The sequence below is a fragment of the Saccharopolyspora taberi genome (assembly GCF_039534165.1).
Lineage (GTDB): Bacteria > Actinomycetota > Actinomycetes > Mycobacteriales > Pseudonocardiaceae > Saccharopolyspora_D > Saccharopolyspora_D taberi.
Window position 1 is genome coordinate 276,235 of record NZ_BAAAUX010000016.1, and the last position, 55,998, is coordinate 332,232.

General features: G+C 69.2%; 54 protein-coding genes and 4 tRNA genes (2 of these 58 cut by a window edge). 33 read left to right on the forward strand and 25 right to left on the reverse strand.

Annotated elements, in window-relative coordinates; translation table 11 throughout:
• A protein-coding gene (locus tag ABD691_RS20175; RefSeq protein WP_344681952.1) for an SAM-dependent methyltransferase crosses the window boundary here: on the reverse strand, positions 1–251 show its beginning. Its footprint begins 559 nt before the window's first position; the window shows 251 of its 810 coding nt (coding positions 1–251); the start codon lies at positions 249–251; its stop codon lies off the left edge, out of view.
• A gap of 178 nt (positions 252–429) precedes the next feature.
• Here ABD691_RS20175 and ABD691_RS20180 point away from each other — a divergent pair, with 178 nt between their 5' ends.
• From ABD691_RS20180 to ABD691_RS20200, 5 genes are read left to right on the forward strand one after another with little or no spacing between them, the layout of a single operon-like run.
• A complete protein-coding gene (locus ABD691_RS20180) occupies positions 430–1,611 on the forward strand; it encodes a sensor histidine kinase (RefSeq protein WP_344681953.1) in 1,182 nt (393 codons plus the stop codon).
• A gap of 42 nt (positions 1,612–1,653) precedes the next feature.
• Positions 1,654–2,349: a response regulator gene (locus ABD691_RS20185; protein WP_344681954.1), complete on the forward strand. Its 696-nt coding sequence runs from the start codon at positions 1,654–1,656 to the stop codon at positions 2,347–2,349.
• A gap of 58 nt (positions 2,350–2,407) precedes the next feature.
• Complete coding sequence (locus ABD691_RS20190; RefSeq protein WP_344681955.1) at positions 2,408–3,457, forward strand: Gfo/Idh/MocA family protein; 1,050 nt, start codon at positions 2,408–2,410, stop codon at positions 3,455–3,457.
• Positions 3,458–3,502: 45 nt separating this feature from the next.
• Entirely contained in the window at positions 3,503–3,949 is a 447-nt protein-coding gene (locus ABD691_RS20195; RefSeq protein WP_344681956.1) for a hypothetical protein, read from the forward strand.
• 7 nt (positions 3,950–3,956) lie between these two features.
• Positions 3,957–4,730 (forward strand): alpha/beta fold hydrolase, encoded by a 774-nt coding sequence (locus ABD691_RS20200; RefSeq protein WP_344681957.1) that lies wholly within the window; start codon positions 3,957–3,959, stop codon positions 4,728–4,730.
• Here ABD691_RS20200 and ABD691_RS20205 read toward each other — a convergent pair.
• The 6 genes from ABD691_RS20205 to ABD691_RS20230 all read right to left on the reverse strand — a co-directional run bounded on the left by ABD691_RS20205 (position 4,720) and on the right by ABD691_RS20230 (position 10,594).
• The gene (locus ABD691_RS20205; protein ID WP_344681959.1) at positions 4,720–5,511 is read right to left on the reverse strand and encodes a hypothetical protein; all 792 of its coding nucleotides are present in this window, start codon (positions 5,509–5,511) and stop codon (positions 4,720–4,722) included. The two genes, ABD691_RS20200 and ABD691_RS20205, sit on opposite strands and share 11 nt — an antisense overlap.
• Entirely contained in the window at positions 5,445–6,512 is a 1,068-nt protein-coding gene (locus tag ABD691_RS20210) for an ABC transporter permease (RefSeq protein WP_344681961.1), read from the reverse strand. Before ABD691_RS20210 ends, ABD691_RS20205 begins: the two co-directional genes overlap by 67 nt.
• Positions 6,509–7,429 (reverse strand): ABC transporter ATP-binding protein, encoded by a 921-nt coding sequence (locus tag ABD691_RS20215; RefSeq protein WP_344681963.1) that lies wholly within the window; start codon positions 7,427–7,429, stop codon positions 6,509–6,511. Before ABD691_RS20215 ends, ABD691_RS20210 begins: the two co-directional genes overlap by 4 nt.
• An 84-nt stretch (positions 7,430–7,513) precedes the next feature.
• Positions 7,514–7,918: a VOC family protein gene (locus ABD691_RS20220; protein WP_344681965.1), complete on the reverse strand. Its 405-nt coding sequence runs from the start codon at positions 7,916–7,918 to the stop codon at positions 7,514–7,516.
• Between the two features lie 65 nt (positions 7,919–7,983).
• Positions 7,984–10,194 (reverse strand): glycoside hydrolase family 2 protein, encoded by a 2,211-nt coding sequence (locus ABD691_RS20225; protein ID WP_344681967.1) that lies wholly within the window; start codon positions 10,192–10,194, stop codon positions 7,984–7,986.
• A 19-nt stretch (positions 10,195–10,213) separates the two neighbouring features.
• On the reverse strand, positions 10,214–10,594 hold the full coding sequence (locus tag ABD691_RS20230) for a hypothetical protein (RefSeq protein WP_344681969.1): 381 nt from the start codon (positions 10,592–10,594) through the stop codon (positions 10,214–10,216).
• 365 nt (positions 10,595–10,959) lie between these two features.
• Between ABD691_RS20230 and ABD691_RS20235 the strand changes: the two genes are divergently transcribed.
• A complete protein-coding gene (locus tag ABD691_RS20235) occupies positions 10,960–11,358 on the forward strand; it encodes a hypothetical protein (protein ID WP_344681971.1) in 399 nt (132 codons plus the stop codon).
• Here the strand turns inward: ABD691_RS20235 and ABD691_RS20240 are convergent.
• Positions 11,306–12,085: a cupin domain-containing protein gene (locus tag ABD691_RS20240; RefSeq protein WP_344681972.1), complete on the reverse strand. Its 780-nt coding sequence runs from the start codon at positions 12,083–12,085 to the stop codon at positions 11,306–11,308. The genes ABD691_RS20235 and ABD691_RS20240 overlap by 53 nt on opposite strands.
• A gap of 103 nt (positions 12,086–12,188) precedes the next feature.
• Between ABD691_RS20240 and ABD691_RS20245 the strand changes: the two genes are divergently transcribed.
• Complete coding sequence (locus tag ABD691_RS20245; protein WP_344682344.1) at positions 12,189–13,136, forward strand: D-2-hydroxyacid dehydrogenase family protein; 948 nt, start codon at positions 12,189–12,191, stop codon at positions 13,134–13,136.
• A 300-nt stretch (positions 13,137–13,436) separates the two neighbouring features.
• Positions 13,437–14,756 carry an MFS transporter gene (locus ABD691_RS20250; RefSeq protein WP_344681974.1) on the forward strand — a complete coding sequence of 440 codons (1,320 nt, stop codon included), beginning with the start codon at positions 13,437–13,439 and terminating at the stop codon, positions 14,754–14,756.
• A 39-nt stretch (positions 14,757–14,795) separates the two neighbouring features.
• Here the strand turns inward: ABD691_RS20250 and ABD691_RS20255 are convergent, their stop codons facing one another.
• Together ABD691_RS20255 and ABD691_RS20260 are read right to left on the reverse strand one after the other, a co-directional pair.
• Positions 14,796–15,884, reverse strand: coding sequence for a Zn-dependent alcohol dehydrogenase (locus ABD691_RS20255; RefSeq protein WP_344681976.1), 1,089 nt, complete (start codon positions 15,882–15,884; stop codon positions 14,796–14,798).
• Positions 15,885–15,919: 35 nt separating this feature from the next.
• Positions 15,920–16,966, reverse strand: coding sequence for an LLM class F420-dependent oxidoreductase (locus ABD691_RS20260; RefSeq protein WP_344681978.1), 1,047 nt, complete (start codon positions 16,964–16,966; stop codon positions 15,920–15,922).
• A gap of 254 nt (positions 16,967–17,220) precedes the next feature.
• Between ABD691_RS20260 and ABD691_RS20265 the strand changes: the two genes are divergently transcribed.
• From ABD691_RS20265 to ABD691_RS20275, 3 genes are all read left to right on the forward strand, one after another.
• Positions 17,221–18,195 carry a Ppx/GppA phosphatase family protein gene (locus ABD691_RS20265; RefSeq protein WP_344681980.1) on the forward strand — a complete coding sequence of 325 codons (975 nt, stop codon included), beginning with the start codon at positions 17,221–17,223 and terminating at the stop codon, positions 18,193–18,195.
• Between the two features lie 77 nt (positions 18,196–18,272).
• On the forward strand, positions 18,273–18,671 hold the full coding sequence (locus ABD691_RS20270; protein WP_344681982.1) for a phage holin family protein: 399 nt from the start codon (positions 18,273–18,275) through the stop codon (positions 18,669–18,671).
• Positions 18,672–18,680: 9 nt separating this feature from the next.
• Complete coding sequence (locus ABD691_RS20275; RefSeq protein ID WP_344681984.1) at positions 18,681–19,385, forward strand: ESX secretion-associated protein EspG; 705 nt, start codon at positions 18,681–18,683, stop codon at positions 19,383–19,385.
• Between the two features lie 42 nt (positions 19,386–19,427).
• Here ABD691_RS20275 and lhgO read toward each other — a convergent pair whose 3' ends face one another.
• The gene (lhgO, locus tag ABD691_RS20280; protein ID WP_344681986.1) at positions 19,428–20,609 is read right to left on the reverse strand and encodes an L-2-hydroxyglutarate oxidase; all 1,182 of its coding nucleotides are present in this window, start codon (positions 20,607–20,609) and stop codon (positions 19,428–19,430) included.
• 75 nt (positions 20,610–20,684) lie between these two features.
• Between lhgO and pepE the strand changes: the two genes are divergently transcribed.
• From pepE to ABD691_RS20305, 5 genes are all read left to right on the forward strand, one after another.
• Entirely contained in the window at positions 20,685–21,422 is a 738-nt protein-coding gene (gene pepE / locus ABD691_RS20285; RefSeq protein ID WP_344681988.1) for a dipeptidase PepE, read from the forward strand.
• 431 nt (positions 21,423–21,853) lie between these two features.
• Complete coding sequence (locus ABD691_RS20290; RefSeq protein ID WP_344681990.1) at positions 21,854–24,130, forward strand: sensor histidine kinase; 2,277 nt, start codon at positions 21,854–21,856, stop codon at positions 24,128–24,130.
• 31 nt (positions 24,131–24,161) lie between these two features.
• A complete protein-coding gene (locus ABD691_RS20295) occupies positions 24,162–24,587 on the forward strand; it encodes a roadblock/LC7 domain-containing protein (RefSeq protein WP_344681992.1) in 426 nt (141 codons plus the stop codon).
• Between the two features lie 11 nt (positions 24,588–24,598).
• Entirely contained in the window at positions 24,599–24,976 is a 378-nt protein-coding gene (locus ABD691_RS20300; protein WP_344681994.1) for a DUF742 domain-containing protein, read from the forward strand.
• A 22-nt stretch (positions 24,977–24,998) separates the two neighbouring features.
• Positions 24,999–25,601, forward strand: a complete 603-nt coding sequence (locus ABD691_RS20305) for a GTP-binding protein (protein WP_344681996.1) — start codon at positions 24,999–25,001, stop codon at positions 25,599–25,601.
• Positions 25,602–25,607: 6 nt separating this feature from the next.
• Here the strand turns inward: ABD691_RS20305 and ABD691_RS20310 are convergent, their stop codons facing one another.
• Complete coding sequence (locus ABD691_RS20310) at positions 25,608–26,936, reverse strand: flavin-containing monooxygenase (protein WP_344682346.1); 1,329 nt, start codon at positions 26,934–26,936, stop codon at positions 25,608–25,610.
• A gap of 263 nt (positions 26,937–27,199) precedes the next feature.
• Here ABD691_RS20310 and ABD691_RS20315 point away from each other — a divergent pair, with 263 nt between their 5' ends.
• Positions 27,200–28,243: a tryptophan dimethylallyltransferase family protein gene (locus ABD691_RS20315; RefSeq protein WP_344682348.1), complete on the forward strand. Its 1,044-nt coding sequence runs from the start codon at positions 27,200–27,202 to the stop codon at positions 28,241–28,243.
• Between the two features lie 209 nt (positions 28,244–28,452).
• On the opposite strand, the gene ABD691_RS20320 is transcribed toward ABD691_RS20315, so the two are convergent.
• A tRNA-Val gene (locus ABD691_RS20320) sits at positions 28,453–28,524 on the reverse strand.
• 58 nt (positions 28,525–28,582) lie between these two features.
• Positions 28,583–29,080, reverse strand: coding sequence for a TIGR02611 family protein (locus tag ABD691_RS20325; RefSeq protein WP_344681998.1), 498 nt, complete (start codon positions 29,078–29,080; stop codon positions 28,583–28,585).
• Between the two features lie 792 nt (positions 29,081–29,872).
• Here ABD691_RS20325 and ABD691_RS20330 point away from each other — a divergent pair.
• The 4 genes from ABD691_RS20330 (at position 29,873) to ABD691_RS20345 (ending at position 30,735) form a co-directional block, all read left to right on the forward strand.
• A complete protein-coding gene (locus ABD691_RS20330) occupies positions 29,873–30,298 on the forward strand; it encodes an SsgA family sporulation/cell division regulator (protein WP_011873518.1) in 426 nt (141 codons plus the stop codon).
• A gap of 172 nt (positions 30,299–30,470) precedes the next feature.
• Positions 30,471–30,543, forward strand: a tRNA-Gly gene (locus ABD691_RS20335).
• Between the two features lie 44 nt (positions 30,544–30,587).
• Positions 30,588–30,659: transfer RNA gene (locus tag ABD691_RS20340), tRNA-Cys, on the forward strand.
• Between the two features lies 1 nt (position 30,660).
• Positions 30,661–30,735, forward strand: a tRNA-Val gene (locus ABD691_RS20345).
• 52 nt (positions 30,736–30,787) lie between these two features.
• Here the strand turns inward: ABD691_RS20345 and ABD691_RS20350 are convergent.
• From ABD691_RS20350 to ABD691_RS20370, 5 genes are all read right to left on the reverse strand, one after another.
• Complete coding sequence (locus ABD691_RS20350; RefSeq protein ID WP_344682013.1) at positions 30,788–31,000, reverse strand: hypothetical protein; 213 nt, start codon at positions 30,998–31,000, stop codon at positions 30,788–30,790.
• Positions 30,997–32,037 carry an integrase gene (locus ABD691_RS20355; RefSeq protein ID WP_344682015.1) on the reverse strand — a complete coding sequence of 347 codons (1,041 nt, stop codon included), beginning with the start codon at positions 32,035–32,037 and terminating at the stop codon, positions 30,997–30,999. Before ABD691_RS20355 ends, ABD691_RS20350 begins: the two co-directional genes overlap by 4 nt.
• Positions 32,038–32,125: 88 nt before the next feature.
• Positions 32,126–32,590 carry a helix-turn-helix domain-containing protein gene (locus ABD691_RS20360; protein ID WP_344682017.1) on the reverse strand — a complete coding sequence of 155 codons (465 nt, stop codon included), beginning with the start codon at positions 32,588–32,590 and terminating at the stop codon, positions 32,126–32,128.
• Between the two features lie 32 nt (positions 32,591–32,622).
• On the reverse strand, positions 32,623–33,183 hold the full coding sequence (locus ABD691_RS20365) for a hypothetical protein (protein WP_344682019.1): 561 nt from the start codon (positions 33,181–33,183) through the stop codon (positions 32,623–32,625).
• Positions 33,184–33,538: 355 nt separating this feature from the next.
• Positions 33,539–34,192 carry a DUF2637 domain-containing protein gene (locus ABD691_RS20370; protein WP_344682021.1) on the reverse strand — a complete coding sequence of 218 codons (654 nt, stop codon included), beginning with the start codon at positions 34,190–34,192 and terminating at the stop codon, positions 33,539–33,541.
• 90 nt (positions 34,193–34,282) lie between these two features.
• Between ABD691_RS20370 and ABD691_RS20375 the strand changes: the two genes are divergently transcribed.
• Together ABD691_RS20375 and ABD691_RS20380 are read left to right on the forward strand one after the other, a co-directional pair.
• Positions 34,283–34,447: a response regulator transcription factor gene (locus ABD691_RS20375; RefSeq protein ID WP_425565127.1), complete on the forward strand. Its 165-nt coding sequence runs from the start codon at positions 34,283–34,285 to the stop codon at positions 34,445–34,447.
• Positions 34,448–34,474: 27 nt separating this feature from the next.
• A complete protein-coding gene (locus tag ABD691_RS20380) occupies positions 34,475–34,849 on the forward strand; it encodes a hypothetical protein (RefSeq protein WP_344682022.1) in 375 nt (124 codons plus the stop codon).
• 355 nt (positions 34,850–35,204) lie between these two features.
• Here the strand turns inward: ABD691_RS20380 and ABD691_RS20385 are convergent, their stop codons facing one another.
• A complete protein-coding gene (locus ABD691_RS20385) occupies positions 35,205–35,789 on the reverse strand; it encodes a TetR/AcrR family transcriptional regulator (protein WP_344682024.1) in 585 nt (194 codons plus the stop codon).
• Positions 35,790–36,052: 263 nt separating this feature from the next.
• On the opposite strand from ABD691_RS20385, the gene ABD691_RS20390 reads away from it, so the two are divergent.
• The 4 genes from ABD691_RS20390 to ABD691_RS20405 all read left to right on the forward strand — a co-directional run bounded on the left by ABD691_RS20390 (position 36,053) and on the right by ABD691_RS20405 (position 42,785).
• Entirely contained in the window at positions 36,053–37,438 is a 1,386-nt protein-coding gene (locus ABD691_RS20390; protein WP_344682026.1) for an MFS transporter, read from the forward strand.
• Between the two features lie 43 nt (positions 37,439–37,481).
• Positions 37,482–39,146 carry a glycoside hydrolase family 13 protein gene (locus tag ABD691_RS20395; RefSeq protein WP_344682028.1) on the forward strand — a complete coding sequence of 555 codons (1,665 nt, stop codon included), beginning with the start codon at positions 37,482–37,484 and terminating at the stop codon, positions 39,144–39,146.
• Positions 39,143–40,240 (forward strand): sensor domain-containing diguanylate cyclase, encoded by a 1,098-nt coding sequence (locus ABD691_RS20400; protein WP_344682030.1) that lies wholly within the window; start codon positions 39,143–39,145, stop codon positions 40,238–40,240. Before ABD691_RS20395 ends, ABD691_RS20400 begins: the two co-directional genes overlap by 4 nt.
• A 409-nt stretch (positions 40,241–40,649) precedes the next feature.
• Positions 40,650–42,785 carry a glycoside hydrolase family 97 protein gene (locus ABD691_RS20405; protein WP_344682032.1) on the forward strand — a complete coding sequence of 712 codons (2,136 nt, stop codon included), beginning with the start codon at positions 40,650–40,652 and terminating at the stop codon, positions 42,783–42,785.
• 430 nt (positions 42,786–43,215) lie between these two features.
• On the opposite strand, the gene ABD691_RS20410 is transcribed toward ABD691_RS20405, so the two are convergent.
• From ABD691_RS20410 to ABD691_RS20420, 3 genes are all read right to left on the reverse strand, one after another.
• The gene (locus tag ABD691_RS20410) at positions 43,216–44,013 is read right to left on the reverse strand and encodes a DUF2637 domain-containing protein (RefSeq protein ID WP_344682034.1); all 798 of its coding nucleotides are present in this window, start codon (positions 44,011–44,013) and stop codon (positions 43,216–43,218) included.
• A gap of 578 nt (positions 44,014–44,591) precedes the next feature.
• Entirely contained in the window at positions 44,592–45,638 is a 1,047-nt protein-coding gene (locus ABD691_RS20415; RefSeq protein WP_344682036.1) for a methyltransferase, read from the reverse strand.
• Between the two features lie 44 nt (positions 45,639–45,682).
• Entirely contained in the window at positions 45,683–47,140 is a 1,458-nt protein-coding gene (locus tag ABD691_RS20420) for a 4-hydroxyphenylacetate 3-hydroxylase family protein (RefSeq protein ID WP_344682038.1), read from the reverse strand.
• Positions 47,141–47,536: 396 nt separating this feature from the next.
• On the opposite strand from ABD691_RS20420, the gene ABD691_RS20425 reads away from it, so the two are divergent.
• On the forward strand, positions 47,537–48,589 hold the full coding sequence (locus ABD691_RS20425) for a methyltransferase (RefSeq protein WP_344682040.1): 1,053 nt from the start codon (positions 47,537–47,539) through the stop codon (positions 48,587–48,589).
• A 50-nt stretch (positions 48,590–48,639) separates the two neighbouring features.
• On the opposite strand, the gene ABD691_RS20430 is transcribed toward ABD691_RS20425, so the two are convergent.
• The gene (locus ABD691_RS20430) at positions 48,640–49,872 is read right to left on the reverse strand and encodes an NAD(P)/FAD-dependent oxidoreductase (RefSeq protein ID WP_344682042.1); all 1,233 of its coding nucleotides are present in this window, start codon (positions 49,870–49,872) and stop codon (positions 48,640–48,642) included.
• The gene (locus tag ABD691_RS20435) at positions 49,872–50,195 is read right to left on the reverse strand and encodes a 2Fe-2S iron-sulfur cluster-binding protein (RefSeq protein ID WP_344682043.1); all 324 of its coding nucleotides are present in this window, start codon (positions 50,193–50,195) and stop codon (positions 49,872–49,874) included. Before ABD691_RS20435 ends, ABD691_RS20430 begins: the two co-directional genes overlap by 1 nt.
• Before the next feature lie 564 nt (positions 50,196–50,759).
• On the opposite strand from ABD691_RS20435, the gene ABD691_RS20440 reads away from it, so the two are divergent.
• The 5 genes from ABD691_RS20440 to ABD691_RS20460 form a co-directional block, all read left to right on the forward strand.
• Entirely contained in the window at positions 50,760–51,257 is a 498-nt protein-coding gene (locus ABD691_RS20440) for a PhzA/PhzB family protein (protein ID WP_344682044.1), read from the forward strand.
• 151 nt (positions 51,258–51,408) lie between these two features.
• Positions 51,409–52,245 carry a PhzF family phenazine biosynthesis protein gene (locus ABD691_RS20445; RefSeq protein WP_344682046.1) on the forward strand — a complete coding sequence of 279 codons (837 nt, stop codon included), beginning with the start codon at positions 51,409–51,411 and terminating at the stop codon, positions 52,243–52,245.
• A 350-nt stretch (positions 52,246–52,595) separates the two neighbouring features.
• On the forward strand, positions 52,596–53,561 hold the full coding sequence (locus ABD691_RS20450; protein WP_344682048.1) for a streptomycin biosynthesis protein: 966 nt from the start codon (positions 52,596–52,598) through the stop codon (positions 53,559–53,561).
• 261 nt (positions 53,562–53,822) lie between these two features.
• Positions 53,823–54,707 (forward strand): LysR family transcriptional regulator, encoded by an 885-nt coding sequence (locus ABD691_RS20455; RefSeq protein WP_344682050.1) that lies wholly within the window; start codon positions 53,823–53,825, stop codon positions 54,705–54,707.
• Between the two features lie 367 nt (positions 54,708–55,074).
• Positions 55,075–55,998, forward strand: the 5' portion of a protein-coding gene (locus ABD691_RS20460) for a cytochrome ubiquinol oxidase subunit I (protein ID WP_344682052.1). It continues 519 nt past the right edge of the window; 924 of the gene's 1,443 nt are visible here — the first part of the coding sequence; its start codon is at positions 55,075–55,077; the stop codon falls past the right edge of the window.

The window sequence follows — 55,998 nt, forward strand, 5'->3', positions numbered from 1 at the left end:
GGGATGCCGGAACCGAGGTCCAGGAACTGGCGGATGCCGTGCGCCAGCAGGTACTCCACCGTGCGGCGGACGAACGCCCGGTTCTCCCGGTACGTTTCGGTGATGCCGGGCAGCGCGGCCTCCACCCGTTCCACGAACCCGCGCTCGACGCCGAAGTTGTGGCTGCCGCCGAGGAACGCGTCGTAGATCCGCGCCGCGCAGGGGCGGTCGATGTCCATCTCCCTGGACATCAGGTTCTGCGTGTCCACCATGGCCTACCCCCAAGCAGCTGTCACTGAGATTCCGTAATCGTACCGTAGCCGACCGATGACACAGTGTGTTCGACGGTTGGGACGCGGCCGCTCGCAGGAGATGACGCCGCCGTTGGTGTGAACCCTGCGGCCTGCTGGTCTACGATCCCCCGATCTAGCGACGCGGAAGGCGGGGTTGGTGGTGGGCTCGAAGCGGGCGTTCCTGTTCGACCTGGCGCTGGTGGTGCTGTTCGCCGGGTTGTACGTGCTGGAGATCGCGGTCCAGCCCGGGCCGCTCGGCATGCCCGGCTGGTCGGCGATGGCGATCAGCTGCCCGGCGATGGCCACCCTCCTGCTGCGCAGGCGGTGGCCGTGGATCCCGCTGGTCGTCACGGTCACCGCCGCGATCGTGCTGACCCTGCTGAGCGACCTGGGCGGCCCGACCAGCTTCCCGATCCTGATCTCGGTCTACTCGGTCTGCCGGAAGAGCGGTGTGGTGGGCTCGACCGCCGCCGCGGCGCTGGCGATGGTGTGGCCGTTCTTCTACACCTTCCCCGAGCCGAGCCCGCTGGCCGCCTTCGCCAGCATCGTCTACGCGGGCGTCGACGTGGGCATGGTCGTCGCCTGGGGTTACGCCGCGCGGGTCGCCGCGGCGCGCGCCGCGCAGCTGGAACGCACGGTCGCCCTGCTCGACGCCGCGCGCGACCAGCTCGCTGTCGAGGCGGCGGCGTCCGAGCGGGCGCGCATCGCGCGGGAGTTCCACGACATCGTGTCGCACAACCTGTCGGTGGTCGCGCTGCGCGCCGGGGTCGCGCGGGCGCTGGTCGACCGCGACCCCGGGCACGCCAGGGAGACGCTGCGCGAGCTGGAGCAGACCTCCAGCGCCGCGCTCAGCGAGCTGCGCACGCTGCTGTCGGCGCTGCACCACGACACCAGCTCCGGCGAGATCGCCGAGCTGCCCGGCAGGCAGCCGATGCCCAGGCTCGACCGGATCGAGGACCTGGTGCGCTCGCTGCGGGAGGCCGGGGTGTCGTGGCGGCTGGAGCGGCGCGGCACCGTCCGCGAGCTGAACTCCGGGCTGGAGCTGACCGCGTTCCGGGTCGTGCAGGAGGCGGTGACCAACGTGCTCAAGCACGCGGGGCCCGGTTACGCGCGGGTGCTGCTGGAGTACGGGGCGGCGGCGCTGCGGATCGAGATCACCAACCACGTCACCGCCTCGCCCCGGCGTCACCTCGGCGGCGGAGCCGGTTCCGGGCACGGGTTGATCGGGCTGCGGGAGCGGGTCGCGCTGGTCGGCGGAACGTTCACCGCCCATCCGGTACAGGGCGGGTTCCACCTTGAGGCCGTGCTACCGTGCCCGGAAAATTCGGACCTGGTCTGAACCGGAATTCGACGGTTCCGACCTGATCGGAGGAGGTCCGGTATGGAGCGTTCGGACACGACCATCGTGGTCGCGGACGATCAGGCGATGATCCGGGCCGGTCTGGTGGCGCTGCTGTCGGCCGAGCCGGACCTGCGCGTGCTGGCCGAGGCCGCCGACGGCAACGCGGCGGTCGCCGCGGTGCAGCGCCGCCGTCCCGATGTCGTGCTGATGGACGTGCGCATGCCCGGCATGGACGGCATCGCCGCCGCGCGGGAGATCATCGACAGCACCGCCGGCCAGACCGCCGTGATCATGCTCACCGTGCACGACCTCGACGAGTACGTCTACGCCGCGCTGCGCGCCGGTGCCAGCGGCTTCCTGCTCAAGGACGCTCCGCCGGAGGAGCTGGTCCGCGCCGTGCGTACGGTCGCGGCGGGGGAGGCGCTGCTAGCGCCGAGGGTGACCCGGAGGCTGCTCCAGCGGTTCGCCGCGCTGGGCGTGCGGGACGCGGGCTCCGAGCTCAGCGGCCTGACCGAGCGCGAGCGCGACGTGCTGCTTGAGGTCGCCAGGGGCGGTTCGAACGCCGAGATCGCGCGCAACCTCGGGCTCGCGGAGCTGACCGTGAAGTCGCACCTGTACCACGTGATGCAGAAGCTGCACCTGAGCTCGCGCACCCAGCTGGTGATCACCGCGTACGAGACGGGCCTGGTCAGCCCTGGTCAGCGCGACGCCCCCAGCCCGCGGGTGCAGGGCTGACGCCGGATCCGCGCACCGCCGCCCGAGGAGGGCCCGCGGACAAGCTCTAATTGGCGGTATGAGTGTTCTGAAAGTCGGCTTGATCGGTTATGGCATCGCCGGGGCCGTGTTCCACGCCCCGCTGATCGCGGCGAACCCGAACCTGCGGCTCGACGCCGTGGTGACCACCAATCCGGAGCGCAGGCAGCAGGTGCGCGCCGACCACCCGGACACCGCCGCGGTCGGCGACCTGGCGGGGCTGCTGGAGCGCGGCCCGGACCTGGTCGTGGTCGCCAGTCCGAACCGCACGCACTTCGAGCTGACCACCGCCGCGCTCGACGCGGGCCTGCCGGTGGTCGTGGACAAGCCGTTCGTGCCCAGCGCCGAGCAGGGCCGGGAGCTGATCGCGCGCGCCGAGCGGGCGGGCGTGCTGCTCACGGTGTTCCAGAACCGCCGCTGGGACAACGACCTGCGGACGCTGGCCGGGCTGATCGACGCCGGGGAGCTCGGCGCGGTGCACCGGTTCGAGTCCCGCTTCGAGCGCTGGGTGCCTCAGCCGAAGCCGGGCTGGCGCGAGTCCGGCGGCGTCGAGGAGGCAGGCGGGGTGCTCTACGACCTGGGCAGCCACCTGGTCGACCAGGCGCTGCTGCTGTTCGGGCCGGTCGAGTCGGTCTACGCGCAGGTGGACCGGCGCAGGCCGGGGGTGGAGGTCGACGACGACTCGTTCCTCGCGCTGACCCACGCGAACGGTGTCCGCTCGCACCTGTGGATGAGCAAGTTCGCCGCGCAGCACGGCCCCCGCTTCCGGGTTCTCGGCGACCGGGCGGCGTTCACCAAGTACGGGCTCGACCCGCAGGAGGCCGTGCTGCGCGCGGGCGAACGCCCGGTGGACGACAGCTGGGGCGTGGAGCCGGAGGAGTTGTGGGGCGAGCTCGGAACCGTCGACGGTGGTCGCCGGGTGCCTACGCTGCCGGGCGCGTACCCGGCGTTCTACGACTCCGTCGTCTCCGCGCTGCGCGAGAGCACGGCCGCGCCGGTCGACCCGGCCGATTCGGTCGCGGGCCTGGAGATCATCGAGGCCGCGCGGCGCTCCGCGGCGAAGGGCACCGTCGAACTCCTTGACGCTTGATGTCAAGTACTTGCTATTGTGCGTCAAGTAGCGAGGAGATGGGCGGTGCGCGACGAGCTGGCCGAGGAACTGGCCCGGCTGGTCGGGGCGAGGCTGCTCGACCCGCTGGAGATCCTGCTGGAGGGAGCGGGGGCCGAGCCCCTGCGCGAGCGGGTGCACGCGGAAGCCGAGACGTGGGCGGCGCGGCTGCTCGGGCCCGATGACGACCTGGCTCTCGCCACGATCTCCCGGCTGCTGGCGGCGCTGTACCCGGGGGACGAGCCGTTCGACCCTCCGGAGCGCTGGTGGCGCACGGCGCTGGGCCGGGTGACCGCCCGCCGCATGGGCCACCCGGCCAAGGAGCGCGTGTCGTTCGCGGTGGCGGGGGCGATGCTCGGCATCACCCGGCAGGGCGTGCACGACCTGGTCGGGCGCGCCAAGCTCCGGCGGCATCCCGACGGCGGCATCGACGTCACGTCGGTCCGCGACCGCCTCCGCGATCTGACCGCATAGGAGTGTCATGGAGTCGGAATTCCTTTTGACCGGTGGGGAAATCCCGATCCGGGTCCGCGACCACGGCGGCACCGGGTCACCGGTCCTGCTGCTGCACGGCGCCGGTGGCGAGCTGGACGCCTGGGACGGGTTCGCGCCGCTGCTGACCGGTTCGCACCGGGTGGTCGCGCTGGACCTGCGCGGGCACGGGAAGTCCGGCGACGGGCCGTGGGAGTGGGCGTCGGTGCTCGCCGACATCGAGTCCGCAGTGGACGGTGTCGGCCTGGAGAACCCCGCGGTGGTGGGACATTCGCTCGGCGGGATGCTCGCGGCGATGTGGGCGCGGCGGCGTCCGGACTGCCCGGCCGCGGTCAGCCTCGACGGGCACCGGTCGAGCGTGACCGACCCGCGGAACTACGCCGGGCTGCCCGCCGACCAGGTCGCGCGGGACCGGGCGCGGCTCGCCGAGCTGTTCGCGGCGCAGCTGGAAGCGGTGCGACGGCCCGCGCCGGAAGTCCTCTCCGCGATCCAGCAGTCGCCGGAGTTCGCCGACTGCCTGCCGGTCTTCGCCGAGGTGGAAAGCCCGTTCCTGGTCGCGCTCGCCACCAGGGACCTGCCCGGCATGCCCGCGGAGTTCGCCGGCCTGATGTCGGCTTTCCGCGCGGGACTGCGGCGTGATCTGGCCGAGTTGCGGGATCGGCGTCCGAACATCCGGGTCGCCGAGGTCGACGCGAGCCACGCCATGGTCTTCGAGGATCCGGAAGCCGTGGCCGGGCTGGTGCTCGGTTTCCTCAACCGCTGAGCCGGGAAGCGGAGTTCCAGAGCACGCACTCGTCGCAGTAGCCGCCGGTGCCGCGCCAGTACTGGCAGCAGGTGCGCCGCCGCGCCCACGGCCGGAGCCGCTCGTCGATGTCGAGCAGCTCCGGCCGGGAGGTCGCCGCCCGCAGCTCCCGGGCGGTGGCCGGTGCGTCCCCCGGGATGCCCGCCTGCTGGAGCCGCCAGAGCACCGGGCCGATCAGCCCGACCGGATTTCCCCAGTACTCGTGGCTGTCCGGCCGTGGACCGCCCAGCGCGTGCAGCGCCTCGGTCAGCGGTTCGAACGCCTCGCGCAGCTGCCGCCACCACTGGTCGGCGCCGCCCGGTGCGCGGCCGGTGGGACGCAGCGTCGTCAGCCTGCCCTCGTCGTTGACGACGACCCGCAGACCCGACAACGACGGCACCGGCGCGCCGAGGTGGTGTTCCGGGACGGTGGCGCAGCACGCGAGCCAGCCGAACCGGAACGCCACCAGCACGATCCCGGCGCGCCGGTGCCGGAAACCGCCGCGCCGCTGCCACTCCTCGACGCAGCCGGACAGCCACGGCCGGTCCGGATCGCAGAACTCCTCCCACGCGATGGCCGGCGGGTTCAGCGGGGTGGTGCCGGGGCGGGGGAGCAGCCGGTCGCATTCCCGCAACCGCCCGCGCAGCACCGCGTTCGCGTCGATGGCCGTGGACCTCCTGATCGTCCGGACGGCGATCAGGCTATCCGAACCCCCGGCGACGGCCGCCGGATCGGAGTGCGCAGCCGCCGGATGCTGATCCACACCGAGCCCGCGCCGAGCAGCACGTCGAACGCCAGGCCCCACGGCCACACCGCGCCGCCTTCCCGGCGGGCGCCGTCCTCGGAGTAGGTGACCTGCGGCGGCAGCCGCGTTTCGCGCACCCCTTCACCGATCGCGCCCAGCGGATCGAGCCGGGTGTCCGGCTCCATGCGGCGGCTGTACTGGTTGAACCGCAGCGGCGGGTCCGGCGCGGAGTCGGCGAGGACGACGAACGGGTTCGGCGCCAGCAGCCACCAGACGTACTCCGGGTGCGGAACGGTCGTGGTGTAGGTCTCGACGGTGGACGGTCCACCCGGGATCGGGTAGCCCATGTTGTCGGTCGCAGGCACCTCGTAGCTGATCGTCTCCTCCCGGCTGGTCAGCACGGTGGCCAGCCCGAAGGTGATCAGGGTGCCCGCGCTGAGCGCGAACACCAGCAGGAAGGCCATCAGCGTCGCGGTGATCCCGCGCGCGAACAGCGCCGACAGGCCCTGCGCGACCGCGCAGATCACCCCGACCAGCAGCGAGACGATCAGCAGCACCACGACCGCGCGGACGATGCCCACCCCGCCTTCGAGGATCGCCCACACCACGAACGGCACGGTCAGCGCGATGAACACCAGCGCGGTCCCCCACGCCGCGACGAGCTTGCCCAGCACGATCTCGGCCGGGGTCAGCCGGGTCACCTGCACCGGGGCCAGGGTGCCGCGCTCCCGGTCGCCGTTGATCGACTGCGCCGTCAGCGCGGGCGCGACCAGCATCGCCAGCCCCAGCACGAACAGCATCACCGAACCGAACAGCGGGATCCCGGTCGGCCCCTCGTCGAACTCCGGGACCGCGAGCGCGAGCCGCAGCAGCACGGAGAACGCGGCGATCACCAGGAACCACGCGAGCAGCAGCCACCGCCAGCGGCCGGTGCGCAGCCGGACCCGGAACTCCTGCCTGGCCACGGTCGCGATGCCCGACAGCATCCCGGCGCGCGGGGTCGTCTCGGTTGTGGTCATCGTCGCTCCTCGGTGAAGGCCAGGTACGCGGACTCGAGGTGGTTTCCCGCCGGGGCGAAGCTCACGACGCGGACCTGGTCGGCGATCAGGTCGCGCAGCAGATCGGCGGCGGCCTGCTCGGATTCCAGCAGCACGTCGACGCCGGACGGCGTCGGTTCGCCGTGCTCGACGCCGCGGCGGTCCAGGGCCGCGGGCAGGTCGCCCTCCAGCGCGCGCACCCGCCAGGTGCGGCGGTGCGTGCCGAGCTCGCCGATCGCGTGCTCGCTGACGGTGGTGCCGCGGTCGACGAAGACGACCCGGTCGGCCACCTCCTCCAGTTCGGTCAGGATGTGGCTGGAGACCAGCACCGCGGTTCCCTCGCGCGCCTGCGCGCGCAGCAGGTCGCGGAGCTCGACCCGCGAGCGCGGGTCCAGGCCGGAGGCCGGCTCGTCGAGCAGCAGCACTTCCGGCCGGTGCACCAGTGCGCGGGCCAGGCCCAGCCGCTGCTTCTGCCCGCGCGAGAGCACGTGCACCGGCTGCTCGGCGAACTCGGCCAGGTGCACCAGTTCCAGCAGCTCGGCGACCCGTTCCCGCGCGGTCCCGGCCGGGATCCGGTACGCCTCGGCGAAGAAGCCGATGTACTCGCGCGCGGTGAGCTGGTCGTAGACGCCGAAGACGTCGGGCATCCAGCCGATCCGGGCGCGCACCGCGTCGGCGTCGGTGGCGGGGTCGAGACCGGCGACGCGGAGGTGGCCGGAGTCCGGGGCCAGCAGCGTCGCCAGCATCAGCAGCAGCGTGGTCTTGCCCGCGCCGTTCGGTCCGACCAGCGCGGTCACCTCACCGCGGGGAACCGTCAGGCTCATCCCGCGCACGGCCTCGACCGCGCCGAAGCGCCTCCGCACGTCCTGGGCCAGGATTCCGGGATCCTGCTCTGGCATGCATCAACTCCCTGTCATGGATCTTGTCCATCACAGGGACGCAGCGGACCCGCGAGGGGTTGCGTCGAAGGCGGTGCCGGACGGTCACTCGCCGAAGTCGATCATCCAGGTGATGCCGAACTTGTCGGTGCACATGCCGAAGTAGTCGCCCCACATCTGCTTCTCCAGCGGGACCGACACCGTGCCGCCGTCGGCGAGCTTGTCCCAGTAGCCGCGCAGTTCCTCGGAGTCCGCGCCGTCGCCGGTGACGCTGATGGAGATGTTGTTGCCGGGCCGGTGCTCGGACTGGTCCGGGCTGTCCGAGGCCATGAGCGTGAAGCCGCGCTCGGTTTCGAGCATGCTGTGCATGATCTGCTCGCCCTGCTCCTGCGCGCCGAACTCGCCGTAGGTCCGCAGCGACAACGAGCCGCCGAAGACGTGCTGGTAGTACTCCATGGCTTGCCGAGCGGTTCCGGGGAAGCTGATGTACGGGTTGAGACGAGTGGCCACGGCGGATCCCCTCCTAGGACGCGAGGACGCAATCGTCGCAGCGGGGTCCGGCAGCGACAACTGGATCAGGGCTTGACCTCGATGTTCGCTTCGGCGACGCCGAGTTCCGGATGCAGCGCCCGCAGCCGCACCGTCCCGGTGCCGTCGGTGCTGCGCAGCCACACCGCCCCGGCTCCGCCGGTTTCGCCCAGGGGAAAGGGATTCTGCCCGATCAGCACCGCGGGTCCGGTCAGTTCGAGGGCGACTGATCCGGAGACGTGCGGCCGGTCCGCGCCGTGTTCGTCGACGGCGCGCAGCTCCGCGCGCGTGGCGTCGGAGCCGCCGCTGATCAGCGCGGCGTCGTCGAACCGCAGGGCGAGCCGGTCCCGGCTCCGGTCGGCGGAGAAGCGCCGGGTGAGCGCGAGCGCGCCGTCCAGGTAACCGTCCACCCGCAGCTCCACCACGTCGTCCACTGTGGATAGATCGGCGAAGAACGGCGGGTGCGGCAGCGACGGGAACTCGGCGCGGGCGGGCCGGAGCGTGGCGTGGTGGTGGCCGTCCAGGTGCAGCTCCAGGCGGTCGAGGTTCGACCAGATCGCGGCCCGCGCACCGAGATCGGTGACCGGGCTGGGGGAGTGCGGGTCCCAGTGGAACGACGGCTCGATCACCGGGCGGCGGCGCGGATCGACCTGCGCGCGGTACATCGCCGCACCCGGCTTGGGAATGCGGAAAACGTCCACCACGCCGGGCCATTTGATGCCCTGGAAGACGTTTCCGTTGCCCGACGGGTAGTCGAATCCGGCCCACGCGAGCAATCCCGCGCAGCGCTCGTCGGCCATTGCCAGGTCGTGCACCCGGGCGTGCGCGATGGCCTGCCCTTGCAGCACTTCCTGCGGATCGGTGCGGCGGTAGAAGCGGGACGGGCCGGTCAGGGTTCCGATCGCTTCGCTTACCAGGTAAGGGAAATCCGTGCGCGGAGGGGCGAGTCCGGACGGGGTGTAGTCGTTGTAGCCGAACACGTCCTGCTGGAAATCGAGGGTGTCGTGATCGGCCGGATGCACGGCCCCGGCGGTCTGCCGGGAGTCGTCGAGCGACTTCGCCAGCCGCTGCACCCGGGTGTAGTGCGCCGCGTTGCCCGGTGTTTCGTTGAGCCGCACGCCCCACAGCACGACGCTGGGGTGGTTGCGGTCGCGGACGATCATGTCGTGGACGTCCCGGCAGGCGTGGTCGAGCCACTGGCCGCCGCCGAGGTGCTGCCAGCCCGGCACCTCGTCCCACACCAGCAGCCCGAGCTCGTCGCACGCGGTCAGGAAGCTCTCGTGCTGCGGGTAGTGCGAGCAGCGGACCATCGTGCAGTTCAGGTCCGCGCGCAGGATCTCGGCGTCCCGGCGCTGCACCCGCTCCGGCATCGCGCCACCGGCGAACGGGAAGAACTGGTGGCGGTTGAGCCCGAAGACCTGGATCCGCTCGCCGTTGAGGTGCAGGCCCGAGCGGTCGAACCGGGCCTCCCGGAATCCGGTGCGAACCCGGTGCTCGTGGATCGGCGTCATGCCCGACGACAGCGTGACGGCCACGTCGTAGAGCACGGGATCGTCGATGTGCCACAGCGAAATGCCGTCGAGCGCGGGCATGCGCGGGGTCACCGGGTGCCGTCCGGGCGGCAGTTCCGGCAACCACAGCGATGTCGAGTCCACCAGCTGCCCGTCCCGGCGCAGGTCGGCGCTCACGCGCAGCCCGCGGGTCGTGCGATCGAGGTCGAGTTCGCAGCGCACGTCCAGGCCCGGATCATCGAGCACGGAGAACGGCCGGGCGAAGACGTCGGCGACGTGCTGGGACGGGACGCCGACCAGCTCGACCTCCCGGTAGAGCCCGGCGGGCTGCCAGAAGTCCACCGCGTGACTGGGCGTTCCCGGGCCGTGGTTGGGCGGAGCCGCGGGGTCGAACGCCCCGTCGACCACCACGTCGAGGACGTTGCGCTCCCGCAGCAGCCCGGTCACCTCGTGCTCGAACGGCAGGTAACCGCCGGTGTGCGGGGGCAGCACGCGGCCGTTGAGAACTGGTTCGGCGCGGGTCAGCGCCCCGGCGAAGCGCAGGAAGTAGCGGGTTCCGGCGGTGGGCGCGAGGTCGAAGTGCTTGCGGTAGCGCCAGCGCCGCTCCCAGTCCGCCGGGTCCCACTCGCGCCAGGACAGCTCGGCCGCGGTGTGCGGGAGGTCCACAACGGACAGATGTGGGCCGGTTTCCGGGCCGAACAGCCAATCCCGGAGCAGGGGCAGCCGGAACTCCGGTGCGCGCGGCACGTGGTCTCCTCCCGGAACCTCACTGGCGGTTGTTCGCGCTCCACTCGCGCAGGGCGTCGGCGGCCGACTTCCTGGTCTCGCCGTCCACGGCCGCCGCGGGCGGTCGCACCGTGGTCTCCGCCGCCTGCGGCCGGACCGGGCGCAGGTCCGGCCGGGTTCCCCCGCTGCGCTTCGGCGGGGCCCGGCGCCGGGAGCGCCTGGGCTGCTCGGGGGCCTGCACGCCGGAGATGTAGAGGCCCTCCAGGACGAGGACGATGATCCCGACCGTCAGGGCGGCGCCCGCGATCCACACCGCGGTCGGATTCCCGGCGAACCACCAGAGCCCCGCCGCCACCCCCGCCGCGGCGCCCGCGACGACGGCCAGCAGGTGGAAGAGCAGGTGCACGCTGTAACCCCTCAAACCCGGATACCTCCTGCCCGCTCGGTGGTGCTCGAACCGACCACGCCCGCGGTGGTCGCCGGGTTGCCCCCGCGCGGGGCGCGTCACACCGAGGGCCGAAGATCGCGCCCGTCGCCCCGCCGTCGATGGTAGCGCCGGATCCGAGCGTTTTGCCCGATCAAGGAGGGCTCACCGCGGCTCGGAGACGAGCGACTTTCGTTTTCACCTGATCGGGGGCGCGTCACGGCCTCTGCCAGCGACTTCACCCGGTCGGTCCTACGGTGGGGGCAACGAAGCCCGCGGAAGCCGCGAACCTGCGTCGACGGCTCGCGCCTCGGGGACGGCGCGCGTCCGCGGGCGGCCTGAGGGGTGCGGGGGTGGTGCCGGTGGTCAACTCGCTGGCGGTGTTCGGGATGGCGGCCACGGCGGGGGTCGCGGGCATCATGGGATCGCTGATCGCGATGTGCTGGGTGGAACGCAGGCTCGTCGACCAGCGCGGACCGCGCACCCGGAGGATCGCCGCGAAGGCCCCCGCGACACGGGTGCGCGAGCCCCGGTTCCGCTCGGTCGCGTGGCCGCGGCTCGGCCAGCAGCTCGTATCCGGACTGCTGGTGCTTGTCGCCGTGGTGCTCTCGACGCTCTCGGCCGGCTGGAGCACGGCGGGGCACGTCCCGGCGGCCGTCGAGCGCAGCCGCCGGTCGGCCGAGGTGCCCCGGCTCCGGCGGGCCCGGGCTACTGCGTCCGGAAGTCGGCGAAGTCGAACCCGGGCGAGACCACGCAGCTGACCAGCGCCTCGGCGGTCGCCGAAGCGGTCGCCCGCTGCCAGGTCCCGGCCGGGACCACCGCCTGCGGCGTCTGCCCGGCGCCCGCGCCCAGCACCACGGTCTCCGCCTCGTCGGCGGGTGCGTCGCCGTCGCCGCCCAGCGCCAGCGTCAGCGGTCCGCCGCGGTGCCACAGCCACAGCTCGTCGGAGGCCACCGAGTGCCACTGCGAGGTCCGGCCAGCGGGCAGCAGGAAGTAGATCGCGGTCGCGGTCGGCCGGGTGTGCGTCGAGCGCGCCACCTCGACGCCGCTGGCCCAGGTGCGCCGGTACCAGCCGCCCTCGGGGTGCGGCAGCAGGTCGAACTCCTCGGCGGTGCGGCTGCGGATCTCCAGCGACAGGTACCGGCCGGAGACGTCGCGGCGGGCGTAGCGCAGCCCGATCACCGCGTCCCGGTCCAGCGGGCCGTAGACGTGCGGGAACAGCACGTCGTCGGAGACGCCCGGGGGCGGGGCCGGGTTGGCGGCCTCCCAGCGCACGGGGGCGGAGAGCTTCTCGGCGGCCAGTTCCAGGGCGACCATCGGTTCGTCGGTGTCGCGGTAGAGCGCGTTGGCGACCGCGAGGGTCGTGGGCACGTCCGGTGAGCAGTGGACGAAGCCTTCCGAGGCCAGGCTGGGCGCCTCGATCGGCGCGTCCGGGGCGGTGTGGAAGGTGCTCAGCGGCAGCAGGTGCAGCAGCGTCGGTCCAGTCACGGTGGACAGTGTCCCGCCTTTTCGATCAGCCCGGTACGGGCGGGGGTGTCGGCAGGCGACCTAGGATCCGGGCGGAGCCGATGCCGAGGAGGAACGCATGACCGTGCGCGTCGCCGTGCTCGACGACTACCAGAACGTCGCCCGCGATCTCGCGGACTGGGACGCCCTGCCCGCCTCGGTGGAGTTCTTCCACGAGCCGGTCGGTGATCCCGGTGTGCTGGAGCCGTTCGAGGTGATCGCGGCGATGCGCGAGCGCACCCCGTTCCCGCGCTCGGTGCTGGCCGCGCTGCCGAACCTGAAGCTGCTGGTCACCACCGGTATGCGGAACGCGTCGATCGACCTGGAAGCGGCCTCGGAGCTCGGCATCACCGTGTCCGGCACCGGTGGCGCGCCGGGCCGAGCCTGGCAGCCCACCGCCGAGCTGACCTGGGGGCTGATCTTCGCGGTCACCCGCAACATCGTGTCCGAGGACCGCTCGATCCGGGAGGGCGGCTGGCAGCGCACGGTCGGCGTCGAGCTCAGCGGGCGCACGCTGGGCGTCCTCGGCCTGGGGCGGCTGGGCGCCCAGGTCGCGGAGGCGGGCCGGCTGTTCGGCATGGACGTGATCGCCTGGAGCCAGAACCTGACCGACGAGGCGGCGCGGGCGGCAGGCGCGCGGCGGGTCGACAAGCGGACCCTGTTCGCCGAGTCGGACGTCCTCACGATCCACAGCGTGCTCAGCGAGCGCACCCGCGGCCTGGTCGGAGCCGAGGAGCTGGCGCTGATGCGGCCGACGGCGTACCTGATCAACACCTCCCGGGGGCCGATCGTGGACGAGCCGGCGCTGCGCGCCGCGCTGCACGAGGGCCGGATCGCGGGAGCGGGGATCGACGTCTTCGAGCGGGAGCCGCTGCCCGTCGACGATCCGTGGCGGAGCGTGCCGCGCACCGTGCTGACGCCGCACATCGGGTACGTGACCGTCGGGACTTATGAGGTTTTCTACCGGGAGACCGTTGAGGCTATCGGCGGGTTTCTTGGCGGGGCGCCCGTGCGGGTGTTGAACGGGGGTTGATTCGGGGGCCGTTTCGTCTTCGTCGGTGCTGTTGGGCCGAAGCGGCTCTGCCGGTTCGGGTTTCGTTGGGCGGGTGGTTCTGGGGTGCTCGCCGCCCCCAGACCCCCGGCAGGTCGACGGGATGAGAACCAAACCCCGCCCTTGTAGGTGGAGACGGCTTCGGCCTCGTGTGTGGAGACGCCTCGCTCCCGGTCGGCCTCGCCATCGCCGCCGAAAATGATCCTTGACTCCGGTGGAGACGTGGCTCACATTCCTACCAACCGGTCGGTCTGCCCTGTTCCCGAGTCGAGGAGACAGCCGATGACCAACGAGCACGCTGCCGGCGCCACCGGGCGGAAGCTGATGATCGCCGCCCTGATCGCCTCGTCCATCGAGTGGTACGACTTCTTCATCTACGCCACCGCCGCCGCGCTGGTGTTCGGCCCGTTGTTCTTCCCCGACTCCACCCCGCTGACCGGCATCCTGCTGTCGTTCGCGACGTTCTGGGCCGGGTTCGTCGCCCGCCCGCTGGGCGGCCTGGTCTTCGGGCACCTCGGCGACCGGGTCGGCCGCAAACCCGCCGTGGTGACCTGCCTGGTCCTGATGGGCTCGGCGACCTTCCTGATCGGCGTCCTCCCGGGCGCGGCCACCATCGGCGTGCTCGCTCCGGTGCTGCTGGTGGTGCTGCGGTTCGCGCAGGGCATCGCGGTCGGCGGGCAGTGGGGCGGGATCATCCTGCTGCTCACCGAGAACGTCACCGGCGGGCGCCGCGGCGCGGCGGGGACCTTCGGTCAGATGGGCGTTCCGCTCGGCGTGATCCTGGGCAACCTGGCGTTCCTGCTCGTCGGCGCGCTGCTGCCGCACGACGCCTTCCTCGCGTGGGGCTGGCGGATCCCGTTCCTGGCCAGCGCCGTGCTGGCGCCGGTCGTGCTGTTCATCCAGCTCAAGGTCGAGGACACCCCGGTCTTCCGCGAGCTCAAGCAGCGCGAGCAGCGGGCCGAGGTCGAGCGTGCCCCGCTGACCGAGGTCCTGCGCTCGCACAAGCGGGCCGTGCTGCTCGGGTCGGGGCTGCTGTTCGCCGCGAACGCCGTGTTCTACATCAGCATCTCGGGCCTGCTGGCCTACGCGACCGCTGAACTGGGCATGGACCGCAACGCCCTGCTGATGCTCGCGCTGGGCTCGTCCGCGGTCGGTGTCGGGGTGATCTTCCTCAGCGGCCGGCTCTCGGACCGCTGGGGCCGCCGCCCGCTGATCTTCGCCGGATCGGCCGTGCTGCTGGTGTGGGCGTTCCCGTTCTTCTGGCTCGTCGACACCGCGACCCTGCTGGGAGTCGCCATCGCCACCACCGTCGGCACCGTCGGGTCCAGCCTCACCTACGGTCCGCTGGCGGCCTACCTCAGCGAGCTGTTCGAGCCCCGGGTGCGCTACTCCGGCGCCTCGCTGGCCTACCAGCTCGCGGCGATCGTGGTCAGCGGCGGTACGCCCTTCATCATGACCGCGCTGCTCGCGATCACCGGCACGTCCGCCTCGGTAGCTGCTTTCCTCGCGGTGATGGCGCTGGTGACGCTCGGATCGGCGTACGGGCTGCGGGAGACCGGACCAGCCAGGGCCGAGGCCCCGGCGGTCGCCCGGCAAGCGTGAGGCGCGCGGGTGGGGCGCGGCACCGCGCCCCACCCGCCGTCAGTCGAACACGATCAGGCTCCGGGCGCCGTGCCCGGCCTTCATCTCGGCGAACGCCGCGCCGATGTCGCCCAGCGAAATCCGTTGCGACACCAGCGAATCCAGGTCCAGCTCGCCCCGGCGGTAGTGCTCCAGCAGCTGCGGGACCGCGAGATCGGCGTCGGTGCTGCCGTACATGCAGCCCCGCAGCGTCCGGGCGAAGAACCCGACCTCCAGCGCGTTGAAGGTCAGCTGGTCCGACGCCGAACCCAGCCCGACGACCGTCGCCTGCCCGCCCCGCCGGGTCGCCGACCACGCCCCGCGGATCGTCTCGGCGCGCCCCACGCACTCGAAGGCGTGGTCGGCGCCGCGACCGCCGGTCAGCCTGCGGATCCGCTTGGCCAGGTCGGCCGACGGTTCGAGCGCCTCGGTCGCGCCGAGGCGGCGGGCGAGGTCGAACTTCTCCGTCGACGGGTCGACCGCGATGATCTGCTCGGCACCGGCGATCCGCGCGGCCTGCACCGCGCACAGCCCGATCCCGCCGAGGCCGAACACGACCACGCTCTCCCCGGCCCGCACCCGCGCGGCCTCGAACACCGCGCCCGCGCCGGTCAGCACCGCGCAGCCCAGCAGCGCGGCCTGATCCAGCGGCACGTCGTCGGGCAGCGGGATGCAGGAGTTGACCCCGACCACCGTCTCGGTCGCGAACGCCGCGGTGCCCAGTCCCGGGTAGACCGGGCTGGAGTCGGCGAGCTTGCCGTGCGGGTTGTCGCGGGCGGCGTCGGCGTGCGGGCACAGGTACGGCTCGCCGCGGGTGCAGAACCAGCACTCGCGGCACGGCGGTGTCCAGTTGAGCACCACCGGGTCGCCGACCCGGTAGCGCTCGACGCCCTCGCCGACCGCGACCACCCGGCCCGCGCCCTCGTGGCCCAGCACCACCGGCATCGGGTGCGCGAGCACGCCGGTGGCCAGCGAAAGGTCGGAGTGGCAGACACCGGTGGCCGCCAGCCGCACCCGGACCTGACCCGGCCCCGGGTCGGCGAGCTCGATGTCCTCCACCCGGAGGTCACCGCCGGTCTCGCGCAGTACCGCGGCCTGTGCTGCTGTCATCGAGCTCTCCTTCACGATGGGGGTGCGGGGCTGGATCAGATCTCGTCGGCGAGGCGGCGGACCTGCTCGATCAGCGCGGTGCGCTCCTCGGTGGTGCCCGCCAGCGGCGTGACGTTGAGGGTGGTCACGCCGGACTCCTTGAGCGCGGCCAGCCGCTCCTTGACGTGGCCCGCCGGGCCGATCAGCGAGGTCTTGGTCAGCAGGTCGGCCGGGACCGCCGCGGCGGCCTCGTCCTTCTTGCCGTCGAGGTAGAGGTCCTGGATCTTCTCGGCCTCGGCCTCGTAGCCGTAGCGGCGGGCCAGGTCGTTGTAGAAGTTCTTGCCCTTGGCGCCCATGCCGCCGATGTAGAGCGCCAGCAGCGGGCGCATCCCGTCGAGGAAGGAGTCCAGGCCCTCGCCGATGGCCAGCGGTGCCTGCGCGACGACGTCGAGCTCGGGCAGCGAGGCGTCCCGCTTCGCCCGGCCCGCGGCCAGCGGCTCGCCCCAGATGTCGGCGGCCTTCTCCGGGACGTAGAAGATCGGCTCCCAGGCTTCGGCGATCTCGGCGACCATGGCCACGTTCTTCGGGCCGATCGCGGCGATCATGATCGGGATCCGCTCGCGCACCGGGTGGTTGATCAGCTTCAGCGGCTTGCCCAGACCGGTGCCCTGGCCCTCGGGCAGCGGGATCTGGAAGTGCCTGCCCTCGTGCACCACCCGCTCCCGGCGCCACACCTGCCTGCAGATCTCGACGATCTCGCGGGTGCGGCCCAGCGGCGCGTGGTACGGCACGCCGTGGAAACCCTCGATGACCTGCGGCCCGGACGCGCCGATGCCCAGGGTGAAGCGGCCGTTGGAGACGTAGTCCATGCCCGCGGCGGTCATCGCGGTGAGCGTGGGGGTGCGGGTGTAGATCTGCAGGATGCCGGAGGCGATCTCCAGCCGTTCGGTCCGGGCGGCGATGAAGCCCATCTGGCTGACCGCGTCGAACGAGTAGGCCTCGGGGACGTAGACGATGTCCAGCCCCGCCTTCTCGTGCACGGCGAGCTCGTCGACCGTTTCCTTGAAGCCTCCGCTGTAGTTCAGCGGCATCCCGATGCGCATCGTGGTCCTCTCCGTAGCGGCCCGCGGCGGGGCGGGCCTCCGCCGCTGAGGTCGCCCGATGTTACCGCTGAGTAGGATGCTCTGGGGAGTCCCCTGAACGCTCGGATTATGAGGGGGAATGTCCGGTCTGTGGGAGCCGGTCATGGGGGGTACGGGATACTGGGACGCATGTACCTGTTGATGTCCGGCCGCCGCCCCCGCACCGAGTGTGCCCGGACGGGCCCGCGGTGCGGCATCGACGACCGGGTGGCCGCATGAGGCTGGGACTGCTCGACATCGGCTCCGCCGCCGCACGCCTGGAGATAGTCGACCTGGACCGCGCCCGGATCCCGCGCGCGTCCTGGAGCTTCAAGGCCCGGACCCGGCTCGCCGAGAACACCGGGGCGGACGGGGTCGTCACCGAGGCCGGGATCGAGCAGGCGGCCCGCGCGGTCCGCGACTGCGTCCGCGCCGGAGCGGACAAGGTCCCGGGCGCGCTGCTGGCCTACGGCACCTCGGCGGTGCGCGACGCGGTCAACGGCGCCGAGCTGCGCCGCAGGCTGGCCGCGGTCGCGGGCACCCGCATCGGCGTTCTGAGCCCGCGCGACGAAGCCGGCCTGACCTTCCACGCCGCGTGCCACTGGCACGGCAGGCCCGGGACGAAGCTGACCACGGTCGACATCGGCGGCGGCACGATCGACGTCGCGACCGGCGCGGACGCCTACCCGGACGACGTGGTGACGCTGCCGTTCGGCGCGGCGCGGCTGACCCGCCAGTACCTGCCGGACGACCCGCCCGCCCAGGACCAGATCGACGACCTGGTCGAGGCGATCTGCGGGACCGTCCCGCGCTCGCTGACCCGCTACGCGGAGTCCGACCTCGGGCACCCGGTGGCGCAGTCGAAGGTGCTGCGGCAGCTGGCGATCCTGACCGAGAGCTCGGACGGGCGGGTGGCGCGCCACCCGGTCCGGCTGGTCCGCGCGAAGCTGGAGTCCTGGATCCCGCGGCTGGCGGTGCTGAGCCAGGCCGAACGCGCCCGGCTGCCCGGCGTCTCGCGCACCCGCGCGCGCCGCATCCTGGCCGGGGCGATCGTGGCCGAGGTCATCCTCAGCGCGATCGGGGTCGACGAGCTGGAGATCTGCCCGTGGGGGCTGCGCGAGGGCATGGTGTTCCGCTTCGCCGACGTCTGCGACCAGGTCGGGACGGACCTGGACGACGTCCGGGACGCCATGGGCGAGATGTTCGCCTGAGCCCGGGAGCGGCGGAAGATCACCGGAGCAAGTAGCGTCGGAGAGGTCAACAGCCGTCGACTCCGAGGAGGCGTGCCGTGACCGTCCTGGTGCACGTCCTGATCACGATGGTGGCGGTGTGGGTCACCACGCTGCTGCCGGGGATCACGCTGGGCGGGCAGGACACCACCGCCCAGGTCCTGACCCTGCTGGCCGTCTCCGTGGTGTTCGGCCTGGTGAACGTGGTGCTCAAGCCGATCGCCAAGACGCTGGGCTGCCTGCTGTACGTGCTGACCCTCGGACTGTTCGGGCTGGTGGTCAACGCCCTGCTGCTGTGGCTCACCAGCTACCTGGCGGGTGAGCTGAAGCTGCCGTTCCACGTCGACGGGTTCTGGTCGGCCTTCTGGGGCGCGCTGGTCATCACCATCGTCAGCAGCCTGCTGCACGGGGTCGTCCGCCGCACCCGCGTCGGCGAGGAACAGCAGTACCGGGGCTGACGCGCCGGGATGCGGTGCAGCAGCGGGGAGTTCGACGCGCTCGTCCGACGGGGTGTGCACCGGCCGGGCCCGCGCGCGGCCGTGGCGCAGCTGATCGGGCGGGAGCTGTCCGGGTTCCCGGGCATGCCCTACCGGCTCGAACCCCGCTGGAACGACGTGCTGAGCGCGCTCGCGGGCGGGTCGGTCTTCGGCTTCGCCGCGATCGGCGCGGACACCAGGGTCCTGGTCGCGGTCGCACGTGAGCTCGCGGCGCGGGTGCAGGTCCGCGGGGATTCGGTGACGGCCGACCTGATCCGGCCCGATGCCCCGTGGCCCGCCCTGACCGGGGTCCTGCCCGCCGCGGAACCCGCCGCGGGCAGCGAGGTCACAGTGCCGACGGCGATCCTGGCCGAGGCGCGGGAAAGCCCGGAGATCGCCCGCGAACTGCGCCGCCGCGAGGTCCCCGACGACGACGCCCGGGACCTGGAAGCGCTGCTGACGCGCGCGGACGGGTTCACCGCGCGGATCGAGGTGGCGCTGTGCGAAGGGGACGAGCCGCTGCGCCGGGTGGGCTCGACGATCGAGGTGCACCACTCGAAGACCGGCCGGGTGGCGGTGATCCCAGAGGCCCCGGACGACACCTACACCATGGTCGCGCCGGCCGACGCGTTCGTGATCGGCCGCGCGCTCCAGCACCACCTGGACACCCTCTGGAACTCGACCGAAGCGTCCTGAGCCGGTGCGCGTCCTGGCAGACCGCCCACCGCGACGAGACCCTCACAACCGCCCGGCGATGTCCCGCCCGATGAGCAGCGAAGCGGTAGCGGCGGGAGAAGGTGCGTTGAGCACGTGCACCCAGTGCTCGTCCTCGACGACCAGGAAGTCGTCCACCAAGGTCCCGTCCGGCCGGACGGCCTGCGCGCGCACCCCGGCCTCCGCGCGCACCAGATCCCGCCCGCGCAGCTCCGGCAGCAGCCTGCGCGCCGCGCGGACGAACAGCGGCTTGACCGCCGACCGCGCGATCTCGCCCGCCCCGGTGCGCCAGTACTTCCTCGCCAGCACCCGCAGGCCGGGGTCGCTGACCAGCCGGCCGAGGTGCTCCCGCGACCAGGCGCCCCAGCGATAGCCCTCGCGGTCCAGCGCCGGAACCGCGTTGGGCCCGACGTGCAGGCTGCCGTCGATCATCCGGGTCAGGTGCACGCCGAGGAACGGGAACGCCGGGTCGGGCACCGGGTAGACCAGGGCGTTCACCAGATCCTGCCGGGCGGTCTCGTAGTACTCACCGCGGAACGGCAGGATCCGGGCGGGCGGCCGGGCACCGGCGAGTTCGGCGACGGTGTCGCTGTGCAGCCCGGCGCAGTTGACGGCGCGGCGGGTGCGGACCTCGCCCGTGGTCGTCGACAGCACCAGGTCCGGGCCGTCGGTGGCCACGCCGACCAGTTCGGTGCCGGTGCGCAGCTCCACCCCGCGCTCGGCGAGCAGGTCGGCCAGCTTGCGGGCCACGGCGCCGAAGTCGGTGATCCCGGCCTCCGGCACCGCCAGCGCACGGATACCGCGCACGCGCGGCTCCAGCTCGCGCAGCTCGCCGGGCCCGAGCTCGCGGACCCGGACGCCGTTGGCGGCACCCCGCCGAGCCAGCTCGGCCAGCCTCGGCAGCTCCGCCGCCTCGGTGGCCACGACGACCTTCCCGGTGCGCCGCACCGGAATCCCGTGCTCCGCGCAGAACTCGTACATCGCCTCGCCGCCGGCCCGCGCGAACCTGGCCTTGGCGCTGCCCGGCGGGTAGTACAGTCCACTGTGGATGACGCCGGAGTTGTGCCCGGTCTGGTGCGTGCCCCAGCCGGGTTCCTTGTCGAGCACCGCGATCCGCTCGCCCGGCCGCTCCCGCGCCAGCGCGTGCGCGGTCGCCAGGCCCACGATGCCGCCGCCGATGATGGTCACGTCGTTGGTCACCGCCATACCGGCCATCCTCGCCGCCGGACGCCGCCGGATTCCAGTACCTGGATCCGAACGGCAGCCGCTAACGTGGAAGCGATGCCGAACCCGAGTCCGCAGCTGCTGCTGCTGTCCAGCTCGACCACGCACGGGCGGCCCTTCCTCGGCCACGCGCTGGAAGCGGTGACCGAGTGGCTGGCCGGGCGCAAGCGGCTGCTGTTCGCTCCCTTCGCGCAGCGGGACCACGACCACTACGTCGACGTGGTGCAGGACGCGGTAAACCCGCTCGGCGTCCGGGTGGAGGGGCTGCACACCGCGGCCGACCCGGTCGGCGCGGTCCGGGAGGCCGAGGCCCTGTTCGTCGGCGGGGGCAACAGCTTCCGGCTGCTGTCGGAGCTCCGCGGCAGGGGCCTGGTCGCCGCGATCCGCGACGCCGTGCTCACGGGAACGCCGTACATGGGCGCCAGCGCGGGCACCAACATGGCCTGCCCGAGCCTGCGGACCACCAACGACATGCCGATCGTGCGCCCGCCCTCGTTCGAGGCGATCGGCCTGGTCCCGTTCCAGATCAACCCGCACTACCTCGACCCCGACCCCGGCAGCACGCACATGGGCGAGACCAGGGAGCGCCGGATCACCGAGTTCTTGGAGGAGAACGACGTTCCGGTGCTGGGCCTGCGGGAGGAGGCGTGGCTGCGGGTCCGCGGTGCGCACGCCGAGCTCGCCGGCTTCAGCGCCGCCCGGCTGTTCGACCGCGGCGCCGAGCCCCGGGAGTTCGCGCCGGGCGCGGACCTGTCGTTCCTGCTGCGGTCCGAGCCGCGCTTCGACCTCCCGTGATCCCGAGCCCGTTCAGCTGCGGCCCTTATAGGCATTTCGTAGCAGCAACACGGAGTAAATGGCCCTATCGGCGAGAGTTACATACTCCAATCGGGTTGTTGATCACTTTGTGCTAAAGTCTCGATCATCCTGTTGGGTGGTGCTGCGCCAGTGGCGTTTGTTCCGGGATGGGTAGGGCTTCGGCTGCGGAATGAGGGTGCGACTCATGGCCACGGGGCGAGTGCGACTCGGCCGGCGCGGCATTGGCCCGACCGTTCCACCACCTGACATCCGGTCCGTCCGCAGAGCCCGTCGGTGAGGACCGCCAACGCCCTGCCCTGGTCTCACCGGTGAGGCCGCGTCCGAAGCCCCTGGCGGTTCAATAGGTGTGGAGCGCTGTGAATCGAACAAGCCCTTCCGAGAACGCTGACTACCGGACCATCCGGTCCCGGGTGACCAGGGTCGTCGTGCTGCCCAGCATCGTCCTGCTGGTCATGTGGGTGGTCTTCTCGTTCTACACCGGCTACGAGGGCTATTACGTGCGGGCCGTCGCCGTCTCCGTGCAGAACGCCTCCATTCCCGCGGCCAACGGCATGGTCGCCATCCAGCGCGAGCGCCAGTTCACGCTGCGCGGGGTCGGGCAGCCGGACCTGGGCGCGGCGGTCGGCGAGCAGCGGGTGCAGACCGACCAGGCGGTCGCCGAGATGCGCGCGAAGCTGGACGGCGTGCGGCCGGACGCGTCCGAGACGATCGTGCGGCGCATCGACGCCCTCAACGGGCTGCTCGCGCAGCTGCCCCAGCAGCGGGCCAACATCGACTCCGGCGTCGCGACCGGACCGCAGGTCTTCGAGTACTACAACAGCGTGCTGGACGCGGGCGCCGCGCTGTTCGACATCCAGGCCCGCAGCGTGCCCGACGTCGACGCCAGCCAGGCCGGTCTGGTCGCCACCGACCTGTTCCGCGCCGCCGACCAGATGTCGCGCGCGGCCTCGCTGGGCTCCACCGCGGTGGCCAACGGGCGGTTCGACGACGACGACTTCATCACCTACACCGGCCTGGTCGGCTCCTACCACTCCAAGCTGGAGGCCAACGAACCCAACCTGCTGCCCGTCTCGCGCGGCGAGTACCAGCGGCTGGTCGCCAGCGAGCCGTGGCAGCGGCTGCGCGCGCTGGAGCGCGACGTGCTCAGCCACCCGCCGGGCACCGGCCGGGCGGCGGTCTCCGAGCAGGAGTGGCTGCAGGCCAGCGGGCAGGTCTCGGACGAGCTCATCCAGCTCGCGGTGGGCTCGGCCAGCGAGGCCGCCGAAACCGGCCTGGCCAAGGGCAACGCCAGGTACCTGGAGGTCATCGCGGGCAGCCTGGTCGCGCTGCTCGCGGTGGTGCTGGGCATCGTGCTGGCGATCCGCAACTCCCGCAGGCTCGTCGACCGGGCCCTGGTGACCCGCCTGACCAGGCTGCGCGACGAGTCGCTGTCGCTGGCCCAGGACCGGCTGCCGGACATCATGACCCGCCTGGAGAAGGGCGAGAAGGTCGACATCGATGTCGAGGTCCCGGCGCTGGACTACGGCAGGGACGAGATCGGCCAGGTGGCCGAGGCGTTCAACACCGCCCAGTTCACCGCGGTCTCGGCCGCGGTCAAGGAGAGCCAGGCGCGCGAGGGCGTCAACAAGGTCTTCCTCGGCATCGCGCACCGCAACCAGGGCCTGGTGCACCGCCAGCTCAAGGTGCTGGACCGGATGGAGCGCGAGGAGGAGAACCCGGAGCGGCTCGACACCCTGTTCCAGCTCGACCACCTCGCCACCCGGGCCCGCCGCAACGCCGAGAACCTGATCATCCTCGCCGGCGAGCAGCCGGGGCGGCAGTGGCGCAAGCCGGTCCGCCTGGTCGACGTGCTGCGCGCCGCGGTCGCCGAAACCGAGCAGTACCACCGGATCCGGGTCAACCAGGTGCCCGACGTCTCGGTGCACGGCACCGCCGTCGGTGACGTCATCCACCTCTGCGCCGAGCTGATGGAGAACGCCACCGCGTTCTCCTCGCCGCGTTCGCAGGTCCAGGTGCACAGCAGCGACACCCCGCGCGGCGTGCTGGTGCAGATCGAGGACCAGGGGCTGGGCATGCGCCCCGCGGCGCGGGACGACGCCAACGAGCTGCTGTCGAACCCGCCGCGGTTCGAGGACATCACGCTGCGCGGTGACTCCCGGCTCGGGCTGTTCGTGGTGTCCCGGCTGGCCGCGCGGCGCGGCATCCAGGTCGACCTCCGCGAGTCCGCCGAGGGCGGCGTGGTGGCCTTCGTCCTGCTCCCGTCCGACATCGTGGTCTCCGAGCGCGGCGCCGAGGAGCCGCCGGAGACGATGCGGGTGGTCACCACCTCCCAGGACGCGCCGTCGCGCCGGGACGACGTGGTGGCCCCGCTCGAGCGCAAGTTCCCGGAGCCCCGCAACGAGGTCGAGTCGGCGGCCCGGAACGGGCGCAGGACTCCGCAGCCCGCCAAACCGCAGAACGACAGGCCGGAGTTTCCTTCCGTGGACCCAGACGGCAGGCCGCCGCTGCCGAAACGGCGACGCCAGCACAACCTCGTTCCACAACTGCGCGAGGAACCCGGGGAACAGCAGGAGGAGCCGGCCCAGCGGGTCGACCACTCGCCGGAGCGGACCAGGGGGAACATGGCCGCGTTCCAACGGGGGACTCGCGACGCGCGCCGGGCCGACGACTCCGGTGCGGAACGGTGATCTTTCCAGCGACTGAAGGGGCAGTGTGTGCATGAGCGAGAAAGTCGGCTCGGATGACGAGTTGAACTGGCTGCTGGACGATCTCGTCCAGCGGGTGGTCGGAGCGCGCTACGCGGTCGTGCTCTCCTCCGACGGGCTACTGCTTGCCAAGTCCGCGGATCTGTCCACTGAGGACTCCGAGCACCTGGCCGCGATGTCGTCGGCCTTCCAGAGCCTGGCCAAGCAGACCGGCAAGCAGTTCAGGGGCGGCGGCGTCCGGCAGACCATCGTCGAGATGGACCACGCCTTCCTGTTCGTCACCGCCGCGGGCTCGGGTGCCTGCCTGGCCGTCCTCGGCGAGGAGGACTCGGACGTGGGCATGATCGCCTACGAGATGAACCTGCTCGTGGTGCGCGTCGGCAACTACCTCAGCTCCGCGCCGCGCGCGGGCGTGCCGGTCGACCTGCCCCGGAGCTGAGGGCGGCGATGATGGCTCGTGAGGACGATCTGTGGCTGGACGAGGCCGCCGGTCCGCTCGTCCGCCCGTACGCGATGACCCGGGGCCGGACCCGACCGGGCAGCCCGGAGCTGGACATGGTCACCCAGGTCGTCACCGCTCGGCGGGGGAACTCCGACCGGTCCGTCCTCTCCGTCGAGCACCTGGAGATCCTCGAACTCTGCAAGCGCCCGCTGTCGCTGGCGGAGGTCGCCTCCTACCTCGACGTCCCGCTGGTCGTGGCCAAGGTGCTGGTCAGCGATCTGATCGAACGCGGCGACCTGATCGCGGGATCGGCGTCGTCCCGGGTCGCCGAAAAGCCCGACCGACAACTACTTCAGGCGGTGCTCGATGGTGTCCGCAGGCTCTGACCAGACGCCCCAGGGGGATTCGATGTCGGATGTGCCCGTCGCACCGACCGCGGTGAAGATCGTCATCGCCGGTGGTTTCGGTGCGGGCAAGACCACGATGGTCGGCTCGGTCAGCGAGATCGCGCCGCTGCGCACCGAGGAGGTGCTGACCGAGGCCAGCACCGGGGTCGACGACCTGGCGGGCATCGAGCAGAAGGACACGACGACCGTCGCGCTGGACTTCGGCCGCATCACGATCAACCCGCAGCTCGTGCTGTACCTGTTCGGCACGCCCGGCCAGGACCGCTTCTGGTTCATGTGGAACGAGCTGGCGCGGGGCGCGATCGGCGCGGTGGTCATCGTCGACACCCGGCGGATCGAGGCCAGCTTCCCGGCGATCGACTTCTTCGAGAACCGCCGGATCCCGTTCATCGTGACGATCAACCGGTTCGACGGTTCGGTGTCCTACGCGGCCGAGGAGGTGCGCCAGGCGCTCGACCTGGACGAGGACGTGCCGGTGGTGCTGTCCGACGCCCGCGACCGGGACGCCAGCAAGCAGGCGCTGGTCGAGCTGATCGAGTACTCGATCCGGGTGCTCGACGAGACCGAGGCCGAGGCGGGCAGCGACGTGCCCGCGGCGCAGTAGCCCGGCTCAGCCGGTCCGCGCCCGGCGCCGGCCCGCGGCGCGCTCCTTCTCCAGCGCCTTGAGGTAGGAGGCGACGTCGACCTGGATCGAGTTCATGCCGCCCTTCCCGTAGCGCTGGCGGGTGGCGCGCAGCTGCTCGTCGATCTCGGCGGCCATGACCTCACCGGAGGGCAGCGCCGCCGACGACTCCACGAGGTCGGCGATCCAGACCGACTGGCTCTCCACCGAGCGCGTCACCGACCCGACCGGCTTGATCAGCCCGGCGAAGTACAGCCCGGGGTGCCGCGGCGCCACCACCCGCTGGTACAGCCCGACGCTGCCGTCCGCGGTGAACACGCACTCCGCGGGCAGGAACGGGAATTCGAGTTCGTAGCCGGTGCAGTGGACGACCGCGTCGATCCGCTCGCTGGAACCGTCGGTGAAATGCACCAGATCGCCCTCGAAGCGGTCGATCATCGGTTTCGGGATGACGCCGCCGTTGGTGATCCGGGGGAGCAGTTCGTCGGAGATGGTGACCGACCGGGAGAAGATCCGGTGATCGGGTTCTGGAATTCCGTAGGCGCGGATGTCGCCGCGGATCAGCTGCAGCAGTCGTTCGATCAGGCTTCGCTGGACCTGGAACGACATTCGACCCCACCAGTCCGAGTCTGAGATTTCACTGACCGGAATTCCCATTAGTTGTTTGGGAACGATGTGAGCCCCGTGGCGGATTGCCAGGAATGTTTTTTCGGCGGCGCGGGACAATTCCACGGCGATGTCGCACGCGGAGTTGCCGATGCCGAGCACGAGCACCCGTTCACCGGCGTGCGCGGCGGCGTCGCTGAAGCCGAACGAGTGCAGGACCCGGCCGCCGAAGGTGTCCGCGCCGGCGATGGGCGGGTCCGGGAACCGCGGCCGCCAGTGCTGGCCGGTGGCCACCACGACGTTGCGGAAGCGCCGGGAGCGCGCTGCCCCGGACTCGTCGCGGGTGACGACGTCCCAGGTCAGGTCCGAGTTCTGGCGGGCGGAGACGACCTCGGTGCGGAGCTCGACGTCGCGCTTGAGGTCGCGCTGGGCGGCGAAGTCGCACAGGTACTCCGAGACCTGCCGCAGCCCCGGGTAGCGGGGGTAGTCGGCGGGCATCGGGAAGTCGTGGAACGCGGTCGTCCGGCTTGAGGTGTTCAGGTGCAGCGCGCGGTAGGCCGGGCTGGAATTCAGATCCTGGGAATGTTGCCACACACCACCGATTTCGGCGGATCGGTCCACGCAGGTGAAGGGGATGTTTCGACGCCGTAACTCGTTGGCCACGGCCAGTCCGGAAAAGCCGGACCCGATGATGCAAACCTCGTTGTCAATAGTCCGTTCGGTGTTGTCGCTGTCGGTTGCATCACTGTGCGGATGTCGCGCCCAATCCGAGTCGTCGTTTAGGGTGTGTCCGCTCTTGTCGGAGTTGGGCGTCGGCATTGCAGGTGTTCCCCTCACGAGGTTTGTGCCGGATCAGGGTAGTTGTCCAGTGGGAGGTAGGGGAAGTGTTCGGTGTCTCGGATCAGGCAGTCGTCACGCGGAGTTTCGGCTTGTTCGCAGCGCCGGATCGAACTTACCGGGAACTCGTGGAAAACATGTGGTCGCGGATCTGCACCGGACTGGACGTGCCCGCCGCGGAGATCACCGCGGCCCGGGAAGCGCTGACCGGAGTGCTGGGCAGCTGGGCCGACGACCCGATCGGCGCGACGTGCGCCGTGCCGTCCTACGTTTCAGCGGACGGTTTCCCCGCGGAATTCTCGCTGAGCTGGAAGCACGACCGCCCGGAGATCCGGGTGCTGTTCGAGTCGCTGGGCCGGAACGCGCGGGAGTCCCAGAGAGCGGGCAGCGACCTGACCCGAAGACTCGCCGACGAACGCGGTGTGTCCGTCGAGCGCTACCTGAAGATCGAGGACCTGTTCCTCACCGAGGACCCCAAGCCGTACCGGCCCGCGGTCTGGCACTCGCTGGCCTGGGAACCGGGCGGCAGGCCGCAGTACAAGGTCTACCTCAACCCGCAGGCGCACGGCCGCCACCGGTCCTTCGAGGTCGTCGCCGACGCCATGGACCGCCTGGGCATGGGCGTCGGCTGGCACCGGGTGGCCGCCCGCGCCGACGAGCTCCAGGACAACGGGCACGAACTGGAGTTCTTCGCCCTCGACCTGGGCGCCACCAGGTCGGCCCGGGTGAAGGTCTACTTCCGGCACGGCCCGGTGAGCCGGTCCGGTCTGGGCGAGGTCGCGGCCATGGCCCGGTCCCACGACGAGCAGCGGGCTGCCAGGATCATCCGCACCATCTACGGCCCGGAAACGACCGAGTTCCACAACGAACCGATGACCTGCCTGGCGTTCCGGGAGGGAGCCGACGAGCCGGAGGAGGCGAACCTGTACCTGCGCCTCCCGGAAAACGCCCGCAACGACGAGGAAGCAGCCGCCCGCATCGCCTGCGCGATGCGCTCGGAGGGCCTGGACCCCACGCCCTACCTGACGACGCTGCGAAGCCTCTGCCCCCAACCCCTGAACCGAACGGCGGGCCTCCAGGAACTCTTCAGCTACCGCACGGTCTCCAAAACCACCCGCCCCCACATAGGCGTCTACCTGAGACCAAGCCCCTACCCAACCAAAGCCCAACCTCCAAAGTAGCCCCAGCGCGCCCCCACCCGGACCAAGCCGTCTCTCGGCACCAGGGCCAAGCCGTCCTCCGATACCCAGGCCAACAACAAACAAAGCCAACGAAGGAGAAGAAGGAAACCCCCGCACCGTGGGGGCCTGCGGGGGCTCGGCCCCCGCAACAACACAACGAAGAAACCCCCGTCCACGCATTCAGTGGACAGGGGTCTCCCAGTTTCGAGTGGGCGATACTGGGATCGAACCAGTGACCTCTTCGGTGTGAACGAAGCGCTCTCCCGCTGAGCTAATCGCCCGTGTTCTGTTGTGTCCGCCGCCGTTCCCGGCGACAGGAAGAACAATACACGATCGTTTTCAGGGACCGAACAGGGGGCTGCTCAACCAGGACCAGCGCAGCCCGAGCCAGCCGCCCAAGGTGCCGAACAGGCCGAGCAGCCAGAGGGTGGTCAGCACGATCAGGCCGGTCGCGCCCATGACGGCGAGCTTGGTGGCGATGTGCTGCCTGCCGAGCCACGCGACCCAGCGGTGGTAGTGCCGCTTGGCGAACTGGTTGACCCGGTGCGCCCAGTGGAACTCGGTGGCGAGGATGCCGAGCCCGGCGAACACGACCAGCCAGCCGGGGCCGGGGTAGGGGATCATCGCGATGCCCGCGAGCAGCACGACGGCGCCGAACGCGCCGAGGGCGATCCGGTAGGTGGTGTTGAGCGTGGGGCGCTCGCGGATCGACTCGCGGCGGTGGTGGAGGCTCTCCCGCCACGCGTGCAGGCGCGTGCGCCCGCCTGATGGTTGCTCGCCGTTGCTTCCCGCGTCGTCGTGCGGTCGCGACTCGGCTGGATTGCTCAGTGGACCCACCTGCCGTTGCCGTGTGCCGTTCGTGGTCCGGGCGGCGGTTCAGGCGTCGTGGCCGTGCGGCCTTGGTCCCGGCGCCCGCTCGGGACAGGATACGGCGGTGCCGCACCGGGCGCGGTGCCTCGGTCGGTGCGGGTGTGACGTCAATCATCGTCTTCCGCGGGTGTTCCCGGGCCCTTCGTCCCTGGTGATGCTCTTCGATCCTGGTCACAGTGTGAGCCCGCTCTCGCGGGGAGCCGATCGGCCAGGCGTGCGTGCGGAGATGTCCGGACGGCGGGGTTAGTCCGACTCGGGGAACGTGGGTGGCGAGCGTCTCAGCGGGCCCGGTTTCGGGCGGGATCGGGGAGGGCGCCATCGCTTATCCTGGCCCCTGCGTTCGGGCGGCCGGCGGGCTCAGGAATTCGGTCCGGTCCGCGGGTGTTGTCCGGAAGCGGCGATGGGTTTCAGGTCGGGCGCGACCGGGTGTCCGGTGAGCGTGCGGGACTGCCGGGAAGTCGATCACCGGACGGCCGCGGCCCGGGCGGGTTGCGTCCCTCGGCCCAGTCCGTGCACTGCGGACGGTCCAGCGGTGCGGGCGGGAGACAAGCGCATGCCGGGTCCAGTGGGCGGACGTTGCTCGTTTCCGAAGACAGTGCAGGTGAACACGCTGCGCAGCGCCTTGGTTGCCCACCGAAGTGGGCCCTGCCCCGTATGGGTGATCTATCCGCGAGTTGCGAGCGATGGGCCCCTTGAAGGCGTCACAACTGTGTTGCTCGGTCGATAAGCGGACCGGGAGGGAGTAGGAAGGCGAGGACAATGCGTAACGATCACGTGACACTCCGTTCAACGGCGGTGTTCGATCTGCTGGCCCCGCAAACGCCGGCCGTGCCGGTCCAGGTCGAGCTGCGCTACGACACTCGCGACCCCTACGCCGTGGTGGCCGCGTTCCGCACCGGCCGCGCCGGCTGGGTCGAGTGGGTTTTCGCTCGCGATCTGCTGGCCGACGGGCTCATCGCGCACGCCGGTGTGGGCGACGTGACCATCCGCCCGGCGGTCGACGACCCCGAGGTGGTGGTGATCGAGCTGAGCTCGCCGTCCGGGCACGCGGTGTTCGAGGCGTCGGCGCAGGAGCTCGCGGACTTCCTGGACCGCACCTACGACGTCGTGGTCCCGGGCAACGAGAACCTGTGGGTCAACGTCGACGACGCGCTGACCCGGCTGCTGCCGCACGACCTGTCCTGACCGCCGGGCCGTCCCGCCGCCGGGCCTCGTGGCCAGCGGCGACGGTGCCTGCGGGTGGTGTGGGGACCCCCGGATTGATCGCCGGTTCCGGCGTGGTCTAAAGTTCTCAGTGCAACGCGGCGGACGGCCGGGAGCGAAGATCCGCGAACTCCGGTCGGCAAGCCGCAGGCAGGCGGACGTAGCGCAGCTGGTAGCGCATCACCTTGCCAAGGTGAGGGTCGCGGGTTCGAGTCCCGTCGTCCGCTCTGGATAACTCAGGTCCAGCCCGTCTCGGATTGGATCCGAACACGGCGGAGTGGCCGAGTGGCTTAGGCAAGGGCCTGCAAAGCCCTGTACGCGGGTTCGATTCCCGCCTCCGCCTCGCGCGATTAGCTCAGTGGGAGAGCGCTACCTTGACACGGTAGAGGTCACTGGTTCAATCCCAGTATCGCGCACCAAAGTCTTAATGCAGGTCAGCGGCCCTGCTCCTCCTATGGGGCGGGCTCGCTGTCAGCTCGCAAATGGCGATGAAATGGCGATGCGATCTTGAACAGCGTCGTCATGGCCGGTTTTCAGGGTGTCCCGCAGGCGCGGGAACCACATCATGAGTTCGGCGGCTGTCAATGCCGTTGCCGAGGCCCTCCATCGGGCTTCCAGGACGTCGAGGATGTGTTGTTCCATCTCCGGGGTCACGTGGTCGTAGACCCGGCCGATGCCTTTCATCTTCTGTCCCAGCCGGGCCCGACGTGATCCTCGGCCTGCGGGTTGTCGGGCTCGGTGCCGTCCCAGGCGGGGCGCCAGTGGCGCTGACGGAAGTTGGATCTCCGCAGCAGGTTCCCGTCCTGGGTGCAGAACAGGAACGGGTAGCGGTGGGAATCCATCAGCGTCTCGTCGAGCACGGCGATGCTCGGGGGCAGCAGGACATCCCGGGCCCCGGCAGGGGTTTTCGTCTTTCCCCTCTTCTTTCCTTTGCTGGGCCGGGAGGTCTTCCGTGGCGCGGGCTTCGGGCCGCCGTCGACGAAGACACCGCCGGGACCAATGCGGTGGCCGCCTTTGAACAGCTTTCCTCCGATCTCCTTCAGCGGGAGGTCGATGCGGATCGCCTGGCGCTCGTAGTTGTACTCGTGCCGCTGCTGCCCGGTCAGCTCGCTCCGGCGTCCTCCGGTGTAGGCGTCGAGCACGGCGAGGACGAAGCCCGCGGGGCCGGCCGAGCGGTACAGCCGCATAGCTGCGCGCAGTACCTGCACGGAGGTGGCGACGAGGCGCTCCGGGGCGTACTCGCCTGAGGTCACGCGGATCCCCGAGCACGGGTTGGCCGGGATGCACTGCTCCTTGGCGGCCTTCTTCAGGAACGTCGAGAACGTGGCGAATATCGACGACACGGTGGACTCGGCGTAGTCCTCGTGTAGTTCGGAGACCCACTTCTCGATCTCCAAGTAGCTGTTGAAGATCCCGATCAGTGGCCATGCGGACCACTGCGGCAGCAGGTGGTTGTCCAGGTGCGATCGGTACTTGGCCAGCGTGGCCGGTTCCAGTCGGGGACCGATGGAGTCCAGCAGGGCCGAGGTGAAGTCGCCGAACGGGATGTTGCCTTTGCGGGGATCGATCCACATGTGCCGGCGGATCAGGGCTTCCTGCTCGTTGCCCCAGTCCTCGGCAGCCTTTTCCGACGTGAAACCGGACTTGCTGCCCCAGGTGCTGTCGGGTCGCTTGTAGCGGGCACGCCACCCGCCGCTGTCATCTCGTTGGCCGTAGGCCATGACCACTTCCTTCCTTGCTCTTGCTCTCGTTCGTGAAGCCGCCCCGGCTGGTGCCGGGGCGGACATTTGTGTGGGCTCGGTGGCCGGGTCAGGCCGCCCGGAACCCTCTTCGTTGAGGCATGGGAGTTTTCCTGGCGAGCCGTACGATTTCTGCGGCGTCGTCGCGGCTGAAGCGGTAGTGCTTGCCGAACCTGCGGTGCGGGATGAGCCCGGCTGCGGCCTGCTCCTTCAACGTGCGCGGCGAGAGCCGCAGGAGGTCTCCGAGTTGCTCGGCGGTGAGCAAAGCATCGGGGTCGTGCGGAGCGTGCTCGGCCAGCGCGCGGACGGCGTCGGCCAGTTCACGAGCTGCCAAGGCAAGTTCGGCAGCTTCGGTCCCGAACAAGTAGCGCAGCTCCTCGGCGCGCAGCTCGCGAAGATCCACCCGGACCGGTTCAAATCGATCGTGGGCATCATGGACCTCGATATGTCCCACGACGGCTTCGGCAACGGTCGGGTCCTGCGTGTCCGCCCAGGCTTGCAGCTTTCTTGCAACTCTCTGTGCGTAGTTTCGCATGACCGTGCACCTATGAAGAAGAAATCATTGTTCTATTGATCCTGTCCGCGCACAATGCGTATTGCCCTCTGGAGCTGCTTCCAGAATGACGGCTTGTCGAGAATCTGGGGGGCCTGCGAAATTGCCCGCCATTCCTGCTTCGTGTATTCCGAGTACAGGTGGATGCTGCGAAGTGACGGTGTGCGAACCCACAGAGGGGCGCCAACTAGTACGCGAGTATGCCCTTCTTCCGGCCCTTCCGGGGTGTCCCTCAAGTCAACGTCCCAGTATATTTCCGCGCACCACTCGGCTACATCTCGTGTTTCGCCGTAGGTGAACCCGCGGTAGTATCCGTCTGTCCTTGTCGGGCTTGTCCCGCCTTGGCGGCAGGCGATTTCCACCGCCTCGCGAGCCAGATCCTCTGCTGAATCTGGGAACATCCCATTATCGATTTCGCCGGTTTCCAGGAAGAGTTCGATGTCTCCGGCAGAGGAAGCCGTCCATCCTTTCTGGGAGGGTTCGGACTCGGTAATGAAGTCGGCTGGGTTATCCATGCTGCCAAAGAGGTATACGGCCACCTGGTCGCCACTTTCGGTCTCGACCTTGGAATACATCAAAGCTCGTAAAGGGCTGCCGTCGCCCGATACGAATTGACCGTGCCGTACAGAGCCGATTCCCTGGGCAAATTCGATAGGTGCCGGTGAATCAAAGTCAGAGACAATGCTCTTCCGGGTGAGCTGCTGAATATTTCGGCGAGCTTATTCTTGGTTATATCGCGCGGCGGGCGGGATATCTCAATCGTCGGAGCAAAATTGCTGAAGTTTGGCGTTGTCAATTTCCGCTGGCTTGGCTTGGGAAGCTTGACGTTGGAGTCCTCAAGCCATCGGACTATCCGTCGCTCGGACCAATGCTGGCGGCCCCCAGGGTGGGCTGCCCCAGGATTGGGCAGCCCACCCGCGGCTCCGGCGCTCATTCCACTGCAGCCAGCACCGTTCCGGGTTGGCGGCGCTGGCGGATGTGGCGGGTGAGGGCGCGGGCTCGTTTCGAGCCGATGCTGAGCTGTTGGCGGAGGGTGTCGGCGGAGATCGGACGTTGGTAGAGGTTCCAGTGTTCAGAGCCGAGCCGGCATGCCTCTTCGCGCAGGGGATCGTTGTCCTCGCCGTGCGATACCTCGGAGTCTGTGTCGGTGGTGTTGGCGCTGTGACCGGGCACGTTGTTCACGACCGTGCGGAACGTTGGCACATCCTTGGCCTTCTCGGGAGTCTCCAGTGTCTGGCTGGCCCCGCCCGGGGCCGCCGAATCCGGCTGCGCTGAGTCGGGCTCCTCGGCCTCGGGAATGATCCCATTCGTCGTCTCCGCGCGGCGGCGCTTGAGTGCCTGGTTGAGCAGTTCGACCGACAGCAGCAGCGCCAGGGGAGGGCAGGCGGCCACGGCGATGGAGAAGGCGTTTAGCTCGGGGGCGGAGGCGATGTTGGCGCACAGCGAGAGCCCGATGCCGAGGGTGAACGACAGCCATGCCTTCCAGTGCCCGGTGGCGCTATACCGATGGCCGGCCTTCCACAGTTCGATGGTCGCCATCGTCAGCAACCCATCGACGATGAGCGGCCAGAGCGTGGACGCCACCTCATCTCCCTACACAAAATATATCTCGTGGATTTCCGACGCGGGACACTAGCGGCACGGCCGCGCCTTCGTCCTCCAGCTGGCGCAGCGATGAAGCTCGTAGCCAGTGGAAAGACCAACAGGAAGATCGCGGCCGAACTCGTCATCGCAACCCGCACGGTGGATAGCCACGTCGAACACATCCTGACCAAACTCGGCTTCAACTCCCGCACGCAAATCGCTGCGCTCTTCGCCAAACAGGTGCCGGACTCATGATCGCTTCCGACGGAACGCTCGACCAAAATGGCCACTCCGCACAGTCCCGCGCAGCCAGTGGTCAAACTCGTCGATGTCCACCCCGGTGGCTACGCCGAGCAGCAGCGCCGCCTGCTCAACCAGGCGATCTTCCACGGCCTCGACATCGAGGACGAGGAGATCACCACGGCGATTTCCGTGAGCCCTTCGGGCAGCCCCATGCCCTCCAGCGCACGCGGGCCGCCAGGAGACAGCTACGAGATCGCACCGGTCATCCCACAACCCCGGAGCAGTAAGAAGGCCACCCGCAAAGCGGGTGGCGCATCCTCGTTCTCCGGCGTTGAGATCCTGCTCCAAGACCTCAACGCGGGCAGGGGTTCTAATAACAACCCCAACGTGGGGCGCCAGGGGATCGAACCCTGAACCCCAGTCAAGTGCGGGGAGCCCATTGGTTGGGCCATCCTTGCATCGGATGCAATATCACATGCGAACGCGCAGGTCAGCGCCGTGTCGCCCATCTCCGGGCCGCGACGTTCCAGGCTCTGGCCGAGCAACAACGCGGCACGTCCTCGTGCCGCATGCTGTAGCTGTTGCCGCAGGTCAGCAGGCCAATCCAGAGACAAACGACGACCTCCGTCACGGCGCGACAAGGGGAGAGTTGGAGATTGCATCGATTGCAATAATGCGCACTCTACTGGACAGCCTGCGTATCAAGTCCATGCGTATCGGGGCGTTGCAAGTCAGCGCTGGTCTGCAGTTGTGCGAAGTGGAAGCAGCCTCACTGCACCGCGGACTGAGCCGATGATGTGGCACTGACGACGGCGCTGCCACTTGCGAGCCGTCGGATCGTTTCGCGTGTGTGGCTGACCGTTGGCGGCTGGGTGTCGATCACAAGGTGTGTCGAGACGCCTTCGATGTAGGTGTTGATTGCCCGGGCCGCATCCTCGGTGAAATGTCGCCGTAGCGCAGTCAGGCCGACATCGATCAGGTCGTGCGTGAACGGCCGGAACTCGGGGCGACGGGACGCGAGAGCGTAGAGCTCGTAGGAGATCACCCCGCCGGTCACGTCGCCCTGGAAGTCGTCATGGATGAGCGCGACGACCGCTTCGATCGCCGCCTCGGTTTCCAGCTCCTGGTCGAGGCGGGCACTCACCATGTCTCGAACACGCGCCGCGTACCGGCCGAACGCTTCGAGAAGAAGCTCGTCCATGCCGGAGAAGTGGTAGGTCATCGACCCCAGCGGCACGTCGCATCGTGCAGCAAGGACGCGGTGAGTCGTCCCCGCGACTCCATGTTCGGCGATGCATTCGAGGGCCGTGTCGATGATCCGGTCCCGACGGTGAGGGTCCCAGCGCCTTGCCATCTGCTTCCTTCCGTCGGTCGAGAGCCGTGACGGCCGAGCCGGGGCCGGCGGCCACCCGAGCAGCTCGTCGTACGGCCCTGCCATCGATCTGACCAATTTACTATGTACAAGAGTACACATCGATGCGTACACTCGTACGCATCGATGTGATCTCCGCCACCGGTCGGTCTGGGTCGCGCCAGCGGAACCATCGAACATCCAGGTCGGGCCCATGTGCTCGACGTCGTTTGCCGTGCGCTTCATCGGCACCGATGGGAGTTTGAATGACAACCACCACCCCGGCCCTCGGCCCGACGAAGGTCTCCATCGGAGAAAGGGTCGCGTATGCGTCGAGCGACCTCGGGTTCAACCTCGTCTACGTTGCGATCGCCACGTATCTGACGTTCTTCTATACCGAGGTGGCCGGGATCCCGGCCACGACCGTTGGCACGATCTTCCTGGCGGCTCGACTTCTTGACGGCGTCTGGGACCTCCTTGTCGGCGTGCTCATGGAGAAGCTGCACTCACGGTTCGGCAAGGCCCGGCCTTGGTTGCTGTATCTCGCGATCCCGTATGGCCTCTCCGCCGCCCTGCTGTTCACCGCGCCGAACCTCGGTGAAACAGGCAAGGTGATCTACGCCTTCGTCACCTACACGCTGTCGGCCGTGATCATCTACACCGCCATGAACGTCCCCTACGGCGTTCTCAACGCACTCATCACGAAGGACCAGGTGCAGCGTGGCGTCCTGAACACCTACCGGATGATCGCGGCCTACGCCGGAGCACTCATCGTCACCGGTCTCACGATGCCCATCGTCAACGCCACCGGCGGTGACGCGCACAGCTGGACTCTTGCCTTCGGTCTCTACGGAATTCTTGCCGCCGCCCTGTTCTTCATCACGTTCAAGTTCTGCACCGAGCGGGTGGGAACCGCCCGGCACGACGCCATTGCTGACGCAGAGACCGCTGCCCAGTCCATCGAGATCGGAGCCGGCGTCCGGTCGCTGCTGCGCAACAAGTACTGGCTGATGCTCGTGCTGTTCGGCGTTCTGCTGTTCACCGCCTACAGCCTGATGGGCGTCTACCCCTACTACGCCAAGTACGCGCTCGGGGACGAGGGCCTGTCCAGCATGATGTTCACCTTCCGCATGGTCATCGAGTTCGGCGGCGTCTTCCTGGCCCTTCCGTTCATCAAGCGCATCGGCAAGCGCAACATCTCGCTCGCCGGTTGTCTCGCGCTCGTCGTCGGGCAGTGCGTGATCGCGCTGGCGCCGACGAGCCTGACCGTCGTCCTGGTCGGTCTGGGCATCGCCGGCGTCGGTGTGGGCGCCATGTTCGCGGTTCTCTTCGCGATGATCGGCGACACGATCGAGTACGAGGAGTGGCGCAGCGGAATCCGAGCCGAAGGCCTCGTGTACGCCGGTGCCACCTTCGGTCAGAAGGTCGGTGGTGCGGTGGGTGGCATGGCAGTGGGCTGGTTCCTCGGCCTCGCCGGCTACCTCGAGGGCAATATCGACGAGCAACCGGCCTCCGCGCTTCACATGATCGACTTCGTGTTCATCTGGCTCCCGCTCATCATCGCCGTCCCGATGGCTCTGGTGATGCTGCTCTATCGCCTCGACAGGGAGTACCCGCAGATCCTGGAGGCGCTCCGACAGCGTCAGAGCTGACGAGCCCCGACGACCCGCAAACACCCGCGAAGAAGGAACTCTCTTGTCACAGCACATCCTCCCCGCAGACCCGACCTCGACGGGCCAGGGCCCCAAGTCCGATGAATGGTGGCGGTCAGCCGTCGTCTACCAGGTATACCCACGGTCCTTCGCCGACTCCAACGGCGACGGCATCGGGGACCTGCCCGGGATCACCGCGAAGCTGCCGTACCTGCGGGACCTCGGCATCGACGCCGTGTGGCTCTCGCCGTTCTATCCCTCACCGCAGGCAGACGGCGGGTACGACGTCGCCGACTATCGCGACGTGCACCCGATGTACGGCACGCTCACCGATGCGGAGCGCCTGATCGGCACTGCTCATGACCTCGGCCTGCGTGTCTTCATCGACATCGTTCCCAACCACACGAGCGACGAGCACCCGTGGTTCCAGCAGGCATTGGCTGCCGGCCCGGGTTCGCCCGAACGGGCGCGCTACTGGTTCGTCGACTCCGACGGCGGGCCTCCGAACAACTGGCCCTCAGAGTTCGGCGGACCAGCCTGGACCCAGGTTCCCGACGGACAGTGGTACCTGCACCTGTTCGACCGCAAGCAGCCCGACCTGAACTGGGAGAACCCCGAGGTCCGGGAGATGTTCCTCGACACGCTCCGCTTCTGGCTGGATCGCGGTGTCGACGGGTTCCGGATCGATGTGGCCCACCACCTCATCAAGGCCGACGGGTTGCCGGACTTCGAAGGCGACTGGGACGACTACGTGGCCGGTTGCCTCCCGACGAACACCGCGCCATTCGCTGACCAGGACCGGGTCCATGAGATCTACCGCGACTGGCGCGCCCTGCTGGACAGCTACCCCGGTGAGCGCGCGATGGTTGCCGAGGCGTGGGTGACGCCGCACGAGCGCCTGGCGGCCTATGTGCGCTCCGACGAGTTCCAGCAGGCGTTCAACTTCGACTTCCTCCGCGCCGCGTGGGACGCCACCGACCTGCGTGCCCAGATCGCCGCGACGCTGGACGCCAACAGCGCGGTCGGTGCGCCGACTACCTGGGTGCTCTCCAACCACGACGTTATCCGCCACGCGACCCGGCTCGTGCGGGCCAACCCCGCCACCGCACCGTGGGTGCTCGAGGCCGGCGAGCCTACGCCGGATTACGCAACAGGACTCCGGCGTGCCCGGGCCGCCACGACGCTCATGCTTGCGCTTCCGGGGAGCGCCTACCTTTACCAGGGCGAGGAGCTCGGACTTCCCGAGGTCATCGACCTGCCGGCCCATATCCGCCAGGACCCGGCATTCGTCCGGGCCGACGGCCAGCTGCTCGGCCGCGACGGATGCCGCGTGCCGTTGCCCTGGGAGAAGCACGAGGTCGCTTTCGGCTTCAGCCCGGCGGACAAGTCCTGGCTGCCCCAGCCGGAAGTGTTCGGCGAACTTGCCGTCGACCAACAGATCGGCCAACCGGACTCGACGCTCGAGCTCTACCGGACCCTCTTGAGAGTCCGCCGCGAGCGCGAGCTCGGCTCGGGCGCACTCTCGCTCGTCGACCTCGGCGACGACATCGTCGCCGTGGACGTTGCGACATCGATCGGGACGACCCTTGTTGTGGTGAACCTCGGCGACGCGGACTGGCCGATTCCAGCCGACGCCCGCGTGCTCGTGGCGACCTGCCCCGACGTGTCCGACCGCCTGCCGACTGACCACGCCGTGTGGATGGCATGACCTGCCTGACCGACATGCTCACCGCGCAAAATCAAGGTGCAGCACACGATCCAACCTTGCTTGGTTCGTCAGCGGACCGTTCTGGTGAGTTCGTTCCGATGACGCGGGGAACGGTCGAGGATGTTGAGTGGGACGCGGTGTTCGATGGGGCAGCTGTGCCGACGGCGGTGCTGGATGGGCAGGGCCACCCCCGGTACGTGAACCCGGCGTTCTGCACTCTACTGGGCCACGGCGCCCCAGACTTACTGCAGCCAAGCCCGCGCGATTCATCCTGCCTGCGCAACGCTGTTCTGCAACACGCCGTCGTCGGGGACACGATCGCACACGGACGCGCTGTGGCGGAGACGTGGTACCACAAGCCCGACGGCCAGATCGTCTGGGTGCGGCTGTCGGGTTCGACCGTGAAGGATTCCGTTGGCCAGCGCTGCTGGATCCTGTTGCAGGCCGAGGACGTCACCACCGGCCGTAGCCGCGAAATGCTGTGGGAGCAGTGTTTCGCCGCTGCACCGACCGGGATGGCACTGCTGGATCTGCAAGGGCATTGGACATCGGTCAACGACGCCTTCTGCGACCTGCTGGGTTATCGGCGCGACGAGATCCTCGGACTACAGTTTTCCGACCTGACCTACCCTGGCGATGAAGACCAGGGAGACACCGCACTCGCTGATCTCCGCGCGGGCCGCACCACGACCGTCAGCGTGGAGAAACGCTACCGACACAAGGACGGGCACCCGATCACGGTCTTGATCCGGTCCAGTGTCGATCAATACGGCCACCTCGCCGGTGACCATCTCCTGACCGCGGCCGCCGACCAACTGCTGCGCGGCGTTCCCCCCGGTGCCACGGTCGCACGACTCGGCGGCGACGAATTCGTCATCACCTGCCTCGCCGACGACACTCCCGCCGCAGAAACACTACGGGACCGCATCGCAGAACTGCTCGACACCACGACCACCGCAGCAGGACATACCGTCGAACTCAAGGCCAGCGTCGGCATCGCCGTGACCCGCGACCCCACCACACCACCAGAAGAACTCCTCCACACAGCGGATCGAGACATGTACACCCGCAAAAAGAACCCCCGGAATACCTGACACACGACCCGACCATTCGATGACTGCACGGCACGCTCCTCTGAGCCAGGCTTCGTGATCGAGGTTTTCAACTGACCGTGCCCGCAAAGCCAGGTCGTTCACTGCTATATTTGTGGACTTTGTTGCCGCGTCATACTAATGTCCCACAGCGGTCACGCCAATCCAGTCGGAGGCAGGAAAAGGAATTCACATCACACCTCGCGAGTGCTCAGTTTCGTTAGACCAACATTACGCACTCACGATAGCTGACCTGCGGAAACACCAGTCGCGCGCAATGATCCCCGAACTCCTCTTTCCGCGGATAACCACCGGGAACGATCTTAGTCAGTCGTCTGTTTACGTCCACATCGAAATACTCTCGGAGGTCAACATGGATTTTCCAGAAAGGGTGTCGAACCGACTCCCATTGATGCTGAAACCACCATCTCCCGGCCGTGCGGGGCTGCTCGTCCTGCTGGTTCTGGCACTCGCCGCGATCACGCTGCCGGCCAGCGCCGCCCAAACGGACCCCGTCAACCCCGCAAGCCCCTATTCCGTCTCCTCGCCCGACGGACAGATCGAGGTCGGCTTCGCGCTGAAGTCCGGGAAGCCCTTCTACAACGTGTCGCACCACGGAAAGCCGTTCCTGCTTGACTCCTCTCTGGGCATGCAGTTCAAGGATGCCCCCGCGCTCGACGACGACTTCGAAGTGACCTCCGTGCATCGGGACACGCAGGACTCGACGTGGAAGCTCCAGTGGGGTGAGCGCAAGGAGATCCGGAACCACTACAACGAGCTGACGATCGACCTGCGGGAGAAGTCGGCCCCTGGGCGCCAGTTGCAGGTGGTCTTCCGCGTCTTCGATGACGGCGTCGGCTTCCGGTATGTGCTGCCGCGCCAGGACGCGATGAACGAGTTCGCAATGACCGAAGAGGACACCGAGTTCCGCTTCGCCGGCAACTTCACCGCGCACTCGATCCCGGCCGACTACGGCCCCGGTATCGGTGACGAGCACCTCTGGCGGACCACTCCGCTCTCGCGGGTCGACGCGGCCAACACGCCGCTGACCATCGAGACGCCCGACCGTGGTTTCGCCACGCTCCACGAGGCCAACCTGGTCGACTACGCGAGCATGACCGCGGCGAGCACAAAGGATGGCAGTCCAAGCCTGCGTTCGGCGCTGGTGCCCATGCCGGATGGAGTCAAGGTGCGGGGCACGGCGCCGCACAGTTCGCCTTGGCGCACGCTGACCATCACGGACACGGCTCCGCAGCTCATGGAGTCGAACCTGGTGCTCAACCTCAACGACCCGTGCCAGATCTGCGGCGGGGACACGTCGTGGATCAAGCCGGGCAAGTACGTGGGGGTGTGGTGGGAGATCCACAAGGGCCTCTCCACCTGGACCGAGGGCCCCAAGCACGGTGCCACCACTGAGAACGCCAAGCGCTTCATCGACTTCGCTGCGGCGCACAAGATCCCGTACGTGATGACCGAGGGATGGGACAAGAACTGGGAAGAACAGCCTCCCGGGAGCTACCTGACCTCCAACGCCGCATCCGACTTCGATCCCAAGGAAGTCATCCGCTACGCCGAGAGCAAGGGCGTGAAGTGGGAGGCCCACAACGAGACCTTCGGTGACGTCTCGAACTACGACCGGCAGATCGACGATGTGTACGCCGAATACGAGCGGCTCGGGATTCCGGCGGTGAAGACCGGCTACGCCGGGGACACCAAGATCGACGGCCAGCCGCACCCGCACTACGACCAAACGATGATCAACCGCTACCGGGAGCACATCAAGAAGGCCGCAGACCACCACCTGATGGTCGAGGCGCACGAGATCGTCAAGGACACGGGCGAGCGGCGCACGTTCCCCAACTTCATGACCCGGGAAGCCGTCCGGGGCCAGGAGTACGAGGCATGGAGCGAAGGCAACCCGCCCAAGCACACGGTCGACATCCCCTTCACCCGGATGATGGCCGGTCCGGTCAGCTACACGCCAGGAATCTTCAACATCAAGTGGGACCCGCCCGGTCCTGGAGTGCCTTGGGCCACCATGGAACCCACCCGGGTGCACACCACACGGGCGAAGCAGCTGGCCATGTATCCCGTGTATCTCAGCGGGCTGCAGATGCTTGCGGACCTCCCCGAGCACTACGAAGGCAAGCCGGAGTTCGCTTTCCTCGAGGAGGTGCCGACCACCTGGGACGACACCAAGGCGATCAACGCCAAGATCGGGGAATACGTGACGATGGCCCGCAAGAGCGGGGCCGCGTGGTACGTGGGCAGCATGACCAACGAGCAGGCGAGGTCCCTGCCCGTTCCGCTGCAATTCCTCGACCCCGGCACGACATACACCGCCACTGTCTATGGCGACGCTCCGGGGACCGATCTCGAGAACAACCCCGATCAGGTCGAGATCAAGCGCGTCCTGGTCAAGAGCACCGACAGCCTCATCGCACGCATGGCCGCCAGCGGCGGCCAAGCGGTGAAGCTCGAACCCGCGAGCAAGACGGACCTGGAGACACTGCCGAACTGCAGCCAGGACACATCCGTGTGCCAATGATGTTGTGCTGATCGAAGTGCCCGGGCACCGGTTTCGTTCCGGTGGCCGGGCACTCAGGTCCCGCTATCTGTCGATGACGCCGACATCATCGACCCGGAACGCGTGTCGCTTCGGCGGGGCACGACGGCGCTCGAACCCGCCTTGCGGGCTTACCGGCCCTGCGGCTCCCCTGAGACGTCGGCCAGTTGCTCGAGGTCGCGGGCTCGCCGATGCTGGTCTTCGGCCACCGCGAGCATGTGCTGCCGGTGACGCTGGACGAGGGTCCACCGACGCGCTTCGAGGGCGACGTTCATCTCGTGCTCGGCGCGCTGGGTGCAGCAACGCCCTCCAGGCACTGCGCTTCATCGAGGGTGGTGTGTGCTGGATGAGATGATCGGTCACTCATCACATTCGCGGAAGGCCAGTGGGTGCCGCTAGGGCGCGGCCGTGTTCAGGCACCAGTACCGTTCGCCAATGCTGGTGTTCTTTGGCGGATGTGATGGGTGAGGGTGCGGGCTCGGGTTGAGCCGATTCTGAGCTTTCGGCGGAGCGTGTCAGCTGAGATCGGACGTCTGTACTGGTTCCAATGTTCGGCGTCGAGCCGGTATGCCTCGTCACGTAGTGGATCGTCCTCAGCGTGCAGTGCTTCCGGGACATTGCCCGCGTAATTAGCGCTGTGACCAGGTGTGTTGTTCACAGGCGTGTACAGTGCTGGCACATCTTCCGTGCCCTGGGGACCTTCCATTGTCCGGCTGGCTTCCCCAGCAGCCGTCGCCGAGTTCGGCTGCGCTGAGCCGGCGTCCTCGGGCTCGCGAACGGTCCCACTCGTTGTCTGGGTGCGGCGCCGCTTGAGCGCCTGGTTGAGCAGTTCAACAGACAGAAGCAGAGCCAGGGGTGGGCAGGCAGCCACCGCGATGGAGAAAGCGTTTAGCTCGGGGGCGGAGGCGATGTTGGCGCACAGCGACAACCCGATGCCGAGGGCGAACGACAGCCACGCCTTCCATCGGCCGGTCGCGCGATGATGGTGACTTGCCTTCCATAGTTCGATGGTGGCCGTCGTCAGCAAGCCGTCGACGATGAGAGGCCAGAGGGTGGCGGTGGTGGTGTCGGCTCCGAAGCGCAGCGCGAACTCGCGGCCGTGCCGGTAGGAGACGTAGGCCGCGCCGGCGGCTACGAGCAGGGTGCATGCGCATTGCAGGCGCAGGGATCGATCGGCGGCAGGGCTGGACGTGAATGGAGTGTTGTTCATCCGGCATCGCCTCCTCGGCCGCGCCGACGGCGGACAATGCCGACCCTGGCGGAAATCCGCAGTTCGCGGCGTGAGCGGTTTCGTGCGGATGCTGTACGAGCCTCGCCGGGGGCACGAACGCACACTGCGTCCGCAGCCAGAGCATTCCCTAGGAACGGCAGACTGATCTGGTACGGCGTGTTGGTCATTAGACGTCACCCGCCCGAGACCATCCTGGGGTGTCGCGCATCGTGACATCGGCCTCGCGCCGGTGTCGGAGAGTGGTTTCTGAGTCCTCCACGCCCATGTCGGCGCAGGAACGGATCAGAGTCACTGGTTCAATCCCAGTATCGCGCACCAGTCTTTTCCGGACAGCGGCCCCGCTCCGACGAGGAGCGGGGCCGCTGCCGTCTGTGCTTTTCGCGGATTGTTCCGAACGCTTTCAGCCCCAAGGCCAATTCCGGGTCGACCAATCCGAAAGGGACCTTGAGCGCGCGGCGGACCTGCGGGACTTCACCACCGCTGCGCGGCGGCGGCGGTGAAGTCCCGCCCGGCCCCGCCTCGTAGGGCCCGGGGGAACCGACCCGGCGAGGCGAGCTTCACTCCGCGGTCGCGACGAGCAGGGTCACGTCCAGCGGAAGGGTCGCGCTGTGGCTGTAGGAGAAGCCCGTCTGGTCGAGCAACGACTGGAACTCGCCGAGGGTGCGCTCCTGGCCGCCGGTGTTCATCAGCATGTGGATGTCCCAGTCGAAGGCCAGGGACGGGCGGCCGTCGACCGGGATGACCCGCTCGATGATCAGCAGGGTCGCGCCGGGGTCCACCGCCGCGCGCACGTTGCGCAGCACGGTCCGGCAGTCCTCGTCGTCCCAGTCGTGCAGGATCCGGGACAGCAGGTAGACGTCGTGGTTGGCGGGCACCGACTCGAAGAAGTCCGTCGCCACCACCTCGCAGCGGTCCGCGACGCCCGTCGCGCTCAGGCGCTCGCGGGCGGAGTCGCCGATGCGCGGCGTTTCCGCGAGGACCCCGGACAGGCCGGGGTTGGCCTTGAGGATGACCTCCAGCAGGGCGCCGTTGCCGCCACCGACGTCCACAACGGACTTCGCCTCGGCGAAGGCGAACGCGTCCGGCACCGCGCTGAAGAAGGCGTTGCCCGCGTTCATCGCGCGGTCGAAGACGTGGCCGGCTTCCGGGTGTTCGACGTAGTAGTCGACCCACGTCGTGCCGAACACCTGCGGGAAGGACTGCTCGCCGGTGCGGATGCTGTGCAGGATCTGGCCGAACGACGGGTAGGCCTGCTCGCCGTAGAGGATCGCCAGGTCCGACATCGACTTGGGGTGGTCCCGGCGGAGCAGATCGCCGCGGGGGCCCAGCGCGAACCCGTTGACGTCGTCGCCGGTCACGACGTCCAGGCTGGTGAGCATTCGCAGCAGCCTTCGCAGGGCCTCGGGGTGCGTGCCGGTCTGCTCGGCCAGTTCGGAGTGGGAGCGCGTTCCCTCGTGCAGCCGGTCCGCCAGCTCCAGCTTGACGAACGCGTAGACCGCGTACGCCCTCGCCGGCGCGAGCAGCAGCTCCACCATTCCCCGCGCGTGTTCGCCGGTCCTGCCCTGTTCCATCCCGGAACCACCCGTCCTCTCGTCTGACGTCATCGTCGTGCACACCTCATTCGTGCGGTGTTGGTGCGGAAATCCCGTCACCGTTGGCTGTGCAGGTCGTAGCTGCTCAGGAACTCCTCGACGGCGCGCCGAGGTCCGGTGAAGTCGTAGTGGCGGAACGCGTTGGCCTTCGCCACGAACGGCGGCCCCGCGTAGAACATCTCGTACTGGTGGTGCCTGCTGCCGAACTCGGAGCCGATCATGTCCCAGGCCAGCTTGAACAGCTTGATCCGCTCCTCCGCGGGAACGCCCGGCGAGCTCAGGTAGAACTGGAAGTCCGGCGCGGTCTCGGCGTTCAGCAGCTCGTCGCGAGAGGACGGCAGCTGGATCACGCCGCCGCCGACCAGTTCGCGCAGGATGCGCAGCACCCGCGGGTAGACCTCGGACTGCATGCCCATGGCGCCGTACAGGAAGCGCGGGTTCGGCCGGGCCACACCGCTGGAATCGGTGATCGCCTCCGCCTCCGACGCGATCAGGCAGGCCTCCACCATGGCCGCCAGCGAGGCCAGCTCCCCGAGCTTCTCCACGACGGCCGGGTTGCGGTCGGTCTGGTTCATCCCGCAGATCTTGCCGATCACGCCGAGGATGAACTGGAGCTTGACGACCAGCCGGACCTGGGCCTGGTGGTTGCTCAGGGAATGCGCCGCGGTGTCGAAGAACTGCGCCCGGACGCCCTCGACGTCGCGGCACACGAAGACGTCCTCCCACGGCACGAAGACGTCCTCGAAGACCACCGTGGCGTCGCTCTCGTCGAACCTGGTCGACAGCGGGTAGTCGAACACGCTCGGCTGGCCCGGGCCGTACGGCCGCCTGCAGTACAGCCGGACGCCGGGCGCATTCGCCGGAACCACGAACGACAGCGCCTGGTCCGAGTCCTCCGGGGCGACCGGCTGGATCCGGCTGACGAAGATGTAGTCCGAAACCGCCGAACTGGTGCCGAGCATCTGCGACCCGCGCACGACGATCCCCTCGTCGGTCTCCTCCGTGACGACGACCGGGATCTGCCGCTGTGCCGCGGAATCCGCGGGTTTGGGCATGCGGCCGGTCTGCGGGGGAGTGAGCACGTAGGTCAGGAACGGGCTTTCGGCGAGCAGCTTGCGGTACCAGTGGTCGACGCTCCCGGAAAGCTGGTACGGATCGCGGTCGAAGAGCCCGGGACTGCCCGCGAAACCGGCGAAGAAGCTCGCCACGTGGTCCGGTCCGCGGCCGACCCAGCCGTGCGACAGCGCGGACCACTTCGCGATCGCCTCGTGCCGGGTGGCCAGATCCGCCGCGGAGCGGGGGATCAGGGCCGGTTTGAGCGCCGGTGCGCCGGTCTCCGGCGCGGTCTGGAGCATGCCGTTCTCGGGCCGTGCGGCGAAGTCGTACATCTTGGCGACGGAGTTGGTGACACCGCGGAACGCCGGGTGGTCCGCGACGTCGGCGACCTTCGCGCCGTCGAGGTACACGGTCCGCCCGTCCGACAGGGCGGCGAGGTATTCCTTGCCCGTGCGCATGCTGATAGAACCTCCGCTGGGAATGCACTGGCCGACATCGCCAGGCCACGACTTGTCCGGCAGTCCCGGGCCCCGTGCCGGCCCGGTGCTTGCCACCGCAGTAGATTCCAGGCCCCGGTGGCGAGCGGGACAAGGTGTCTCGCCAAGAAGATCGACGACTGCGTCCACAGTGGAGTGAGGCGCGTCCAACTGCGGACGGGGACGCAGTTGGACGGTGTGAACGGCGTCACGGGCCCGGTGTCCGCAAGACGCATTGCGCGGATGGCGGCGTACCGGTAACCAGTAACCCGATCAGACCCGTCGATCGAGAGCGAAGCTGATGAGGACACAACCCTGCCGCGGCGGCCTCGCGCCGGAAGCCGAACTTCACTGCTCTCCCCGGAATCGGGGCCTGTTATGACCGGGCCGGACCAGGTGCGGACCCTGGGCGCGGCCGACGAGAACGACGCGGCACCGATCCGCCACGTCATCGACCTGATCACCGGAGCCTGGCGGACGCAAGCCGTCCACGCCGCCGTCCGGCTCGACCTGCCGGACCACGTGCGGGACGGGCACCGGTCCGACGAGGCGCTGGCCGACCGGACCGAGACCGGCGTCGACCACATCGGCAGGCTGATGAGCCTGCTCGTCGCACTCGGCCTCTTCGAGCGCGACACCGAACGCCAGTACCAGCTCACCGACGCCGGAGCGCAGCTGCTGCGGGATGCTCCGGGTTCCCTGCGGGACATGTGCCTGCTGCACGGCGAGGAGTTCTACGCGGCCTGGGGGCACGCGCACGACGCCGTCGCGGGCGAGAAGACCACCGGATTCGCGTTGGCCTACGGGCAAGAATGCTACGCGTACCTCCAGGAGCACAACGACGTCGCGAAGCGCTTCCAGCGCGCGCTGCGCGCCAGCAACCAGGTCGTGTGCGACGCCGCACCGCACGCCCTCGACTTCGCGGGCAAGCGGATCATCGACGTGGGCGGGGGCAACGGCGCCTTGCTCGCGGCCGTCCTGCGGGCCGTCCCGGACGCGACCGGTCAGCTGGTGGACCTGCCGCACATGGCCGAGATCGCCAAGGGGGAGCTCGCCGATTTCCTCGGCGACCGGGCGGAAGTGCGCTCGGGCGACATGTTCGAGTCGGTGCCGGAAGGCGGTGACGTCTACCTGCTCTCCCGCGTGCTCGGGGACTGGGGCGACGAGGACTGCGAACGGATCCTGACCAACTGCCGCCGGGCGATGTCGGCCTCCTCGCGCCTGATCGTGATCGAGCGCTTCGTCACCGACCGGCCGGGGATGCTGCTGCCGCAGCTCTGGGACGTCCACCTGATGGTCATCAACGGCGGACGCCAGCGCATCTTCACCGGGGTCGAGCAGCTGGTCGAGCGGGCCGGTTTCCGCCTCGCCGAAACCGTCGACCTCCCGCTGGAGACGACCGCTCTGGTGCTGGAACCGAGCGGGGCGTGACGAACGCGGAGGGGCGGGCCGCGGTGGCCCGCCCCTCCGCGGACGCCGGATCAGACCTTGGCCAACGCGTTCCTGACGTAGTCCTTGAGGACGAAGCCCGGCCGCTCGGCCTCGGCGGGCTCCAACGCGCTGTCGGCGGCGAGCAGCTTGCGCGCGGCCATGTGATCGCCGGGGCGGTTGACCGACTCGACCCCGACCAGGCGGCGATCCCGGAACAGCAGCACCGAGAACGCGCTTTCGCCGTCGCCCAGCAGGACCTCGGTGTCGTGGCCGTCCGACACCCCGGCGATCTGGAGCCGGGCGTCGAACTGCTCGGTCCAGAACCACGGCACGGCGCGGTAGGGCCGCGGCGCGCCCGTGAGCCGGTCGGCGACGCAACGGGCGTGGTCGGTGGCGTTCTGCACCGACTCCAGCCGGACCCGCCTTCCCAGCCGGGCGTGCGGGAAAGCCGCGCAGTCGCCGATGGCGGAGATGTCCGGGTCGCTGGTGAGCAGGTCGTCGCCGACCACGACGCCGTCGGCCACCTCCAGCCCCGCTTCCTCGGCCAGCTCGGTGTTGGGCGTGATGCCGACGCCGAGCACCACCAGGTCCGCGGGCAGCTCAGTGCCGTCGGTGAGTTCCACCGCCGACACGTGCCCGCCGGTGCCGTGGAACGCGCGGACACCGCTGCCGAACAGCACCTCGTTGCCGTTCTCCCGCTGGAAAGCGGTGAACCGCTCGGCGGTCCGGGCCGACACGACGCGGGCCATCGCGCGGTCCGTCGCCTCGACCACCGTCACCCGGTGGCCGAACTTGCTTGCCGCGGCGGCGATTTCGAACCCGATGAACCCGGCGCCCACGACGACCACCCGCTCCGCGGCGGCCAGGCCGGCCCGCAGCGCGTCGGCGTCGGCGCGCGTCCGCAGCGTCGTGATGCCGCGCAGATCGGCCCCGGGAACCGGGAGCGACCTGGTGCGCGAACCGGTGGCGAGCACCAGGTGCCCGTAGGCGACCGACTCGCCGTCGGCGAGCCGGACCGCGCGGGCCTCCCGGTCGATCCCGACAACGCGCTGGTTGATCAGCGTGATGTCGTTCTTGGCGTAGTACGCCGCGGACCGGAACTCCGGGTCCTCGTCGCCGGCCGCCAGGTAGGTCTTCGACAGCGGCGGACGCTGGTAGGGGGTGCCGGGCTCGTCGCCGATGAGCACGACCCCGCCGGAAAACCCTTGGGAGCGCAGCGAAGCAGCGGTCTGGTAGCCCGCCTGTCCGGCACCGACCACGACCGCGTCGGGAACCGGGTTCATCAGACCTGCCGCTCCGGTGTGTGCACGACCAGCCCGTCGAACTGCTCGGTCACCTTCAGCTGGCAGCTGAGCCTGCTGTTGGGCTGCCGCTCGCAGAAGGTGCCGTCCAGCATCTCGTCCTCGTTCTCCTGGATGGGCAGGAGCTTGGGCAGCCAGTCGGGCTCCACGTAGACGTGGCAGGTGCCGCACTGGGCGTTCCCGCCGCACTCGGCGACGATCCCGTCGACGTCGTTGGACACCGCGCCGCGCATGACGCTGGTGCCGACGGGTACGTCCACGGTGTCCTGGGTGCGGTCGAAGTGGACGTAGGTGATCTTGGGCATTGCTGCGTGCTCCTCGGTGGTCCGTAACTGCGGAAAACTTCGGGTGTCGCGAAATGCCGGACCCTCGTCTCGGCACTTCCGGCGCACCGGACCGGCGTCCGGTCGGTCCCAGCCCGTCCGGACCAGTGGGTTCGGGCTTTCGACGCGAACATGATTCGGCGGCCATCCGGTGCTGACGTGCGGCAGCAGCGCAGACGACCGCTCGGGCGCGATTCTGGCAATCCGCGGTGTGGAATGTCAAACTCCTCCGGCATACATGCCGGAAATGGTCTGAGGCCATAGCTCAGATGTGATGAGCGGGTGGTTCGCATTAATTCCCGGTGCGCCGAACGGTGGCGCTGGACAGATCTTGACAACCCGTCCGGGCCCCCCGAGAATCGAGCCCGACTGGTCATATTGGGGGACGCCGCGGCGAGAACGTGCAAACCGTTTACTGCATTCAGGTGAAGCTCTAGTGCATTCAGGTCATCCGTGGTCGAGCTGCCGGTAATCGGCGCGGCCACGCCGGCGCACCGCGTTTCCGGCGGCCATGATGCGAGTTCGACTGATTGAGAGGTTCCGACTGTGACAGACGAGTCCGCCCGCACTTCGGCGTTCGAGAACGACCTGGACCTGCGTCGCCGCAACCGGGAGACGGTCGCCAAGTACATGGAGTACATCAAGGGGGAGCTCCGGCTGGAGCGCTACCAGCTGTTCACCGAGGACGGAACCGCCGGTCTCTACACCACCGACAGCGGTGAGCCGATCGTCTTCCGGGGCACCGAGCAGCTCAAGGCGCACGGCGAGTGGTCGCTCAAGGTGCTGCCGGACTGGGTCTGGACCAACGTCCAGATCTTCGAGACGCAGGACCCGAACCGGTTCTGGGTGGAGTGCGAGGGCGAGGGCAAGATCCTGTTCCCCGGTTATCCGGAGGGGCGCTACGAGAACCACTTCATCCACTCCTTCGTCCTCGAGGACGGCAAGATCAAGGAGAACCGGGAGTTCATGAACCCGATCCGCCAGTTCCACGCGCTCGGCATCGAGCCGCCGCGGATCAAGCGGGCCGGAATTCCGGCCGACTGATCTTTTCCGGCGCCTGCCGGATTGTTTCTCCGGTGCCCGCGCGGCAGCGATTCCGGTCGCTTCCGCGCGGGCACCGCATTTTTTTTGCGGCGGTTTCCGGTGTGGTCGGAAATACTTGTCGCTCTCCCCGTTCCGCCGATATGTTGTGGCCATGCGCAACTATGTCGTAGCTGATGTTTTCGCGAACCGTCCGCTGCACGGAAACCCGGTGGCCGTTTTCCTCGACGCGGAGGGCCTGTCCCCCGAGCTCATGCAGCGCATCGCGCGGGAGATGAACCTGTCGGAAACCACGTTCGTGCTGCCCGCGGAGGCCGACGGCGATGTCCGCGTCCGGATCTTCACCCCGGTCAACGAACTGCCGTTCGCCGGGCATCCGACGTTAGGCACCGCTATCGCGCTCGGTGAGACGTTCTCCGGTGACCGCCTGGGAATGGAAACGCACATGGGCACCATTCCGTTCGACCTGAAGCGGGAAGGTGGCCGCGTCGTTTCGGCGAGCATGCGCCAGCCGGTTCCGGACTGGTGGGAATTCGAGCGCGCCGACGAACTGCTCGCGGCCCTCGGGCTGGAGAAGTCCACGCTGCCGGTCGAGATCTACCGCAACGGGCCGCGGCACGTCTTCGTCGGGCTGGAAAGCGTGGCGGCGCTTTCCGCGGTCAACCCGGACCACCGCGCGCTCGCCGATTTCCCGGACATGGCGACGAACTGCTTCGCGGGCTCGGGATCGCAGTGGCGCTCCCGGATGTTCTCCCCGGCCTACGGCGTCGTCGAGGACGCGGCGACCGGTTCGGCGGCCGGGCCGCTCGCGCTGCACCTGATCCGGCACGGCCTGGTCGAGTACGGCCAGCCGGTGACGATCACCCAGGGCGTCGAGATCGGGCGCGCCTCGGTGATGCACTCGGTGATCACCGGGTCCACCGCGGGGATCGACGACATCGCGGTCTCCGGTGAGGCCGTGGTCGTCGCCCGCGGGCAGCTGATGGTCTGACCGGCGCCCGCCTCCGCCGGTGTCCGGAGGAGTCCCGCCTCCGGACACCGGGTTCCGACGCATTTTCCGGATGGAATCGATTTATTCGATGTCGCGGTCAGCATGCACTGATCACGGTATTGGTATTAGAACGTATTACACGATGCCGGTACGGTGTTGTCAGAAAGCATGAGCACGAGGTTCCACTCATCTGTTCTGATTCGGATCGACAGGTGCACCTTCGAAGCGTTGTTCGCCATGTGGTGAATAGCGTTGGACGATTCGGTGACCGCCGCTGGGGGAGCTGATCGGGAATCGGACGGCATGCCGACCGCAGAACGACGAGCGCATTCCATCCTGCGAGGAACACCATGATCTACACCACTGTGGTCACCGACGGGACCGGTGAGCACGAAACGCCGGACTCCGCGATGCGCGCGGAACTCGCCGCGCTGTCGGCTCCGTCGCGCATCGCCATCGCCGAACTCCGCCCCGCCGACTCACCGCGCGCGAACGTCCAGGACGACCAGCACGTCCGGCGGCTGCTCGACATCTCCGCCGACCGGCTCCCGCCGATCGTCGTGCACCGCGCGACGCGGCGGGTCATCGACGGCATGCACCGGCTGACCGCCGCGCGCCTGCGCGGGGACAGCACGATCACCGCGGTGTTCTTCGACGGCAGCACCGCCGACGCCTTCGTGCTCGGGGTGCGGCTCAACGCCCGCCACGGGCTGCCGCTGTCCCGCGCGGAGCGCTCCGCCGCCGCGGCCAAGATCATCGCCTCGCACCCGGGCTGGTCGGACCGGATGATCGCCGAGGCGGTCGGGATCTCGGCCAAGGTGGTGGCCGCGATCCGCTGCCGGGTGGCGGGGGAGCAGCCGAGCGGGATCAGGATCGGCAAGGACGGGCGGGCACGGCCGGTGGACGGGGCGCGCAGGCGGGCGCTGGTCGAGCGGCTGCTCGCGGAGGATCCGGGCGCGTCGCTGCGGAAGGTCGCGCGGGAGGCCGGGGTCGCGGTGGAGACCGTCCGGCGCATCCGGGCGCGGTCGCAGGCGCTGCCGGAGGCGCGGGAGGCGGGCGGCGCCCCGCAGCCCCGGCAGGAGGAGCCGATGACGCCGGCGGAAGCGTTGCGGGTGCTCAAGAACGACCCGACCCTGCGCTTCTCCGAGACCAGCCGGACGTTGCTGCGGCTGCTCGACGCCGGCTTCTCCGGTGGCGACTCCTGGCAGCGCATGATCGACAACGTCCCGCAGCACTGCGCGGGGATCGTCGCCGGGCTGGCCCGGCAGTACTCCGAGGCGTGGATGTCGGTCGCGGACCAGCTGAGCGAGTCCTGAGGACTGGGCCGCCAGATGGACGTCGCCTCCCAGCGGTTGGGAGTGATTGCGCCGGACGTGTGAAACCGCCGTATCCGCCGTGCAACCCGCGCGCCGCCCCCGCCGCCGCGCGGTTTCTGTCGGCGGGTGGTGTTTTCCTGCGCGAACGAGTTGTCCACAAGAGCTGGAAACGCGGTCCCTGGGCCCGGGAACGAGCCGGAGATCTCCCGAATGTCCGGTCAAGGCTAGGCTAAGGTGAACCGCTGGAGGTGATCTTCGTCGATGGACCTGTTGCGCCTTCGGTACTTCCAGGTCGCCGCGCGGCACGAGCACATCAGCCAGGCCGCGCAGGAGCTGTGCATCGCCCAGCCGTCGCTGAGCCGGGCGATCGCCCGGCTGGAGGCCGAACTCGGGGTGCTGCTGTTCGACCGGCAGGGCAGGCAGGTTCGCCTCAACCAGTTCGGGACGGCGTTCCTGCGGCGGGTCGACCGGGCGCTGCGGGAACTCGACGACGGCAGGCTCGAACTCCTCGACGCCGCCGGCCTCGAACACGGTTCGATCACCATCGCCAGCGAGACGCAGCTGACCCTGACCTCGGTGCTCAAGGGGTTCATGGCCGAGCAGCCCGGGGTCACCGTCCGGCTCAACCAGCTCAGCGCCGACCTGATGGCGCGCCAGCTGCGCGCGGGTGAGATCGACCTGTGCCTGGCCTCGCAGCCGATCGGCGGGCCGCCGCTGGTCACCTTCGAGCTCGTCCAGGAGAAGGTCTTCCTGGCCGTTCCGGTGAGCCACCCGCTGGCCGGTGCCGAGCGGGTCTCCCTGGAGGACATCGCCGACGAGCCGATCGTGGCGACCCGCGAGGGGTACTGGCAGCGGACGCTGACCGACCAGCTGTTCGAGAGCGCGGGCCTGCGCCCGAACATCACCTGCGAGGGCAACGAGCCGGGGGCGACGCAGGACCTGATCGGCGCCGGGCTCGGCATCGGCCTGCTGCCCCAGATCGGGCGCACCGCCGCGACCCACACCCCGGTGTCCTGGCTGGAGCTCGACGCCCCGGGCTGCGTGCGGACGCTGAGCCTGGTGTGGAACGAGGAGTCGTACCTGTCGGTGGCGGCCGAGCGCTTCCGCGATTTCGCCATCCGCCACTTCCGGAACAACCGGGAATGAAAGGTTTTTCCCACCGCGCCGGGAATCCTGCCGAATGGCGCTGTCGGGTGAACTCCGGAACGGCGTGATCGCGTTCCGGGCCTGTTGTCCTGGCTTATAGCAAATCGGTCATCTTTGCATGCCAGTTTTGGTCTTGGAAAGCATGGAGCGAGTTCCCTAGCCTCTTTTGCGTAGACACATCATGCATGCGCCGGGCGGCTCGGAAAGCGGCCGAACGGCCGCCAACAGGAGCGATGACCCTCCCGATGCGAACACCACGTTCATCCGGTCCGTGCCGCGTGCCCGAGCGCACCGCACGGCAAACCCGTATCCCGTCCCGGCCGGACGCAGTCCGGTCCCACGGCGCACCCGGTGAGGGGAGCTGACGATGGAAACCCTGGACATCGCCCGGTGGCAGTTCGCGGCGACCACCAGCATCCACTGGTTGTTCGTCATCCTCACCATGGGACTCGTCCCGCTGGTGGCGGTCATGCACACCCGGGCCGCGCTCGCCAAGGACGCGGACAAGAAAGCGGCGCTGGAGCGGATGACCCGGTTCTGGGGTCAGCTCTACCTGATCAACTACGCGCTCGGGATCGTGACCGGTCTGGTCATGGAATTCCAGTTCGGACTCGGCTGGAGCGGGCTGAGCAAGTTCGCCGGGAACGTCTTCGGCGCCCCGCTGGCGCTGGAAACGCTGATCGCGTTCTTCGCCGAGTCCACGTTCCTGGGCATGTGGATCTTCGGCTGGGGCCGGCTGCGGTCCTCGGTGCACGTCGCGCTGATCTGGCTGGTCGCGCTGACCGCCTACCTCTCGGCGTACTGGATCCTGGTCGCCAACGCGTTCATGCAGCACCCGGTCGGCTACGAGGTGCGCGACGGCGTCGCCTACCTGACCGACTTCGCGGCGCTGATGACCAACTCGAACGCGATGCTCGCGCTGCTGCACATCGCGGGCGCCGCGCTGGTGACCGGTGGCCTGTTCATCGCCGGGATCAGCGCCTACCACTACGCCCGCCGGACCGAGGAGCGCGAGGTGTTCGGCCGGTCGCTGCGGCTGGGCGTGGTCGTGGCCGCGGTCGCGAGCTTCCCGGCCTACATGGTCGGCGCCCTGCAGTACCCGATGCTCGGCAAGACCCAGCCGATGAAGCTGGCGGCGCTGGAGCCGGGGCCGGGGGCGCCCGCGCTGGCCGAGCAGATGGCCGCGCAGCACGGACCCGGCAACTACCTGCCTCCACAGTGGATGGTCCACGCGCAGTACGTGATGCTTTACGCCGGATACGTCGTGTTCATCGTCTCGATCCTGGCGTTC

Coding starts and splice junctions, on each gene's coding strand:
- ABD691_RS20185 (WP_344681954.1), top strand. CDS start 1,654: ATGGAGCGTTCGGACACGACCATCGTGGTCGCGGACGATCAGGCGATG.
- ABD691_RS20190 (WP_344681955.1), top strand. CDS start 2,408: ATGAGTGTTCTGAAAGTCGGCTTGATCGGTTATGGCATCGCCGGGGCC.
- ABD691_RS20200 (WP_344681957.1), top strand. CDS start 3,957: ATGGAGTCGGAATTCCTTTTGACCGGTGGGGAAATCCCGATCCGGGTC.
- ABD691_RS20210 (WP_344681961.1), bottom strand. CDS start 6,512: ATGACCACAACCGAGACGACCCCGCGCGCCGGGATGCTGTCGGGCATC.
- ABD691_RS20215 (WP_344681963.1), bottom strand. CDS start 7,429: ATGCCAGAGCAGGATCCCGGAATCCTGGCCCAGGACGTGCGGAGGCGC.
- ABD691_RS20250 (WP_344681974.1), top strand. CDS start 13,437: ATGACCAACGAGCACGCTGCCGGCGCCACCGGGCGGAAGCTGATGATC.
- ABD691_RS20255 (WP_344681976.1), bottom strand. CDS start 15,884: ATGACAGCAGCACAGGCCGCGGTACTGCGCGAGACCGGCGGTGACCTC.
- ABD691_RS20260 (WP_344681978.1), bottom strand. CDS start 16,966: ATGCGCATCGGGATGCCGCTGAACTACAGCGGAGGCTTCAAGGAAACG.
- ABD691_RS20265 (WP_344681980.1), top strand. CDS start 17,221: ATGAGGCTGGGACTGCTCGACATCGGCTCCGCCGCCGCACGCCTGGAG.
- ABD691_RS20275 (WP_344681984.1), top strand. CDS start 18,681: ATGCGGTGCAGCAGCGGGGAGTTCGACGCGCTCGTCCGACGGGGTGTG.
- lhgO (WP_344681986.1), bottom strand. CDS start 20,609: ATGGCGGTGACCAACGACGTGACCATCATCGGCGGCGGCATCGTGGGC.
- pepE (WP_344681988.1), top strand. CDS start 20,685: ATGCCGAACCCGAGTCCGCAGCTGCTGCTGCTGTCCAGCTCGACCACG.
- ABD691_RS20295 (WP_344681992.1), top strand. CDS start 24,162: ATGAGCGAGAAAGTCGGCTCGGATGACGAGTTGAACTGGCTGCTGGAC.
- ABD691_RS20300 (WP_344681994.1), top strand. CDS start 24,599: ATGGCTCGTGAGGACGATCTGTGGCTGGACGAGGCCGCCGGTCCGCTC.
- ABD691_RS20305 (WP_344681996.1), top strand. CDS start 24,999: ATGTCGGATGTGCCCGTCGCACCGACCGCGGTGAAGATCGTCATCGCC.
- ABD691_RS20315 (WP_344682348.1), top strand. CDS start 27,200: ATGTGGTCGCGGATCTGCACCGGACTGGACGTGCCCGCCGCGGAGATC.
- ABD691_RS20330 (WP_011873518.1), top strand. CDS start 29,873: ATGCGTAACGATCACGTGACACTCCGTTCAACGGCGGTGTTCGATCTG.
- ABD691_RS20350 (WP_344682013.1), bottom strand. CDS start 31,000: ATGAAAGGCATCGGCCGGGTCTACGACCACGTGACCCCGGAGATGGAA.
- ABD691_RS20355 (WP_344682015.1), bottom strand. CDS start 32,037: ATGGCCTACGGCCAACGAGATGACAGCGGCGGGTGGCGTGCCCGCTAC.
- ABD691_RS20360 (WP_344682017.1), bottom strand. CDS start 32,590: ATGCGAAACTACGCACAGAGAGTTGCAAGAAAGCTGCAAGCCTGGGCG.
- ABD691_RS20365 (WP_344682019.1), bottom strand. CDS start 33,183: ATGTATTCCAAGGTCGAGACCGAAAGTGGCGACCAGGTGGCCGTATAC.
- ABD691_RS20375 (WP_425565127.1), top strand. CDS start 34,283: ATGAAGCTCGTAGCCAGTGGAAAGACCAACAGGAAGATCGCGGCCGAA.
- ABD691_RS20380 (WP_344682022.1), top strand. CDS start 34,475: ATGGCCACTCCGCACAGTCCCGCGCAGCCAGTGGTCAAACTCGTCGAT.
- ABD691_RS20385 (WP_344682024.1), bottom strand. CDS start 35,789: ATGGCAAGGCGCTGGGACCCTCACCGTCGGGACCGGATCATCGACACG.
- ABD691_RS20390 (WP_344682026.1), top strand. CDS start 36,053: ATGACAACCACCACCCCGGCCCTCGGCCCGACGAAGGTCTCCATCGGA.
- ABD691_RS20400 (WP_344682030.1), top strand. CDS start 39,143: ATGACCTGCCTGACCGACATGCTCACCGCGCAAAATCAAGGTGCAGCA.
- ABD691_RS20405 (WP_344682032.1), top strand. CDS start 40,650: ATGCTGAAACCACCATCTCCCGGCCGTGCGGGGCTGCTCGTCCTGCTG.
- ABD691_RS20410 (WP_344682034.1), bottom strand. CDS start 44,013: ATGAACAACACTCCATTCACGTCCAGCCCTGCCGCCGATCGATCCCTG.
- ABD691_RS20415 (WP_344682036.1), bottom strand. CDS start 45,638: ATGACGTCAGACGAGAGGACGGGTGGTTCCGGGATGGAACAGGGCAGG.
- ABD691_RS20420 (WP_344682038.1), bottom strand. CDS start 47,140: ATGCGCACGGGCAAGGAATACCTCGCCGCCCTGTCGGACGGGCGGACC.
- ABD691_RS20425 (WP_344682040.1), top strand. CDS start 47,537: ATGACCGGGCCGGACCAGGTGCGGACCCTGGGCGCGGCCGACGAGAAC.
- ABD691_RS20430 (WP_344682042.1), bottom strand. CDS start 49,872: ATGAACCCGGTTCCCGACGCGGTCGTGGTCGGTGCCGGACAGGCGGGC.
- ABD691_RS20435 (WP_344682043.1), bottom strand. CDS start 50,195: ATGCCCAAGATCACCTACGTCCACTTCGACCGCACCCAGGACACCGTG.
- ABD691_RS20445 (WP_344682046.1), top strand. CDS start 51,409: ATGCGCAACTATGTCGTAGCTGATGTTTTCGCGAACCGTCCGCTGCAC.
- ABD691_RS20450 (WP_344682048.1), top strand. CDS start 52,596: ATGATCTACACCACTGTGGTCACCGACGGGACCGGTGAGCACGAAACG.
- ABD691_RS20455 (WP_344682050.1), top strand. CDS start 53,823: ATGGACCTGTTGCGCCTTCGGTACTTCCAGGTCGCCGCGCGGCACGAG.